Origin of the sequence: Methylocapsa sp. S129 (genome assembly GCF_009765995.1) — a bacterium.
In the GTDB taxonomy this organism is placed as follows: domain Bacteria; phylum Pseudomonadota; class Alphaproteobacteria; order Rhizobiales; family Beijerinckiaceae; genus Roseiarcus.
Genome location: NZ_LMUI01000023.1, coordinates 1 through 55,290 on the forward strand (window position 1 = coordinate 1; position 55,290 = coordinate 55,290).

Sequence of the window (55,290 nt, forward strand, 5' to 3'; positions counted from 1 at the left end):
CGCCTCGGCGCGCTCCCGCCATAGCGCAAAGCCAAGCCGCCACCAGTCGAGGAACGTGTCGATCCAGATCCGATGCTGGGGGAAATGCAACGGCAATTGCACCTGGCAACGGTTCGCCACCCGGCCCTGAAAGGAATCGGACCGCTCCAGGATGCGGCGGATATAGGCCTGATAATCAGCACTGATAGGCTGCATCATCTCGCGATCGACGACGTAATGCGAGAGATCGGCGCTCAGCCGCATTTCGGGGATCGCATCGAGCAACAACAGAGTCGAGAACAGGTCGTTAGTGATGCAGTTGCGATGCGTTTCGAACTGAATCGGAACGCCTTCTTCGTTCGAGAGGGTCAGCCAGGCTTTGATGACCGTGGCCATGTCCGCAACCGCAAGCGGCATGACCTGGCCGACGACGATCACAAAGGGCGAGCCGATGTCCTTGGCGAGGCGCAGAGCGGGACGCAGCTCTTCGACAGATCGCGGGAACGCCGTCAGCAGGCCGTTGAGGCCGGTGCGCGCGAATTCTGGAACCAGGCCGCGGGCGGCGTCGATGTCCATGGCGCCCAGATCGATCGCCATGCCGTCAAAGCCGGCCTCACGAACGCGGTCGAACCGTTCCGCGACCGGTCGCTCGGGCGCGCCGGGGCGCCGCAACTCCGTCGCCCATAGAGATTGATAGACGCGCAACGCCATCGTCAGGCCTGTTTGGCGGGCCGCAGGCGCGGCGCCACCGGTTCGAGATCCGTATCGTCGCTGATCCAGATCGCATCGTCGGCATAATCGGCTTCCGTACGCCCGTTCCAGAAGGCGCGCAGCACCGCCCATTGAAAAGAGAGATAGGACATCGTCGGCGGCTTGCGGCCGCTCTCTACGAAAATCTCGTTGTGCAATTTGGGCAAGGCGTAGCACGGCACGCCAGGAAAGGCGTGATGGGCGGTGTGGTACTGCATGTTCCAAGCGAGCCAGCGCATCAGCGCATTGGTGCGGGTGGTGCGCGTGTTCTCGGTGATAGCGTCGACGTGAGGCAGGCCGAGGTGCTCGATCGTGTTCTGCAATTGGTGCACGGGCTTCATCGCCAGCATCGGCAATAGCCAAAGCTGGACCGCCGCCCAACTCCCCGTGGCGATCGACAGAACGGCGATGAGCACATAACCGGCCAGGTGCCAGCGCGCTTCGCGGATCACTTCGGCTTTGCGCCCGTCGGGGATATAGGGCTCGCTCACGACGCCTAGGGAGAAGCGGATCACCCGGCGCACCCGCGTGTACCAATAGGTCGGCCCGAGTACCCAGAGAAGATAGGAGGTCAGCGTATAGCGTTCGCGCGCGAGTTCGCCGTCGCCTTCCCAATCCTGCGTATAGCGATGATGGGCGAAATGCTGGATCTGATCGAAATCTCTGGGGTAGATCAGGATGAAGCCAAACAACCGTCCGAAAATCTCGTTGAGCGCCTTCGTCTTGAACACCGTCCAGTGGCTGAGCTCATGCTGCCCCGCGTAGAGGAAATTGATCAGAATTCCATGCACGATGAAAACCGGAACGGCGAGCCACCCGCCCCAGGTCAGATAAAGCGCGGCGCCCGACAGAACGAGGGCGCCGAGGCGGGCGCCCACTTGCGCGAAGCCGCGCAGGTCGGATTTGACGCTGAGCGCTTTCAATCTGGCCGGGGCGATCAGGTCCCGCCGCCCAAAAACTTCATCCATGATCCGTCTCGCTCCTCAAGCAGGTTCGTGGCGCTGGAGCATCATGCGGCCCACAAGCGCGATGGTGGTGAGGGCGATCAGAACGACCGAAATGGCCGCGATCGCCGGGTCGATATTGTCGTGCACGCCCATCCACATCATGCGGGGAAGCGTGATGGCGTTGACGCTGGTCACGAACAGCGTGACGCCGATCTCCTCCCAGGAGAGCACGAAAGCCATTAAAGCCGCCGTCAGCACGCCGAAGCGGATATTGGGCAAGACGATCTTGAAGGCGCGCTGCAGCACCGTCGCGCCGAGCCCACGCGCCGCCAGATCGATGCGGCGATCGACCTGAGCCAGAGCCACCAGAATCAACACGACGGCGCAGGGCGTGATCATGACCACATGCGCGAGCGTCACGCCGAGCCAGGTGTCGTAGCCGACCGCCCCGCTCACCTGCGAGAGGCTGGTCAGGAAGAAATAAAGGATCATCGCCGAAACTACGGGCGGCACGATCATCGGCAGCAAGACGAAGCCGACCAGCAGCGCCGAAAGGGGCGGTTGGAACATCCAGATTCCGAGCGCGAAGGCGAGCGCCAAGGTCGTTGCGATCACGCTGCTGACGACGCCGATGCGCAGGCTGAGCAGGATGCTCTGGCCCCAGTCGGGATTGTCGATCAGATCGCGATAGTGGATCAGCGACAATTCGCCCGTCGGCATCGTGAGAAAGCGCGCCGGCGTGAGGGAAATCGGCACGACCGCGAGGAGCGGCAGCAACAGGAAAATCGCCACCAGACCGGCCATGACCAGCGCAATCGCGCTCGGACGCTGCCTCATCGGCCGCCTCCGATCATCGCGGGCCGGGCGAAGCGGAACAAAGCCGCCATGAGAGCGCCGACAATCAGCACAAGCACGACGCTGACCGCCGCGCCAAGGCCCCAGTCGGGGCTCTGGAACATCCGCAAATAAACGAGTTCGGCCACCATGATGCTGCGCCCGCCCCCGAGGATCGCCGGGGTGACGAAGAAGCCGAGCGTGAAGACGAAGACGATCAGCGCCGCGCCGATCAATCCCGAGGCGGTCATCGGCAGGAACACCCGCCAGAAGATGCGCAGCCGCGAAGCGCCGAGCCCGCGCGCCGCGAGCAGCACGCGTTCGTCGACCGACCGCATGGCGGAGGCCAGAGGGAAAGCCGCGAAGGGAATCAAAACATGCGTCATGCCGAGCACGACGCCGAACTCGTTGCGCGCGAGTTGAAGCGGGCTGTCGATCAGACCGGACGCCTGCAGCCAGGTATTGACGAGGCCGCGGCTGGAGAGCAGCGCCAACCAGCCGAAGGCGCGGGTCAAAACGGAGATCAGGAACGGAATGAGGATGCAAAGTTCGGTCAACCGCCGCTGCAACAGCGTTCCGCGCACCCACACATAGGCGATCGCATAAGCCGCCGTGACGGACACGAATGTCACGATCGCGCAGATGCGGAAGGTGCGCAGGAAAACCGACAGGACGAGCGGGTCGGTCGCAAGCCGCTCATATTGTCCGATTCCGGGCTTGGGAAGCGTAACGCTCCATTCCGCGACGCCGAGAAAGGGAATGACATAGACCAGCGCGAGGAACGCCAGCAGAGGCGCGATGAAGCAGAAGCCGATCCATCTGGAGGCGCGGCGCGGCGTCGCCTGCCTGCCCCATTCCGTTCGATGATCAGGGGCGAGGCTGACGGACGGCCCCTCTTCTTCCGCACGGGAGAAGGGGGCCGCCGCGGCCATAGGCCTCAGTCTCATGCGGAGATGATCTTCGTATAGCCGTCCAGCGCCGGGCCGTAATTATCGGCGTACCAAGGCATGTCGAGCGCGACCTGGCGCTTCATATTGGCGGGGTCGACCGGATTGTATTTCTTCTTTTCGGCCGGGATCAGCGCATCGGTCGCGGGATTGGCGGGCCCCTGACCCAGCGCGTCGAATATGATCAACTGCTTTTGCGGGTCGGAGGTGCTGGCGATGAACTTCATCGCCGCTTCCTTGCCGCCGGGATTGTTCTTGATCACCGCCAGGGCGCCCGGCGAGATCAACCCCTGATCCCAGATGAATTTGACCTGGCCGCCTGAATCCTTGTCGAGCAACGAGGCGCGGGTCGACCAGATGATGGCCATGGAAGCGTCGCCGCTCAGCATCACCTGCTGGCTTTCCGCGCCGCCGCCCCAATAGGAAACGACGTTCTCTTTGAACGCGGCGATCTTGTCGTGGGCGCGTTTCAGGTCGAGCGGATAGAGTTTTTCCGGCGCGACCCCGTCGGCCAGCAGCGCCGCCTCCCACATGCCCGCGCCCCATTTATACATCGAGCGCTTGCCGGGATATTTCTTGACGTCGAAGAAATCAGCCATGCCCGTCGGCGGATTGGCGCCGAATTTCTTGGCGTCATAAGCGATGACGTAGGAGAAGAAATAGGTCGAAGCCGCATAGTCCCAGTTGAAGCCCGGCCGCATCTTGGATTTGTCGACGATCGCATAGTCGATCGGCTCGATCATTCCCTGTTTGCCGAGGGATATCGCGGAGAACGGATCAGCGTCGACGAGGTCCCAGGTCGGCTTGCCGCTCTTGAACTGCGCGGTGATGGCGCCCTCGGTCGGCCCTGTGCCGTCTTCCTTGACGGTGATGCCCGTCGCCTTGAGGAAAGACTGGCCGTAAGCCTGATCATAAGCCTTCAGGGCGTCGCCGCCCCAATTGACCAGGACGAGCTGCTGATCGGCGGCCCTGGCGCCGCCAGCGCGGAGCGCCAATGGCGCGCCGGCAAGCATCATGGCGGCGAGTTGTGTGAAACGCCGGCGGCTGATCTCGCCGCGTTCGACCTTGGCGGCGAGGATGTCGAGACAATCTTTTTGAAAAGCGTCGTTCATATCGGGCTCCTGCGGTTAAGAGGGGATCAGCGTCCTTCCGGAAGAAGGAAGCCTTTGTCCATGGGCCAGGTGACCCAAAGGTCGGGGCCGTTGGTGAGCGCTTTGGCGGCGGTCTCGGTCGGCAGAGTGACGATGATCCGCGTGCCGCCGCGCGTGGCGAGGCCGAGGCGCATCGCCGAACCCAGATAAGTCGTCGCAATGATCGACGCCGCGACGCCGTTGGCGTCGCGCGGACAACCGTCCGCCAGGGACATATGCTCTGGACGGATCGCCAGGGTTCCCGCGCCGCCGGCGTGTTCCTGGCGCGGCCCCGTCAGGCGAGCGCCCTCGAACGAGCCGCCCGTGCCGATGCTGCAATCGCCGATGTTCTCGACGGGCAGAAGATTGATCTCGCCAAGGAATTCGGCGACGAAGCGGTTCGCGGGGCGCTCGTAAACATCCTGCGGCGTCGCGACCTGCAGCAATTCGCCGTGATTGAAGATCGCGATCCGCGACGAGAGCGACAAGGCCTCGCTCTGGTCGTGCGTGACGAAGATGAACGTCGTTCCGAAGTCCTGATGCAGCCGCTTCACCTCATCCTGCATCCGGCCGCGCAGATGCTTGTCGAGCGCCGAAAAAGGCTCGTCGAGCAACAGAACGGACGGCTCAAAGACAAGCGCGCGGGCGAGCGCCACGCGCTGCTGCTGGCCGCCCGACAATTGCGCGGGCAGTTTCTTTTCGTGCCCGGTCAGGCCGACGCGCTGAATCATCTCGGCGACGCGGCGGCCGACGGCGTCGCGCGACATCTTCCTGACCTGAAGCGGGAAGGCGATGTTCTGCTCCACATTCATATGTGGGAACAAAGCATAGCCCTGGAACACCATGCCGAAAGACCGCGCCTCGGCGCTCCTGGCGGTGATGTCGACGCCCTCGCTCATCAGGCGCCCGCTCGTCGCCTGTTCAAAGCCGGCGAGGATCATCAGAAAGGTGGTTTTGCCGGAGCCTGAAGGACCGAGCAGCGTCAGAAACTCGCCGCGGCCGATATCGAGCGACACGTCTTTCAGCGCGCGGAACGCCCCATAGGACTTACCAATGCCGATCGCGTTGAGGCCGACAGCTCGCGTATCCACGCCATTCGCTCTCCATGCCGAACTCAAGCAGACTAGCGAGCAACAACGCTCACGACAAACGAAGAATCATGCAGGTTGGATCAAATTAGATTCACGGCATCGCCTAGCCTTTGAGCAAGATTGCCGGGCGATTAAGCAGGGCGCAGCACGATTGCCGTTTGTACGAGCTTGGACCTCAGCCAGTCCGAAAAGGCGAGCGTTGCCGGATTGGCGACGCGATGCTGCTCCATCACGAGATAATAGGCCTGGCGCGAACGAATGGCGAGATCGAACGGGCGGACGAGCCTGCCCGTGTCCAGCGCCTGCCGGCACGTCAGTTCGTCGCCCATCGCAATGCCCTGCCCTGCGGTCGCGGCGGCGAGCACAAGGTTCATGTCCGAGAAAGTCACGCCCTGGCCGAGGTTGGGCCGAACGACTCCGGCGGCCTTGAACCAGCGCGCCCAGTCGTCGTCGTCTTCAAGGTGCAGCAGCACCGTTCGGAACACGTCCGACGGTTCGCTGAGCCCGCCGATCCGATTGAGCAGGACGGGACTGCACAGCGGCGTGAATTCCACCTCGCTCAACAATTCCACCGCGCATTTCGGCCAGGCGCCAACGCCATAGGCGATGAAGGCGTCGACCTCGGGATTCGTGACATCGTCCAGCCTCAACGGCGTTACGATGCGCAGCGCCACATCCGGATAAAGCTGCTTGAATTCCCCGACATGGGTGCAGAGCCAGAGCGAGGCGAAGCCCGGCGTGCAACTGATGGTCAGCGATCCTCTGATGCCCTTGTCGCCATATTGCACCGCCGCGTCGCCCAGCAGTGTCAGCGCCTTGCGCACATCGACGGCATAGCGCTGGCCCTGCGGCGTCAGCGAGACGCCTTTGCCCGCGCGCTTCAAGAGGTCAAAGCCAAGATCCTGTTCGAGGAAGCGCAATTGATGGCTGACCGCGCTGCGCGTGAGATGAAGCTCCTCGGCGGCCCGCCAGACGCTGCCGTAGCGCGCGAAGGCGTCAAGCGCCCGCAGCGCTTGAGTCGAGGGAACGCGCATGGACTCTCCTGGCGTGAAGAAAATTTGCGTAATCAGCGAAAAACCATCGCTTTCCGCTACCTCGATTCACCTCTTATGCTGACGCCACCCTCTCTTCAAGCCCCGCGAAGCCGAGCCATGACCCGCCACGAACGTATTGTTTCCGAACCTTTTACGCTGCGACGCCGCGATCCCCTGGGCGGTACGAAGCCGCTGACCCATTGGGGCTTTCGCAACGAAACGGACGCGTTGACCGATGTGTTGCTGGGCTCGCCCGACCACCTCAGACATCTCGCGACGAGTTCACTGTCGCGCAAGCATTTGCGCGACGCGCCCTGCAATCTCCAGCTTGCGCAGGCTCAGCACAAGGATCTCGTCGACGCCTATCGGCATTTTGGCGTCGCCATTCATTGGCACGAGCCCGAACCGGAATTGCCGATGCAGGTCTACGCCCGCGATTCCAGCGTCATGACGCCCTATGGCGCAATCATCACGGCGATGGCGAACTGGTGGCGGCGTGGCGAGAATTACGCCGCCATCCGAACCTATGAAAGGTTGGGCGTTCCGATCTACGACATGGTGACGTCAGGCGCTTTCGAGGGCGGCGACTTCAACGTCATCGAGGAAGGCTGCGTATTGATCGGCTGCGGCGGCGCGCGCACGCAGGAAGAAGGCGCGCGGCAGGTGGAGGAATGGTTTCGGCGCGAAGGCTGGGAAACGCGCCTCGCCTTCATCGACGAATATTATGTTCACATCGATCTCATGGTCGTGCCAATCGCCCCGAAACTGACGGCGGTCTGTCTCGCTTGCACGGATACCGGCATCGTCGACTGGTTGAAGAGCAAGCGCCACGAGATCATCGACGTGCCGTTTCAGGACACGATGGCGCTTGGCTGCAATTTCATGTCTCTGGGCCGCGACCGCGTGATCGCGCCCTCGTCAAGCCGGGCGCTCATCGGCCAATTGCGCGCGCGCGGCTTCGAAGTCGCCGAGGTCGACACGGACGAAATTTCGAAGACGGGCGGCGGCGTGCATTGCATGGCGCAGGCCCTGCGGCGCACCGCAATCTAACGTCGCGCTAGATCGGAGCGCGCCTCAAAGGCATCGTCATGCAATGCACGCTGCCGCCGCCGGCGGCGAAGAGGTCGAGTTCAGGGTCGTGAACGGTAATTCCCTCGGCCCGAAGCGCCGCGTTGATGCGGCTGCTGTGGCGGGGCGAGATGACGCGATCGCCGCCGAGCGCCAGAAGATTGCAACTCATCGCCATGACCTCGCGATAGGTCGCCTCAATTACACGGATGCCCTGCGCTTTGAGCCAATCAGCGAAGGGGTCGCCGAGCACTTCAATGCACGCCACAGCGAGCCCATCCGTCGCCATGCAGAACAGGACATCGAGGTGAAGAAAATGTTCGGCGAAAGGTTGAAGGCGCGCCTCCCAGCCCGCATCCTTAAACCAGCCCGCAAATTGCGTCGCGCCTTCTCTGGTGGTGCGCACGCCTGACCAACCCACGAGAAGCAGCCCGGGCCGGATGATGTGGATGTCGCCCCCCTCGATCGCGCCCACGCTGCAGTAGCGCCAGAAGCCGTCTTTCGCGCCATGAAACCGGAGAATGGAAGCGGCTTCGCCGCGCCTGGCGGGCAGAGCGAGTTGCGTCAGCGCCGGCCCCCAGGGCGTCGTCTGGCTCGAGTCGCGGGTATAGACCTGATAAGGCAAATGCGGTTCGGGCTCGATGTAATGGCGCTGCACGCCAGCCTGATCGAGTGCGTCTTCCAATTGGCGGAACTGGCTGTGCAGCTTCTGCGCGTCGATCTGGCGGCCGGACCCCAACGTCTCGACGGCGACCGCGTTTGTCTCGATCCACTTATAGAAGTCCGGCGGACAGAGCAGCACATCGGTCAGGACGCCCGTTTCGGAATCGATGGACCACATCAAAAATCGTCTCCAGTCTTCCCCAAAAACGCCGACAGCGTGCAGGCTTCATGCGCACAGATCAACGGAATTTTCTTCAGGCGTTTGCGCATCCGTTTCAACACGACGCGCTTAGTCCCAGCCTGTGAAGATGTCGGTTCCGCGTTTACGCAATTGACCGCCGATGATCACGCGCTGGATTTCAGAGGTTCCTTCCCAGATGCGATCGACTCGCACCTCGCGATTGAGCCGCTCCACGGCGTTCTCGCGCATATAGCCGCGCCCGCCGAAAATCTGCACGGCCTTGTCGAGCACGCGGCCGGCCATCTCGGAAGCCTGAAGCTTCAGCGCGCTCGCCCGCGCATGGACGAGTTTGCGATCGACGCCGCTGTCGATTTCCCAGGATACGCGGTAGACAAGGCTTTTCGTCGCCATGATCTCGACCGCCATGTCGGCGAGCATGAATTCGATCGCCTGGAAATCGCGGATGGCGCGGCCAAACTGATGCCGTTCGCTCGCCCATGCGTTGGCAAGCTCGAAGGCGCGAATCGCGGCGCCCAATGTATTCGCCGCGATCTGCAGCCGGGCCTCGACGAACCAGTCCTTCGTCAATTCGAGCCCGCCGCCGACCGCGCCGAGAACCTGGCCATCGCCGACCTCGACATTCTCGAATACGAATTCGGGATGACCGAACACATAGGTGTGCGTGAACTTGGGTTCGCGCGCGATGCGCACGCCCGGCAACGCCTTGTCGACGAGAAACAAGGTCGGTTTGTCGGGATCGCCGTCGACATTGGCGTGGACGATCAAATAGTCGGCGACGTCGCCCGAGGTCACGAACCATTTCTCGCCATTGAGGACGAAGCGCCCGTCGCGCATGTCGGCGCGGGTGAGAATTGTGCGCGGGTCTGAGCCCGCGCCGGGCTCGGTGACAGCGACGCAGGCGCGCCGCTCCATGAGGCAGCTCGGCCTGAGATAAGCGTCGATTTGCTGTTGTGTGCCGTGTTTCAGCGCCACCGCCGGATGGGGCACGATCGCCCAAAGGGCGCCCGTCGCCTTGCCAAGCTCCTCGCCGATCAGCGTCTGTTCAAGCTGCGAGCAACCCTGACCGCCGACCTCCCTGGCGTGGTTGACGCCGTTGAGGCCATGTTCCCTGACGGCGCGCCGCAAACGGTCGAGCGTGGCGGCCGGCAGCGAACCGTTCATCTCCAGTTCGATCTCATGCGGAAACAAATGCTCCTCCGCGAAAGCCTTGGCGCGACGGCGCCAGTTCAACGCCTCGGACGGCAGAGAAAGATCCATCAATTGATCTCCGGTTCGGCGACGATGAGCGCGTCGAGGGCGACAATGTCAGCGCCCGCGATAAGCGGGTTGACGTCGATCTCAGCGATCAGATCGGCGAGTTCAGCCGCCAGCACGGAGAACAGGGCGACGATCTCGGCCAGGCGCTCCATATCGACGGCGCCGCCGCCGCGATAGCCGTTGAGCAAGCGCCGGAGCTTGAGGCCATCGAGCAGCCGGCGCGCCGTCGCTCTCCCGAACGGCGCGAGCGCGGCGCGCCGGTCGTCGAGCAGTTCGACCAATGTGCCACCCGCGCCGACGGTGACGACGGGACCGAATTGGGGATCGCGGATCATGCCCAGCGACAGTTCGACGCCGCGTTGCGCCATCGGCGCGATCAGCGCGCGCGGGCCGAGCCTGGCCGCCAAATCGTCATAGGCGTCGCGCAGGGCCTGTTCGTCGGTAAGACCAAGCCGCACGCCGCCGACATCGGATTTATGCAGCAGCCCCCGCTCGGCCGTCTTGCAGGCGACGGGATAGCCAAGTTTGGCAGCCGCTCGACGCGCCTCATCGAAATTTGCAACCACAATATGCGGGATCGCTGGCGCCCCCCAGGCTTCGAGCAGCGACAGGCTTGTCGCTTCGTCGAGCGGTCCGGCGCCTTGCCGCAACCGCGCGCGGGCGCGTTCGCGATCCGCCGCGCGCGCGGCGGGAGGCGAGGGCGGCGGATCGAAGGGCCGCGCCTGGAAGTCGCGATAGGCGAAGGCGCCGCGCACCGCGGCGAGCGCGTTCGCGGTGCCGTCGAGCACGGGCACTCCCGCGCGCGTGAGTTCGAGCGCAAGCGCTTCGTGGCGGACCTGCGTGTAATTGGTGGCGACGGCGACAATCTTGTCCGAAGCGCGCGCGGCCGCGAGCGCGGCGTCGGCGAAACCGCGATGCAGGTAATAGCCGTCGCGAAGATCGGCGTTGAGCAATCCGAGCGCGGCGTCGGAATCGGCGAGAAGATCGCCGAGGCAATCGGTGAAACAGGCGACAAAATCCGCACCCGAGCCCCAGGCGTCGAGCGGATTCGCGGCTTCGAGACCATGCTCCAGCCGCCCGGCGATCGCGGCCTTCGTCGCCTGCGAGATCGCGGCGAAGGGGACGCCGGCGCGCTCGGCCAGATCAATCATCAATTCACGCTCGCCGCCGGAATCGCCGATCGTGACAAGGCCGCCCCGTCTGACAGGGCGCTCGGTGGACAGAAGCAAAAGGGTGGCGGCAAGTTCGTCGAGCGTCTCGACCCGGATCACGCCATAGCGATCGAACAAGGCGGAATAAGCAAGGTCGCTGCCCGCCAGCGCCCCCGTATGCGTGAGCGCGCCTGCCGCCGCCGCCTCGGTACGGCCGACTTTGAGCGCGACGACGGGGACGCCGCGTTCGGCCGCGCGCTCGAGCGCCCGCGCGAAGCCCCGCGGATCGCGCGCCGATTCGAGGAACAGGCCGACCACCTTCACCTCCGGCCGTTCGACGGCATAGGCGATGTAGTCGGCGACCGTCGCCGTCGCCTCGCCGCCGGGCGACACGGCGAGGGCGAAGCGCAGACGCGGATCGTTATGCGCAAGCGCGCCAAAGACGCTGCCGGAATGAGCGATGAAGGCGATCGAGCCCGGCGCCGGCTGACGCGGGCTGGGAAAGCCGCACACCCAGACCCCGTCGAGGTCGTTGTAGAAGCCCATGCAGTTCGGTCCGCAGATCGGAATGCGGGCCGCCCGCGCGAGCCGGGCGAGCCGTTGCGCAAGCGGGGAATCGCCGTCGTCCGGCAAGAGGCCGGAGGCGAAGATGACGGCCGCCTTCGCGCCGGCCGCGATGGCGGCGGCGAGCGCGCCCTCCAGCCGCTCGTTCCTGACCGACAATACGGCGAGATCGGGAGGAGCCGGGAGATCGGCGAGACTGCGGACGCAGGGATAGCCCTCGATCTCGCCGCCCTTCGGATTCACGGCATGAACAATGCCGGTAAAGCCGCCGCGACGGATCATCCGCATCATATCGTGGCCCGGCGTATTCGGCCGCGCGCTCGCCCCGACGAACGCGATGCTGCGCGGGGCGAGGAGCGGCGTCAGGAACGCCGCGCTTTTGGAGAGCGTCATATCGGCGCCGATCATTCGAGCTGCATGCGGTTCCAATCGTTTTCATATTTCGCGGAATAGAGGGCCGCCTGCTCCTCGTTGAGGATCAGCATGTTCTTGATATTTTCGGGCGCCGTGACGATGAACTTGCGCTGCTCGGGCGTCCCTTTCGCCGCGGCGTCTGCGAGCACCGGCCCGTAGGTGCCCAGATCGAGGAGGCGCGCCTGCGCTTCGGGCGAGATCGCGTAATTGATCGCCTCCATGACGAGCTTGGCGTTGGGCGTCCCTTTCGGGATGACCCAGGCATTGCCCCAGGCGATGCCGTCTTCATAGGTCATCGCGACGGGAGCGTTCTCCTTGATGATGGCGAGCACGCGTCCCGACCAGGCCGACGACATCGCAAGTTCGCCCGTCGAGAGGAGTTGCGGCGGCTGCGCGCCGGCCGTCCACCACACTTTCACATTCGGCTTGAGCTCGCGAATCTTGTCCATGGCGAGTTTCACCTTGTCCTCGGTGACAGGATAGATGTCCGCATGCGGCGTGCCGGCGGCCAGAAGAGCAGCCTCGTAATTATAGTAGAAGGGCTTGTAGAGCCCGCGCGGACCGGGGAAGTTTTTGACGTCCCAAAAGTCCTTCCAGGATTTCGGTCCTTTGCCTTCCGGAAACGCTTTGGTGTTCCAGGCGACGACAGTGGCGCCCGTGGAGGTGAAGATGCCCTTGGGCGCCACCCAGCTTGGGTCGAGCGCCTTGGCGTTCGGGATCAGCGACATGTCGAGCGTCTCGAGCAGATCGGCGCCCTGCCAGATGAAGCGGCCGCCAACGTCGACGAGATCCCATTCGGGCTGGCCTGATTCCACCATCGCCTTCAGCTTGGCGTAGTTGGTGGGCGAGGCCGCCACGACCTCAAAGCCCCTCGTTTTGCCGAAGGGATCGAGCAGCGCCGACTTTTCAAGGTCGCTGAGCGCGCCGCCCCACGAGCAGAACGTGAGTTTCGTCGTATCGGCTTGGGCGCGGCCTATCAAACTTGTCATGGCGCCGGCCGCACCGGCGGCGATCAAATGTCGTCTTGTCAGCATGATGTTTTCCTCCCCTACGATGTTTCCGGCAAGATCGAGACGCGCTCCCGATCCCAACCGATCTCAATCTCGTCGCCAGCGGGCGCATCCGAGCTGAAGAGCCGCGACCAAAGCTCGGCGCCGCTCGGCAAGACGAGCCTGAGCGCCGCGATCTCTCCAAGGAACAGGCGCTCGACGATTCGCGCCGGCTGCCCGCCGGCGACCAGCCGGACATGTTCCGGCCGGATCAGCGCGCATGCGGCCTCGGCCATTCGCAGCCCTTGCGCCGCATATCCCTCGATCGGAGCGGCAAGACCTTGCGCGCTGAGCATCGCGCGCCCGTCCCCCAGCTCCGCGACGCGGCCGACAATCAGGTTCGATTCGCCGAGGAAGCGCGCGACGAAGCTGTCGACGGGCCGGCTGTAAAGCTCTCGCGCCGTGCCGAGTTGCACCAGGCGGCCGCCGCGCAATACGGCGATGCGGTCCGACATGACGAGCGCCTCTTCCTGGTCATGGGTCACATAGAGCGTGGTGCGCGGACGGGCGACGTGCATCCGCCGGATCTCGATCTGCACCTCTTTGCGCAATTGCTTGTCGAGCGCGCCGAGCGGCTCGTCCATCAAGAGGATGTCGGGCTCGATCGCCATGGCGCGCGCCAACGCCACCCGCTGCTGCTGGCCGCCGGACAGACTGCGTATCGACCGGCCGCCAAAGCCATCGAGACGCACCGCCTGCAGGGCGTCTTTTACCCGTTGCGCCAGTTCGGCTCGCGCAGTCCTGCGGACCCGCAGCCCATACGCGACATTCTCGAAGACGTCGAGATGCTGGAACAGCGCATAGTTCTGAAACACCATGCCGATATTGCGCCGGCGCGGGGGCGCGGCGGTGACGTCGCGTCCCGCGACGAAGAGCGCGCCGGCTGTCGGCTCGATATAGCCCGCGCAGATGTTGAGAAGCGTCGACTTGCCCGAGCCCGATGGTCCGAGGAAACTGATGAATTCGCCCGACGCGATCTCGAGGTCGAGCGGGAACAGCGCCTCCGCGACGCCGTAACGCTTGGCGATGCCGCGAAAGGCGACCGCGCTCATGCCGTCCTCCGCGTCACGAGCCGTCCCATCGCCGAGCCGATGACGGCAAGGATGATCATGATGGTCGCAGCGACCGCGACCACGGGCGTATATTCGACGCGCACCTCTTCCCAGATGCGCACAGGCAGCGTCTTGACGCTGGGGCCCGCGAGGAAGACGGCGAGCACCACTTCATCGAAGGAGGTGACGAAGGCGAAGATGCCGCCGCCCAGCATGCCTGGCAAGATCGACGGCAAGGTCACTGTGCGGAAAACGCGCCAGGGGCTTGCGCCAAGCCCGCTCGCCGCCAGAGCCAGACGCGGATCGAGCCCTGCAACCGAGACGCCGACATTCAAGACGACATAAGGCAGCGCGAGCATCGTGTGGGCGAGCACGAGGCCGATCGTACTCCCCACCAGACCGAGCGAGCGGGCGAGCGCGTAGAGCCCGACTGCGAGCACGATCACGGGCGCGACCATCGGCCCCAAGAAGAGGCCGGTGGCGAGCGCTCTCATGCGCGGCCCAAGCCTCAAGAGGCCAAGCGCCGCCGAGGTTCCTGTCGTCACCGACAGGAGACACGAGAGCGCCGCGACTTCAAGGCTCGTCAGGAGCGCGCGAATCCATGACGCATCTCCGAAAAAGACGCCCCACCAGCGCACCGACCAGTCCTGCGGCGGCAGTTGCAGAAAACTCTGTTCGCTGAACGCCAGCGGCGCGACCGCGAGAACCGGTATGACGATCGCGGCGGCCAGCAGCGCCGCAAAAGCCTTGGTCCAGGCCCCGGCGGGCGTCACCCGACCTCCGACAATGCGCTGACCGGCACGAAGCGGCCCGCAAGGCCGATCACTGCGAGCGCCATGGCGAGCAACGTCATCGAAGCGGCGGCCGCGAGCGGCCAATCGAGTCGTTCGTTGACAAAGGAATCGATCAGCATCGAGATCGTGGTGTCGGATGGGCCGCCAAGCAAAGCGGGCGTCACGAAGAAGCCGAGCGACAGGAGGAAGGTGAAGGTCGCGGCGGTGGCGAGCCCACGCGCCGACAGCGGCAGCAGCACGCGCCTGAAGGTCGTCACGCGCGAAGCGCCAAGCCCGCCGCTTGCGCGCAGCAAAGCAGGGTCGATGCGCGACAGCGCCGCATAGATTGGCAATATTGCATAGGGAAGCAGCACATGCACCATGCCGATCGCGACGCCCGGAAAGGCGAAAAGGAGCGGCAGCGGCTGATCGACGATCCCAAGCGCAGCGAGGAAGCGATTGAGGGGGCCGTTCCTTTCCAGGATCAACATCCAGGAGAACGTCCGCACCAGCACGCTGATCCACAAAGGCAGGACGACGCAGGCGAAGACGATGGCGCGCCAGCCCGCCTCAAGCCGCATCAGCGCGAGCGAGAGCGCAAAGCCGATGGCGAGGCTCGCGACCGAAACGACAAGCGCCAACACAAGAGTATTCCTCAGCACCACGCGATAGACGTCGACCGTCGCCAGTTCGCGATAGGCCGCCAGCGGACCCGCCGGCGAAGAGAAACTCAAGATCGCGAGGCGGATCAAAGGCGCAACGAAGCCCAAAGCGATGATCGCCATGGCCGGCGTCAGCAGCAACGCGGCGACAGCGACCCGCATGGCTCGCTGTCGGCCGGCCGCGTTCACAGACGACGGTCCCGTAAAATCTCGCGCGCCGCATTGTGGCCGACAACCGCGCCGACGCCCCCGCCCGGATGGGCGGATGAGCCGCATTGGTAGAGCCCCTTGATCGGCGTCCGGTAATCGGCCCAATGGGGCGCTGGCCGCGCCCAGAAGAGCTGATCGATCTGCAACTCGCCATGAAAAATATGGCCATGCGGCGAGCCGATCTTCGCCTCGATGTCGGGCGGCGTCAGCACCTGCATGTCGATGATGCCGCTCGAGAAGCCGGGCGCATATTCGTCGACCACCCGCAAGACGTTGCGCACGAGTTCATCCTTTCGCGTCGTCCAGTCGCCCTCCTTCAGCGTATGGGGCGCGTGACCGCCGAAGAGATGGACGACATGCTTGCCGGGCGGCGAGATGGTGTTGTCGACGAAGCTGGGCGTCACCGGCGTCACGAAGGGCTCGCGCGACATGTCGCCATATTTGGCGTCGTCATAAGCCTTTTCGAGGTAGTCGATCGTCGGGCCGAGGTGCGTGTAGGTCGGATAGGCGAATCCGCAGGCCTGCGCATCGAAGGCGGTATATTGCGGCAGCGCCTCGCAGGCGATGTTGATCTTGAAGGCGCTGGAGAATGTTCTGTAGGCCTCGATGTCGCGCACGAAATCGGCCGGCAGTTTGGATTTATCGAGAAACTTCAGAAAGGTCAGCTTGGCCGAAACATTGCTGGCGATGATGCTGGCCTCGTAGCGCGTTCCGTCCGCCAGCGTCACGCCGGTCGCGCGGCCATTCGCTGTTTCGATCGAAGCGACATCGCAATTCGTTTTGATCGTGAGCCCCTTCTCCTGTCCGGAGCGGGCAATGGCCTGGGTGATCGACCCCATTCCGCCGCGCACGAAGCCCCAGCCGCCGGCCCCCGCATGCTCGCCCATCACATGATGCATCACGACATAGGCGGACCCGGGGCTTTTTGGCCCGACAAAAGTGCCGATGCCGCAATAATAGGCGAGCACCGCCTTGACCTCGGAACTTTCGAACCATTCGGAGAGGTAGTCGTCGGCGCTCATCGTCATCAGGTCGATCAGGCGGAAGAGCTTGCCGCCCACACGGCGGTATTTCCAAAGGAACTTCGCCGTCTCCTTGAAGGAGCGCCAATCGCGGCATGAGGGATCGGGCGGCGTATCGAGCAGAATCTTCCGCATGATCTTGACCGAATCCATGAGATAGCGGTCAAACTCGGGATAGATAGCCGCGTCTTTCGCCGAGAAGCGGGCGAAAGACGCCTGCGTCTTGGCGATGTCGTCGGCGAAGATGATGTAATCCTTGCCCGGCAGCGGGCCGAACATGTCGGTCGCCGGAAGCACCTCGTAGCCGTATTTCGCGAGTTCGAGATCGGCGATGACCTTCGGATGCAGCAGACTCATCAAATAGCTGAATACCGAAAACTTGAAGCCCGGCACGACCTCTTCCGTCACCGCGGCTCCGCCGACCACATGACGCCGCTCCAATACGAGCGTTTTCAAGCCGGCGCGCGCGAGATAGGCGCCGCAGGTCAGCCCATTATGGCCGCCCCCAATGATGATGGCGTCATAGCGTTCGGCCATTCTTCTTTTCTCCGACGACTTAGCTTGCATTAAAATTTTGATACGCTATTTTTGTCAATAGAAAAATATCGCCCATGAATCGCATCTCCCGTTTGTCCCCTCCCAGCCGCGCCGAGACGCCGTCCGAGCCGCTTGACCCGAGCCAGCCGCGCCTGATCGGGAGCGAGATTCGCGGGCTGCGCAAAGCGCGCGCCATCACGCTGACCGAGCTTGCCGCGGCGAGCGGCTTGTCGATCGGCTATCTGAGCCTGCTGGAGCGCGATCGCGCGACGCCGTCGATCAAGGCGCTGCATGCCGTATCGCGCGCGCTCGGCGTCACCATCAGTTGGTTTTTCGAAGCGAACGACGTGCCGGAGGACGAACGCGATCTCGTGGTGCGGCGAGCGCGGCGGCGGCGGCTCGATTATTCGGCCGGCGTGGTCGACGAACTCTTGAGCCCCAACCTGACGGGCGCGCTTGAGCTTCTGTCGTGCCGGTTCCCTCCCGGCGCCTCATCGGGGGAGGAGCCGTACACGCATTCGGGCGAAGAAGCCGGCGTCGTGCTGCGCGGCCGGCTGGAGCTCTGGGTCGACGGCCGCATGGTGACGCTAGAGGCGGGCGACAGCTTCGGCTTCCAGAGCGCGCTGCCGCATCGCTACCGCAATCCAGGCCCGGATGAGGCGGAAGTGATCTGGGCGATCACGCCGCCAAGTTATTGAGGATGAGCCGTCTCGCCAATCTCTGGGAGGAGACGGCGGTCGCGGCGCCGACTGCCGAACCGCTCAAGGGCGAAGCCCGCGCTGACGTGCTGGTGGTCGGCGCGGGCTATCTCGGCCTTTCCGCCGCGCTTCACATCGCGGAAGCTGGCGGCGACGCCATTGTCCTCGAGGCGGAGGCGCCGGGTTATGGCGCATCCGGGCGCAATGGCGGGCAGCTTATCCCCGGACTCAAATATGACCCCGACGAAATCGAAGCTTTGTTCGGCCGCGAACGGGGCGAGCGGCTATGGCGCTTTGCCGGCGGCACGGCCGATTTCGTGTTCGGCCTCGTCGAACGGCTCGATCTGCGAGCCGAGGCCAGCCGCACGGCCTGGATTCAGGGCGTCCATTCCGAGAAGGCCGCCAGGCTCGCGCGGTCCCGCGCCGAACAATGGCAGAGACGCGGCGCCGATGTCGCCTATGTCGAGGCGCAAGAGGCGGAACGCCTGACCGGCGCCCGCGCCTATATCGGCGCTTTCGTCGATCGCCGCGCCGGGCGCCTGCAACCGCTTTCCTATGCGCGCGAACTCGCGCGCGCGGCGATCGCGGCGGGCGCCCGCGTCCATGGCGCCTCGCGGGTCGTCTCGCTCGACAGGCAAGGCGCCGGCTGGAAGGCGACGACGGCGACAGGAGCGCAGGTGATAGCCAAAAAGGTTCTCCTTTGCGGCAACGCCTATTCCGACGGATTATTCCCGGAGCTGCCGCGATCGATCGTCGCCGCAACGTCGCTGCAGATCGCGACCGAACCGCTGCCCGAACCGCTGCGGGGCGCGATACTTCCCGGCGGCGAAGTGTTGTCCGATACACGCAAGGTGATCCGCTATTGGCGGCTCGACGCGGCGGGGCGCCTGCTGATGGGCGGCCGCGGACCCTATCGCGAACCAGGGGCCGAGAGCGATTGGGCGCATCTGGTGCGCGCGGTGCATGGGCTCTATCCCGCTTTGCGCGGGATCGCCTTCACGCATCGCTGGGGCGGGCGTGTGGCGATCCATCCCGATTACTGGCCGCGGCTGCATGAGGTGCGCTCGGGCGTTCTCGCCGCGATCGGCTGTCAGGGACGCGGGATCGGCTGGCAGACGGCCATGGGCGCCGAGCTTGCGCGCCTGGCGATGGACGAGACCTACCAATCCGTCCTTCCCGTTTCACCCATCAAGCCGATCCCGTTCTCGCCGCTGAAGCGCGTCGGCTTTACGGCGGCGCTCCATACGATGCGGGCGCTCGACCGGTTGGGGCTTTCCTGAGGCGGCATTTCACGGGAGAACAGCATGTCGGAACCTGAGACTGAGACGCTCACGATCGAACGGCGCGGCCCTGTCGCCATCCTGTCCTTCAATCGCCCGCGTGTGCTTAACGCCTTCGACGGCCCGCTTGTCGAGGCGACCACGCGGGCGATGGCCGAATTGTCCGCGGACGAGAAAGTGCTCGCGATCGTGGTCCGCGGCGAGGGGCGCGCCTTCTCGGCGGGATTCGACCTCAAGGCCGGCGCCGCGACGGCCGGTCAGCGCATGCTCGCTGACTGGCGACGAGTGCTGGAAGCCGATTTTGCGTTCATCATGGCCTGCTGGGACTGTCCAAAGCCGACGATCGCCGCCATCCATGGCTTTTGCATCGGCGGCGCGTTTGAATTGTCGCTCGCCTGCGACATCACAGTGGCGGCGGCGGGCACGCGCCTCGGCGCGCCGGAAGTGAAGTTCGGGTCTGGCGCGGTTGCAATGCTGCTGCCCTTCGTCACGGGCGCGAAAGCCGCCAAAGAGATCCTGCTCACAGGCGACGACCATCTCAGCGCCGAGCGCGCGCTGGCGCTCGGCATCGTCAATCATGTGACGCCGGCGGGCGAGGAGATGGCCAAGGCGCTCGCCATCGCCGAAAGCATCGCCGCCGCCGATCCGGTGGCGGTGCAATTGTCGAAACGCGCGCTCAATCGGAGCTACGAAGCCATGGGCCTGAAGACAGCGCTCGCCCAGGCGCTGGAAATCGACATTTTCATTGAAGGCGCCGGCGGCCCAAAGCGCGCCGAGTTCGATCGCATCCGCCGGGAGCAGGGCTTAAAGGCCGCCCTCGCCTGGCGCGACGGGACTGCTTGATCCGCATCGACGCCGGCCATCACGCCGCTCACGCGAACGCTTCGCGAATTTCCGCGCCGATCGCCGCCAGAGCGGTCGCGGCGTAAGGAATGGCGGCGCCAAGGCCGTAGAAATGATGGATCATGCCGGGATGTTGGCAATGGTGGACTTCGACGCCGGCGCGCGCCAGCGCAACGGCGTAGAGAGCGCCTTCGTCGCTCAACGGATCATATTCGGCGGTATGGATGAGCGCGGGCGGCAGATCGTGAAAATCGATCGCCTGCGACGGGGAAACCATAGAATTATCGGGGTCGAGCCCCTCGATGCGATAATGCTCCCAATAGCGGATCATCGTTCGCTCTTCGAGAAAATAGCCGGTTCCGAGCGCCTGCCGCGATTGGGTGCGGCCCAGCGCATCCATAACAGGGCAAAGCAACACTTGCAGCGCGATTCGAAGGCCGCGCTTTCTGGCCAATTGGCAAATGACGACGGCCAGATTGCCGCCCGCCGAATCCCCCGCCACGCCGATGCGCGCGGGATCGAGGCCAAAGCGCGCGGGCTGCGCATTTATGATTTCGACGGCGGCGAGGCAATCTTCGATGGCGGCCGGAAAGCGATGTTCGGGCGCCAGACGATAATCGACGGCGATGACCCGGCATTGCCCTGCTGCGGCCAAGGCGCGACAGATGCCGCCATGCGACGCCAAGTCGCCCGACAGCCAGCCGCCGCCATGAAAGTAGATAAGTCCCGGCAGAAACTCTTGAGACAGCGCGGCGGGCGAATAGATTCGGATCGGAATCGCGCCGCCCGGCAAACGTTCGTCGCGCTCGTCGACTCGAACGCCCGGCGTTGCGCCCGCAAAAGCGGCCAGCCCCGTGAGCCCTTCGCGCATCTCCGCGATCGTCGGCTCGCTTGTTCGACCTTTTGCACTGGCGCCCGCCAGATCTAGAAAACGGCGCGCGAATCTGTCCATGGCCATTCGAGCGTCAAAGGCTCCGCAGGCGGCCGACCAGCGCTTCGACCGCTTCGATCGAGCGGAAATTGTCCGGATGCAAATCGGCGTCCGGGATGGAAATGTCGAACTCGACCTCGACGGCAAGCATCAGCTTGACCATCGCCATCGAGGTGAGGCCGGCGGCGTAAAGATCAGCGTCGCTGGCGAGACCGGCGAGCGAAGAGCGCTCAGGCATGACCTGACCGACAATTTCAACGAGCCGGCTGGTCATATCGGCACGGTCCAACATGTTCGTCACCTTCTGTCCCAGGATGGCACAACATCGCAGCCATACCTTTTGAATCGAATATGATCCTTCTCATAAACTAATCGTATTAATTTTCGACCAACGTTGCCTCAAAAAACCCCTCGATTGCGGAACAAATTGTTAACTAGTGGACGAAAGCTTTCTCGATTATTTGTAGAAAATGCGCGATAGGTGGTGCAAGCAACATTAAATACGATCATACATCAGATAATCGGGGTTCATTATTATTAATATACTCGCGCTCCGCTAGCCGTCGTTGATGTGGCGCGAGATACCGGAGACTCGGGATCATGACTTCGAACATCAGCCGCTTCCCCCTTCGCAACGCCCATGCCAACGCCGCAGCTAAAGATAATTCGGGAAGCCTGAGGACGCGCGCGGCGGCGGCCGCGGAAGTCGCGGCCAGATTTGCCGATGCGGTCGATCGCGAGGGCCGCTTCCCCAAGGAAGCCTTCGACGCCATTCGCGAACAGAGATTGCTGGGCATATTGATCCCGGCGGCGCTAGGCGGCGAAGACGCGAGCGCCGCGGAAGTCGTGGATGTCTGCTACATCCTGGGCCGCGCCTGCGCCTCAAGTGCGATGATCTATGCGATGCATCAAACCAAGATCGCCTGCCTGGTCCGCCATTCCGCAGGCAATGTGTGGCAGGAAGGCTTGCAGCGGCGGATCGCCGAAAAGCAATTGCTGATGGCGTCATCAACGACCGAAGGCGCCAATGGCGGCAACATCCGCTCCAGCGAAGCGGCGATCCAGACCAAAGGTTCGCGCATCGCCCTGGAGCGCAACGCCTCCGTCATCTCTTACGGCGAACATGCCGACGGCATCGTGACGACTGCGCGCCGCGCCGAGGCCGCCGCCAGTTCGGATCAGGTGCTGGTCGCTTTCCTCAGAGAAGATTACACGCTGGAGCGCACGCAATCCTGGGATACGCTGGGCATGCGCGGTACCTGCAGCGTCGGCTTCATGCTGCGCGCGCAAGGCGATCCCAATCAGATTCTGCCCGAACCCTATGATCGCATTCACAGCCAGACCATGATGCCGCTCGCCCATTTGTTCTGGAGCGCCGCATGGAGCGGCGTCGCCGCCGGCGCAGTGCAGCGCGCGCGCGCTTTCGTGCGCAAGGCGGCGCGCGCCGCTGAGGGCAAACTCCCTCCGGCCGCGGCGCATCTGACGCGGGCGCGGGTTTCGCTCGAAACTTTGCGCGGCGCGGTTCAATCCGCCTTGCGGAAATTCGAGCTTCATTCCAGCGATCCGCAAAGCCTGACCGCGATGGACGTCCAGATCGCGCTGAACTTCCTGAAAGTGGAAGCTTCCGAGCTTGCCGTCACGATCGTCATGAGCGCGATGCGCGCCTGCGGCCTGTCAGGATATCGCAATGACAGCGAATTTGCGATGGGCCGGTACCTGCGCGACATCCTCTCTTCGCCGATCATGATCAACAATGACCGTATCCTCGCCGATTCGCAGGCCGCCGTAATGATGAGCGACGTCCCAGCCGGATTGAGCGAATAATCAAACAACGGGAGCGCCCGCATGACGATAGCCCAAAAAACATTCGGCCAACCCAAGGCCTCGCCGGAAGTTCTGCTCGATACTTTGTTCCGGCCGATGGGCGTCGATGGCGTTTATGGCCGCACCGGGCGCTATGAGGGCGTCGTCGAAGCGCTCGCCGCGCTGATCTCCAGGCATCGCGAACCGCAAGCGGAAATTCTCCGCTTTCCCCCGGTCGTTAGCCGCGCTTTGATCGAGAAATCGGGTTATCTCAAAAGCTTTCCCCATCTGTTGGGTTGCGTGTGCTCGCTAAGCGGGAGCGAGCGCGAAATCGGCGCCGCGGTCGACCGCTTTGCCGCAGGGCAGGAATGGACCGACGCCCTATCGACCGGCGACCTGGTTCTGGCCCCGGCCGCCTGCTACCCGATCTATCCGATGGCCGCCGCCGCGGGGCCGGTCCCCGCCGATGGCCTGATGTTCGACGTCGCCAGCGATTGTTTCCGCCGCGAGCCGTCGCGCGACATCGACCGGTTCCAGTCGTTTCGCATGCGCGAATATGTGTTCATCGGCGCGCCCGCGCAGGTGCAGGCGTTTCGCGAGCGCTGGATGACGCGCGCGACGGGCATCGCGGACGCGCTGGGGCTCAGCTATCGCGTCGAGACAGCCAGCGACCCGTTCTTTGGGCGCGGCGGCGTGCTGGTCGGCAAGGCCCAGGTGCAGCAGGAATTGAAGTTCGAACTGGTCGTGCCGGTTCGCTCCGCCGAACAGCCGACCGCGTGTATGAGCTTCAATTATCACCGCGATCATTTCGGATTGACCTGGAATATGCGCAATAGCGCGGGCGAGCCCGCTCACACCGGCTGCGTCGCCTTCGGCATGGATCGTCTGGCCGTCGCCTTGTTCGCCACGCATGGCGTCGAAGTCGCGCAATGGCCGGCATCGGTCAGGGCCGTGCTCCAACTCTGACCGGGCAAGGGCCCGGCGAAGGCAAAGCTTAGGCGGTGCTGCCGGCGTCCACCGTCATCACCGCGCCGGTAATGTTGCGGCCTGTCTCGCCGATCAAGAACGCGGCCATATCCGCGATATCGCCGGCTTCCGCCAGGCGGCGCAAGGCGCTGCGGTCGGCGATGCGTTTGCGTTGGGCGTCGTCGAGCCCGCGCGTCATTTCCGTATCGATGAAGCCCGGCGCAATGGCGTTGACCGTGATCCCCAAGCGCCCAACCTCGCGCGCAAGCGATTTGGTGAAGCCAATCATCGCGGCCTTGCTGGCGCCGTAGACCGAGAGCGCGTTATAGCCAGTCGAAGCGATGATCGAGGACAGGTTGACGACGCGTCCCCGGCCCTCCGCCATCATGCCGCGCACCACATATTTCGTCAGGACGATCGGCGAAAGGTTATTGAGACGCAGCAACGCCTCGATCTGGCTATTGGGCATTGTCGCAAGCAACCCTTCCGTGCCGATGCCCGCATTATTGACCAGGCCGTATATCGGCCCTCGGTCGCGACGCGCTTGCCGAACGAACTCGGGCATGGCTTCGATTTGCGCGAGATCAAGCGCCGCGAAGCGCAGCGCGCCGGCCGCCTGCCCTTTACCGGCGGCGATCGCCGCCTCGAGCTCGTCGCTCGTACGCCGTGCGACCGCGGTGACGTCATAGCCGGACGACGCGAGCTTTCTGGCGATCGCCAGCCCGATGCCTCGACTCGCGCCGGTGACAATCACATTATCCATTGCGCGCGAGCTTTCCGCTTGGCGTGACGGCGAGCGTGGGAACGAAGCGAACGAGCGCCGGCACTTTATAAGGCGCGAGCTGCCTCGCGCAGGCGGCGATGATCTCGTCCTTCAAGCCCGGCGCTTCGATCACGCCCTCATTGAGGACGACATCGGCCGCGACCAGCGCGCCGGTGATCGGATTCCGGCGCGCTTTCACGAGGCTGGCGTGCACGCCGGCGTGCATATTGATCACCGCCTCGACTTCCTCCGGGTTCACTTTGGCGCCGCCGACATTGATGATGCCGCCGCGGCGTCCGACAAAATAACCCCGATCGCCGCGCAGCTCGATCATGTCGCCGGTGTCGACGAAGCTTTCGGCGTCGCGCAAAATTGGGGCGCTTTGGCCGAGATAGCGCAAGGCCGTGCGGCCGGAGCGGATGGCCAGCGAACCGTCGACAACTTTCAGGGCGGCGCCATTGTCTCGTTCACCCAGATAGGCGGCCGGGAATCCAGCCTGTCCGTCTTCGACCTCGAAGCCGACGCCCGCTTCCGTCGAGGCGAAGGCATGGGCGACGCGCGCGCGGGGATAGAGAGCCGCCAATGCATTGAGCACGGAAGAATCGGCGATTTCGCCCGACAGGCGCACATATTCGGGGTCCATGCGACGCGCCGCCGCGTTCATCAGAACCAGTCGCCAATGCGAGGGCGTTCCCGAAATATGCGTCACACCTGCGACGCCTGCGCGGATCAGAAAATCGTCGACCGTCTCGCCGGCGTTCCGCAACGTCAACGAGCCCCTGCCGGCAATCGCGCGCAAGAAAATCTGCAGGCCGCCATAGCGCCGGATGTCATAGAACGTCGCCCAATTCTGGACCAAGGCTTGCGGGGCGCTGCGCGTAATCGCGCCGGTCAGCGTCGCCAGGGTATGAACGACCATTTTCGGATCGCCGGTGGTTCCGGAGGTCAGCAGCACCCATTCCGTGGCAAAGCGCCTGACGGTCGACGCCGCGCGCGGTTGCAAGGGCAAAACGCAGGGCGCGAGGATCGCGACATCGACCCCTTGCGGCGGCGGGTCGTCCCCGCCGTAGACGATGGCGTCGGCCTCGGCGTCGCGGATGACGGCGCCCCAATGCTTCGACTCAAGATCGGGCGGACAGAGGACGATGCGGCGCGCCCAGCCATCAAGCTCGATCAGCGCCGCCGCGGTCTTCAATTGGTCGCCGGCCATCAGGACGATTGAACGGCCCTCAAGCGCGTCGAAATAGCCGCCAAGACTCGTTGCATTTGAAAAATCGTCAAGCGCGAGGGAGGCGCCCATCATCCCAATCGCCCGGCCAACGCCGGCGCCGGCCTTAAGCAGATCCGTCAGCGACAGAGATTCAGGCTGCGACATGTTCGTAGAAGGCGATCAGCTCGCCGATCGTATTGGGAAATTTGACCTCGGCGGACGCCGTAAAAGGGTCGACGCCGATCGCATCTTCAAGACGCGCGACCAAGATGGCGAAGCAAAGGGAATCCAGGCCAGAATCAAGCAATGACAAATCGTCGGTCAATGGCGCGAGCGTTTTCTTCTGTTCGGCCGCAACCTGCTGAATCTGCGAGATTATTATTGATCTGGTCGTCATTTGTCGCTGCGCCTCAGCATTTGGTAACGTCTGCAGTGTACTCTATTTTGCATGTATTCCGTTAATGAACTGAATAGACGGTAAACCGATGCTGGCGTCCAAGAAACCTGACGTTCGCTGTCGTCTCATCGAAGACGACGACATCGACGCCGTCGTTGATTGCCTGCGCCGCGGATTTCCGTACCGACTCAGGGCTTACTGGGCCAGAGCGCTGAAACGAATGTCCAAGCGCCCGGCCATCGAGGATTTTCCGCGATACGGCTACTTGCTTGAGGCGCCAAGCGGCGTCGTCGGTGTCTTGCTGGTGATTTACTCGCGCCGAACCGGGGCTGCGGGGGAGAGCATCTTCTGCAATCTTTCGAGTTGGTGCGTCGACCTGGAATTTCGCAGTTATGCCGTTGTTTTGCATGCCGTGGCGGTGAAACGCAAGGACGTGACCTACATCAATGTTTCGCCGGCCGCGCATACGAGGCGCGCGATTGAAGCGGTTCGTTTCAAACGATTCTGCGATGGTCAGATCGTCTTTGCGCCGATCCTGTCCACCTGGCGATCCAATGTCCGCGTCGCAGCTTTTGCGGCGGACGCGCCCGAATCGACTCTGCTGTCGGAAAGCGAGCGCGCGATTTTGGCCGAACACGCCGCGCTTGGGTGCCGCGCGCTCGTCTGCGTCAAGGACGGCGTCGGCTATCCCTTCGTTCTTCAGCGGCGGGCGGCTTTCCATCGTCTCATTCCTTGCCAGCAGTTGATCTATTGCCGCAGCATGGACGAATTTGTTTTTTTCGCAGGGGCGATCGGACGGTATTTGGCGCTGCGCGCCTGGCCGATTTTCCTTGCCGACGCCAATGGGCCAGTGCTGGGACTCATCGGAAAATATTTTGCCGGATATGGCCCGAAATATTTCAAAGGCCCGGTTCCGCCGAGCCTCGGCGACCTGTCCTACACCGAACTGGCGATCCTGGGGCCCTAGCCCAAATGGCTAAGCGCGCCACATCCCTTCGGCTCGCCTTCTCTCGGAATGAGGAATCTGAGTCCTATGCAAAAGTCGAACGGCCCCCGCAGCGCCGCGCAGGCGCTTGTCGATCAATTGATCGTCAATGGCGTACGCCATGTTTTCTGCGTTCCCGGTGAAAGCTATCTGGCGGTGCTGGACGCTTTGCGCGACCGCGAGGTGGCGATCACCGTTTGCCGTAACGAAGCGGGCGCCGCGATGATGGCCGAGGCGATGGGCAAAGCGACAGGGCGGCCTGGCGTCTGTTTCGTCACGCGCGGTCCGGGCGCGACCAACGCCTCGCCCGGCATCCACATTGCGCGCCATGACTCGACCCCGATGGTGCTTTTTGTCGGACAGATCGAACGCGCGTTCCTCGGCCGCGACGCCTTTCAGGAAGTGGACTACCGCTCTTTTTTTGGCTCCATCGCCAAATGGGCGACCGAAATCGACGACGCGAACCGGGTGCCGGAGATTGTATCGCGCGCCTTTCAAACCGCGATGGAAGGGCGCCCCGGCCCCGTCGTTGTCAGCCTGCCCAAAGACATGTTGACCGAGCCCGCTATGGGCGCCGACGCGCGCGCCAGCGAGCCGGTCGAAACTTTTCCCGGCGCGGCCGCGATGGCGGAATTCGAGACCCTGCTGGCGGCGGCGCGCCAACCCTTTCTTATCCTGGGCGGCACGCGATGGAGCGAGGCGGCCGTTCGATCCGTCCAGCATTTCGCCGAGAGATTCGAATTGCCCGTGGCGACAAGCTACCGGCGCGGCCCTCTCTTCGACGCTTTGCACCCTTGCTACGCCGGCGATCTTGGCCTTGGCCCGAACCCCAAGCTGATCGCGCGGATCAAACAATCCGACCTGCCGATCCTGCTGGGCGGGCGTCTGGGCGAAATCCCGTCGCAGGGCTTCACTTTGTTCGAAATCCCCGGCCCGCGCGCCGATCTCGTTCATATCCATGCATCGGCCGAAGAATTCGGCCGCCTCTACCAGGCGCGGCTTTCCATTCACGCCACGCCGATCGGTTTCGCGACCGCGCTCGAGGCGCTCAACCCGCGCGCGCCGATCCGCTGGGGCGGACAAACAGAGGAAGCGCATAAAGACCTGATCGCCTGGACGGAAGTCGCCACGCCGCAGCCGGGCGCCGTCAATCTTGGCGCGGTCATGGTCTGGCTACGCGAACACGTTCCGCCCGATACGATCCTCTGCAATGGCGCCGGCAATTACGCCTCGTGGATTCATCGCTTCTATCGATTCCGGCGCCTCGGCAGCCATATCGCGCCGACCTCCGCGTCGATGGGCTATGGCGTGCCGGCGGCGGTGGCGATGCAGCGGCTCTACCCTGAGCGGCTGGTGCTGTCGGTCAATGGCGACGGCGATTTCCTGATGAACGGCCAGGAATTCGCGACGGCGGTCCAATATAATCTGCCCATCGTCGTGATCGTCTGCGACAACGCGAGCTACGGCACGATCCGCATGCATCAGGAGCGCGAATATCCTGGCCGGGTCGTCGCGACCGATTTGCGCAACCCGGACTTTGCCTCTTATGCGCGCGCCTTTGGCGGGTTCGGCGTCACTGTAGAGAAGACGGAGGATTTCCCCGCCGCGTTCGAAGCAGCCCGCGCCGCGCATGCGCCCGCGATCATCCATGTGAAAATAGCGACCGACGCCATCACGCCATCGGCGACGCTGACGCGGATCAAGGAACTCGCGCTGGCGAAGGCTTGAGAAAGCGCGGCGGCCAAGTCGCGCTTATTGCGCTTCGGCAATGATGTGAAAAAACCCGCCTGTCACATGGCCACGGCGGGAGCCTGATGGCGTCGGGGCGGCGCCATAGGCGTCGCTGACATGGGCGAAACAATCATCGCCGCCGATCGTCAGCAAAGTCGAATAATGGAATTCATGGCCTTTGAACTTTCGCCCGGCAGGGCCGAGGCCGCAGGCCACATCAAGGCGCGCATCCCTATAGCCGAGATTCATCTTGCGCTTGGCGAAGCTGGTCTCGACGCCGAGCAGGCCGGCCATGCGATGAGCAGCCCCAGTGGCGTCGGTCAAGGCGGCGCCGAGGATCATGTAGCCGCCGCACTCGCCATGCACGGGACGGCCTTCGGCAAAACGCTGCAAACCGCCGAGGAAATTTTCGGCGGCGGCGATGCGTCCCGCATGGAGTTCGGGATAGCCGCCGGGCAGCCAGCAAAAATCGCTGTCCATAGGCGGCGCCTCATCGGCGAGCGGGGAAAAGAAGCGGATTTCGGCGCCCGCATCGCGCCAGCTTGAAAGCAGGTGCGGATAGAGAAACGAGAAGGCGGCGTCGCGCGCGATCGCGATGCGCTGCCCGGGCGGAGACAGCGCTCGCGTCTTGCCATCATTCGTGAGGCGCAGGGGTTGCGCAAGGCCGCGCAACGCCGCCAGATCGACATGGGCGGCGACGGCATCGGCGATGCGCTCGAGCCGCGCCTCGAGATCGTCCGTCTCCATCGCCTGAACGAGGCCGAGATGACGTTCGGGCAGCGTCATATCGTCGAGGCGCGGCATCGACCCAACGACGGGCACGCCAAGCGCCTCGATCGCATCGCCCGCCAGTCGCCGATGACGCGCGCTGCCGACGCGGTTGAGGATCACGCCGGCGATGGCGATGCGTGGATCATAGGCGGCGCAGCCCTTGACGATGGCCGCAGCCGATTGCGCTTGGCCGGAAACATCAAGGACAAGCAAGATGGGCGCGCCGAGCGTCGCGGCGACATCGGCCGAGGCCCCCGACCGCCCTGGCGCCGCCGGCACGCCGTCGAACAATCCCATCGAGGCTTCGCAAAGAAAGAGAGCGCGGCCCTGCGCCGCGCGGGCGGCGAGGCTCAGGATGAGCGAAGGCGGCATCGCCCAGCTATCGAGATTGAGTCCGTCGCGCCCCGAGGCCGCCGCGTGAAAAGCCGGGTCGATATAATCAGGCCCCGATTTGACGCCCACGACATCGAGCCCCAGCCGCCGATAAGCGCGCAACAGGCCGAGCGTCAGCGTCGTCTTGCCGCTGCCCGACCGCGGCGCCGCGATGACCAGTCCCGGAATCATCGCGTTTTCTCCGGTCCGTCGCCGCCGCGAAAGCGCCTGACATAATCGGAATTATAGAGCGCGCTCTCAACAAAATCCGTCGCCGACAAAGCCGGTCCGACGAAGATCAGCGCGGTGCGCTCGATCGTCGCCGCCTTCGCCTGCGCCGCTATATCCGCCAACGTGCCGCGCAGAATGAGTTCGTCGGGCCATGACGCGCGGTAAACGATCGCGACGGGACATTCGGCGCCATAATGGGGAATGAGTTCGGCGATTAGCCTGTCTAGCACATGGATCGACAGATGGATGGCCAGAGTCGCGCCGGTCGAGGCGAAGACAGAGAGCTTCTCGCGCTCCGGCATCGCCGAAGCGCGGCCCGACGTGCGCGTGAGCACGACCGATTGCGCGATTTCCGGCAACGTAAGCTCCTTGCCCAAAGCCGCCGCCGCGGCGGCGAAGGCGGGCACGCCGGGCGTGATCGTAGTGGGAATCGCCAGCGCTTCGAGGCGCCGCAATTGCTCGCCCATCGCGCTCCAGATCGACAGATCGCCCGAATGGAGCCGCGCGACGTCTTGCCCCTTCGCATGCGCGTCAACGCATTGCGCGACGATGGAATCGAGGTCCATCGCCGCGGTGTCGACGATACGGGCGCCGGGCGGGCAATGCGCGAGCAGAGCTTCAGAGACAAGCGAGCCCGCATAGAGGCAGACCGGACAGCGCGCCAGCAGATCGCGCCCGCGCAGGGTGATGAGATCGGCCGCGCCAGGGCCGGCGCCGATGAAATGAATGGTCATGCGGGGCGGTCCGTGTTGGTTGGCGCCAGCGCAATCGCGCAAGTCGCGCCATGGGCCGCGAGACGCGGCCCGAGCAGCTTCGCATCCGGCCCCGCGCCCGCAAGCGCCGCCGCCTCGGCCACCGAAGCCAGTCCGAACCGGCTTTGCGCCGCCGCGGAGCGCGTGAGAAGGCGCGGCATTGTGGCGGCGAGCGCTTGGCGGGAGAGAAAGACGAGATCGAACCCAAGCTCTCGAGCGGCGGCGCTCAAGCCGGGCTCGTCGCACTTGTCCACCACGCTAAAAAGACGCCGGACGCCCTCGAGATCCTGACGATCGGCAAGCGCGCGCCGCACGATGTCAACAATGGCCTCGCTCGCGCAAGCCTTGCGGCAGCCAAGCCCAATGGCGATCATTCCGGCCATGGCTTTTCCCATCTCCATTGAACAACCGGCATGGCGGGCCGCCAGCCGTGGAAACGGCCAAGAGAATCGGCCCGTGCGATATTCGCCTGCACGAGATCGCCGCCGCGACGCTCGAATTGCCTGATCAGTTCAGCGTGGCCTTCGAGCGTCACCGCATTGGCGACAAGCCTTCCCCCAGGCGCCAGCGCATTGAAGAGATGATCGAGCAGCCCTTCGGCGCTGGCGCCGCCGCCGACGAAAATCGCGTCGGGGCGCGGCAGGTTCGCGAGCGCTTGAGGCGCATGGCCCTCGACAATCTGAAGGCCCGGAACGCCAAGCGCCGCCGCGTTGCGGGCGATGCGGGCGGCGCGCTCGGGATGGCGTTCGATCGCGATGGCGCGATTGGCCGGATCGCACAACATCCATTCGATCGCCACCGAGCCGGAGCCGGCGCCGACATCCCAGAGAAGCTCGCCGCGACGCGGCGCGAGAGCCGCCAAGGTCATCGCCCTGATCTCACGCTTGGTAATCTGGCCGTCGTGCTCGAATAAAGAATCTGGCAGCCCGCTGGCGCGCGGCAACACACGCGCGCCTGCTTCCGCCACGACTTCAAACGCGATCGTGTTAAGGCCCGCGATATCGTCAAGAGCGAAATCCTTGGCGAGGGCGCTGCGCAATCTCTCCTTGGCGCCGCCCATCGCCTCGCAGACGATCAACTTCGAGCGGCCCATGCCGCGCGCGACGAGCAATTGCGCGAGCTTGCCCGGCGTCGACCCATCCCAGGACAGAGCCAGAAGACGCGCGCGCGGCTGCAAATGCGGGATGACCGCCTCCAGCGCGCGCCCATGCAACGAGAGCGTCACGCAATCCTGCAGGCTCCAACCGAGCCGCGCGGCGGCGAGCGAGAAAGCCGAGGGCGCGGGCAGGCAGATCATTTCCTCCGGCGAAATATGGCGCATCAGCAGGCTACCGACGCCAAAGAAGAAAGGATCGCCGCTCGCCAGCACACAGACCGGCTCGCCGCGCCGCGCCAGAACGACCGGCATGGCGTCGTCGATCGGTGAGGGCCACGTCAGGGTCTTATCGCCCGCGAGCCCCGCTAGCTTCAGGTGCCGCGCGCCGCCGACGACCAGCGAGGCTTGCGCGATCAGCCGCCGTGCGGCAGGAGAAAGGCCATCGAGACCGTCTTCCCCGACGCCGATGATGGAGAGCCAGCGGCTTTGCGGGGTCACGGGATCGCACCTTGCGGAGCGAGCCCTTGCGCCTTCTCATTCTCGGCGGCACGACGGAAGCCAGCGTATTGGCCGACGCGATCGCCGGGCGCGCCGACATCGCAGCGGTTCTGTCCCTCGCCGGGCGCACGCGGAGCCCAGCGCCTTCGCCTATTCCCACGCGCATTGGCGGGTTCGGCGGCGCCGAGGGCCTCAGCGCCTATCTTGACGCCGAACACATCGACGCTGTGGTCGACGCCACCCACCCTTTCGCCGCGCAAATGTCGCGCCACGCCGCTGAGGCATGCCGCGCCGCAAAGCTGCCGCTGCTGATCTTCACGCGGCCGCCATGGGAACGACAGAGCGGGGATCGATGGATCGATGTCGCCACCATGGAAGAAGCGGCGCGCACGCTGGGAGACATTCCCCGCAATGTTTTTCTGACGCAGGGACGCTTGCAGCTTGGCGCTTTCGCCGGGGCCCGGCATCACCGCTATATCGTGCGCGCGATCGAGCGGCCGGACAAGATCGACGCCCTGCCCCGCCATCGCCTGATCCTGGCGCGCGGGCCTTTCCGGTTTGCCGACGAGGAAGCCTTGATGCGCGCGGAAAGCATCGAATTCCTGGTCAGCAAGAACAGCGGCGGCGAGGCGACCTATGCGAAGATCGAAGCGGCGCGCAATCTTGGCCTGCCGGTCGTCATGGTGCGACGGCCAGCCAAGCCGGATGTCGAGCGGACGACGCGGCTTGAAGAGGTTCTGGCCTGGCTCGACACTCATCGCGCCGCCCCATAAGATCGCGGCGTCAGCAGCCAGGGGCGCGCCGCGCCGCGCATAACGAAACGCGTCTCGCTCGAACCGATCAGCACAAGCGTGCTCATATCGGCGAGCCCGGGGTCCGCCTTTTCAAGATCGGTCAGCACGACGCGCTCGTCGGATCGCCCGACGGCGCGGGCGAAGGCCACCGGCGTGCCGGGCGCCTTACGCTGACGCAACAGATCGAACGCCTCGAAGATCTGGCGCGGCCGCGCCTTCGACGCTGGATTGTAGAGAGCGATGACAAAATCGCCGTCCGCCGCCGCGTTGAGACGGCGCGCGACGACATCCCAGGGCTTGAGATTGTCGGAGAGCGATATCGCGCAGAAATCATGGCCGAGCGGCGCCCCCAGGCGGGCCGCCGCGGCCTGCATCGCGCTGATCCCGGGCGCGACTTCGATCGACAGGCCGCGCCACGCCGGCTCGCCGCCCTCAAGCGCCTCGAACACCGCCGCCGCCATCGCGAATATGCCGGGATCGCCGCCCGAAACGATGGCGACCGCGCGCCCCTGGGCTGCGAGACGAAGCGCATGGCGCGCGCGATCGATCTCCACGCGATTGTCGCTGGAATGGCGATGCTGATCCGGGCGCAGCGACAGGCGATCGAGATAGGGGCCATAGCCGACGATGTCGCTCGCCCGCGCGATCGCCTCGGCGGCCTCGGGCGTCATCCAATGCGCGGGACCGGGGCCGAGGCCGACGATCCATAGGCTGCCCGTCGCGTTCACGGGCGCCTCCCCATACCGGGAACGATCACCATCGCGAAATAGGGCGCTTCGTCGTCTATCTTCTGCGCGAGAGGCGCGATGATCTCATTGTCCATCGTCGCGCGTTCGACATAAATCGCCCGGTCGAGCAGACCCGCGCTCGTCAGCGCCGCGCGTATCTTGGCGAGATTTCGTCCGATCTTCATGATCGCGACGGCGTCGCCGCCCTTGAGTTTTTGCGCGAGCGCGGCCGCAGGCAGGGTTCCCGGCAGGATGGTGAGGACATCGTCGCCCCAGGTGATCGGCGTCTGCGCTGACGCAAGGCAGCCGGACATGCCGGTGACGCCCGGCACGATGGTCACGGGAAAGCGCTCCTTCAACCGCACGAAGAGATGCATGAACGAGCTATAGAAAAGCGGATCACCTTCGCTGAGCAGCGCGACATCGCGCCCCGCCAGAAGATGGGCGGCGATGGACTTCGCGCTCGCTTCGTAGAACGCCGCGAGCTCTGCGACATAGCGCGGATCGTCGAAGGGGATTTCGGTCGTGACGGGATAATAAAGCGGCAGCTCCTCGTATGTCGCAACTAACCAGCGATCGACGATTTTGCGCGCATTGCCGCGCCGGCCGGCCTTTGCGAAATAAGCGACGACCGGCGCCGCCTGAATCAGCCGCACCGCTTTCACGGTCAGCAGTTCAGGATCGCCTGGTCCGAGGCCAATGCCATAAAGACGTCCTGTCGCCGGCGCGCTCATTCCGCGCCGCTCGCCAGCGCATTGACGGCGGCGGCGGCCATCGCGCTGCCGCCTTTGCGGCCGCGCACGACGATCGAGGCGTGAGTGGAGGCGAGAAGCGCCTCCTTGGATTCGGCGGCGCCGACAAAGCCGACCGGCATGCCGATGATCGCGGCCGGCGCGGGCGCGCCCGCGTCGAGCATTTCCAGCAGGCGGAACAGCGCAGTCGGCGCGTTGCCGATGACCACGATGGCGCCCGCCAATCGCGGCAGCCAAAGATCCAGCGCCGCGGCCGAGCGCGTCGTACCCAGGCGCGCGGCGAGATCGGGCACGGCGGAATCGCCAAGCGTGCAGATCACCTCATTATTGGCGGGCAGACGCGCACGCGTGACGCCTTCGGCGACCATGCGCGCGTCGCACAAGATCGGCGCGCCGCGCTGAAGCGCGGCGATCGCGGCAAGCGCGGCGCCGGATGAGAAATGGATGTCGGCGGCCGCCTCCACCATGCCGCAGGCATGGATGATGCGCACGGCGACGCGCTCTTCCGGCCCTTCGAATCGCGCAAGATCGGCCTCGCGCCGGATGATCGCAAAGGAATTGCGATAGATTTCGGCGCCGTCGCGGATATAGTCGCGGTTGTTGGTCACCTAGTAGCCTGCGTCGAGAGCGGGAGGGTGGAAAGCGCCGCTAGAGTCGCGCTGCCCCTCATCCGACCCGACTTCGTCGGGCCACCTTCTCCCGCTTCGCGGGAGAAGAAAGACGCGCGCCCCTTCTCTCGCGGAGCGGGAGAAGGTGGCCGGCGAAGCCGGCCGGATGAGGGGCGGCGCAATCCTTACCACGAGACATCGCCCCCATGTTCATGCGCCAATAGAGACGCGATCTGCTCGACCGACAGCGCCTTATGCGCGGGCTCGTCCGAAGCCTTGCCGTTCACGACGAGATCATAGCCGCCCTTGCGCGCGACCAGCGTGAATGGCGCTGGCCAACTGTGGGCGCAACCCTTTTCGCAGCCGCTGACATGCAGCGCAATCCCGCGGGCCGCCGGAACCGATCGCGCCAATTCGAGCGCTTCCGCCTGCACCGCGCGCGCCGCATTGGCGCAAGCGGGCGCACCGGAGCAGGCGACGACCGCCAAGCGGGGGTCCGCGGGATCGAGGATGAAGCCTCGGCGGCCAAGCGCGGCGCCAAGACTTTCCGCGCCGCCGCGATCGAGCCCGGCGACGATGAAAGCGCGCCAGGGAGTGAGCCTGACATCAGCCGCAGCGCAGCGCCGCGCCTCCTGCGCGAGAAGGCGCAGATCACCGGTGGTCATGCGGCCAAACGACGGCGCCGCGCCGACGCAATAGGACGCGCCAAACGTCTGAACGCCCAGAAAATCACGTCGCTCGGCGCCGCGTCGTAGCGACGCTGGCGGGGTTGAGGAGCCGAGATCGGCGGCGCGAAAAATCGACGCCGCGCCCCGTAGCGCGACAAGCCCGCGCATACGGCGCGGCGCATCCTCGCCGGCGCCCGCGCCGCGCAGGAACGCCAAAGCGAGCGCCGCAGCGACGTCGGGAACCTCGCGCGGCGCACAGAGAGCTGCGACGTCCCCTGCCCCGGCGAGCGTCGCGGCGAAATAAGGACCGCCCTTGCTGCGCAAAGCCTCGAATCTTATGTCGGCCTCGATGTCGCCGAGCGGCAAAACGCCGCCGCCATCAATCAGGAAGCCGAATTTCGCAGGCAGACGATGCAGCGACGGATCATCGCCAAGCCGCGCCTCAAGCGCCGCGACGATCGGCGCCGTGTCGAGGACCGCGCTCGGATCGATATCGGCCAAAGGGCTCGCGACGATGTTGCGAACGTTTTCCGCCGCCGCGTCCGCGTCAAGCAGACCAAGTTCATCGAGGCGGCGCTGCAAGCCCGACAGCCCCGTCTCGCTGATTCCGCGCAATTGCAAATTGGCGCGCGACGAAATCTCGATGATCCCATTGCCGAATCGCGCCGCGCAATCGGCGATCGTCGCGACGCTATCGAGGTCAAGACGACCGCCGGAGACGCGGATGCGCACGAGCAATCCGTCGCCCGCCGACATCGGGACAAGCGCGCCGGGACACCAGCCCTTGCGAAGCGAAGCGGGCGCGCTCATGCCGCATCTCCGCGCATTTGCTCGAGAATTTCGGCCGACGAATTGCGGCGCGAAATCCAGAAGCCCCTGCGCCGCGCCTCCTCGAAACGCTCGGCCATGCCGCGCGCGGCTTGCGGATTAGCCGCGACGAGAAAGGCGCGCACGCGATCGTCGCCGCAGGTCGCATCGAACAAGAGATCGAAATGCCGGCTTGGCGCGGCGTCGGTCAACGCGGCATAGGCGAAGAGATTGTCGAGCGTCTCGGCGATCTCCGCCGCGCCGCGATGGCCATGGCGCATCTGCCCAGCGATCCAGCGCGGATTGATCGCGCGGCCGCGCAATACGCGCGCGATCTCCTCAGCGAACGGCCGCACGACGCTTTTATGCGGCTGCGTCGTATCCGCGTGATAGAGATCCAGCGTTCCGCCCAGAAGCTCGGCGGCGGCGGCGAAGCCGCCTTCATGTTCGGCGAAGGCGTCGGAATCGAGCACGTCCTGCCCCAGCATGTCCTGGACATGGATGAAGGCGTCGGCGCCAGCGACATTGGCGCGAAACGCCGCGCGCGCATCCTGGCCTTCGCCATTCCCGTCATAGGCATGGCTTGTCGCATTGAGATAGGCGGCGCCAAGATCGTCGCGGGCCGCCCATTCCCCCTCCGCGAGCAGGCGCGCGAGGCCGACGCCATAGCGCCCCGGCGCCGCGCCAAAAATGCGCAGGAGCGGCGCGCCCGCATGCGCGGCGAGCGGATTGTCCTGCAGGCTTTCGTCCTGCGCCGCGACATCTTGAATCGCCTGATGCAGAAGCCCGATCTGGGCAGGAAAGACATCGCGGAACAGGCCCGAGATGCGCAAGGTGACGTCGACTCTCGCGCGTCCGACCATCGCGATGGGCAGGATCTCATAGCCGCTCACGCGGTTCGAGGCATGGTCCCAGATAGGGCGAACGCCCAGAAGAGCGAAGGCCTGCGCGATATCGTCGCCGCCCGTGCGCATAGTGGCGCTGCCCCAAAGATCGAGCACGATGCGGCGCGGCCATTCGCCGTGATCCTGCGCATAGCGCGCGACAACTTCCTCCGCCGTGCGCCGGCCAATTTCCCAAGCGGTGCGTGTCGGCACGGCGCGCGGATCGACGCTGAAGAGATTGCGCCCGGTGGGCAAAACGTCGAGCCTGCCGCGCGCGGGCGCGCCGGCCGGACCCGGCGCGACAAAGCGGCCATCGAGCGCGGCAAGCAGCCCGCGCATCTCCGCTGCGGCGCAAGAATCGAGCCGATCGCCGATCGCCGCCGCATCGGCGCCGCTTTGCTCCAGAAGGATCGCCAGATTCTCGCCGCGCGATTGGACATCGGGCTGGCGCCCGAACACATGCAGACCGTCGCCGATACGCATGTCCTTGAGATCACAAAGCCAGGCGTCGAGGCGGACCAACGCCGCCTCGGGATCGAGCCCGGTCGCCGCGCATTCCTCAGCGAGGCCAGTCTGCCCCGCGCGCTCCAGGATCAATTCGGCGATCGCGCGCGCGCGGCGCGGATCGAGCGATTGCGCCTGCGCATATTCATCGAAGAGCCCCTCAAGCTCCGCCGCAACGCCATGCGCTCCGGCCGCGATCAGCGGCGGCGTCAGATGGCCAATCGTCACCGCGCCGATGCGGCGCTTGGCCTGGGCCGCTTCGCCCGGATTGTTGACGATGAAGGGATAAACGACCGGAATCGGGCCGAGCACCGCCTCCGGCGCGCAGGAGGCCGACAGAGCGACGGATTTTCCCGGCAGCCATTCAAGCGTGCCATGCGTACCGCAATGGACCATGGCGTCGATGCGCGCGACATGGCGCAGCCAGAGGTAGAACGCGACATAGACGTGACGCGGCGCGAGACTGGCGTCGTGATATTCGCCCTTACGCGTCGCACTATGGCCGCGATCGGGCTGCACGGCGACGATGAGCTTGCCGGCGCGCAGGAACGAAAAATGGAAGGCGCCCGCGCGCACGGCGGGATCCGCCGCGCTTTCGCCCCATGCAGAGCGAACCGACTGTACGAATTCGTTGGGCAGTTGCGCGAGCGCGCGTTCGTATTCGGCGACGGAGAGCATAGACTGGCCGACGCCGAGGTCCTCATTTTGACCCACGGCCGTTATGGCCGGGCTCGTCCCGGCCATCCACGCCCGGAGACCGTGACCAGCGTTTGAAGTTTTCCGCGGCGGCGCCGCGTGGATGGCCGGGACAAGCCCGGCCATGACGGCGAAGGGGAGGCCTATATTAGCGTCCACGATGAGCCGAACGTCAGACGTCCCTCCGGAAGGAGAACGGCCGCCGCTGAGCTCCGGCGACAGATGTCGGATGAGGTCCGCCTCAGACGGAAGCGTTTCGACATCATAGCCCGCTTCGCCAAGCGCCGCGCCAATCGCCAGCACGCTGCGCGGCGTGTCGAGGCCGACGGCATAGCCGACGCGGCCGCCTTTGGCGGGATAATCGGACAGGACGCAGGCGATCGTCCTTTCGCGCGCCGGCTTTCGGCGCAGGCGCGCCCAGGCGCAGGCGAGGTCGGCGACATAGGCGATGCGGTCGTCCAGCGGCGCATGCGAGATGCGGGTGAACTCCAGTTGTTCGCTACGCCGCGTCTCCTGCTTGAACGAAATGGCGCGGGTGAGAATGCGCCCGTCGATCTCAGGGAGAACGACATGCATGGCGAGATCGGCGGCGCCGAGGCCGCGCGTCGAGGCGGCCCATTGCTCCTGCGCCGAGCCGGCCAGAACAACCTGCAACACCGGCGCGTCAGCCACATCGAGAACGCCGCCTCCCTCGTCGACGCGCGCAGAAAAAGCCGTGGCGTTGAGAATGACGTCGAAGGAAGTCTGCGCCAGTAGGCGCGCGAGCGGCGTCTGGACTTCGGCATCCTTGAGGCTCGTGACATAGGCGCAGACGACGTTGACGCCGCGCGCCGTCAGAGCCTGCGCCAATGCGTCGATCGGCGCCGTATCCGACGCCATCAGGATCGAGCGATAGAAGACGATCAGCGCGTGCGGGCCATCGCGCGCCTCTTTTTGGCGCACGCTTTCATACAGGCCGAATGGCGCGATCGGACGCGGCGCTGGCGCTGGCGTCGATGCGCCCAGACGTTGGGCGATGAATTGCAGACAAGCTGAGAGGTTGTCCGGGCCGCCCTCTTCGAAATAGCCCCAAAGCTGGCGAAGATCGGCGACATCAAGCGTCGAGGCGGCGTCGAGCCGCGCGTCTTCGCAACGATCGCCAGGCACGATCGCGAGCTGAACGCCGCGCGCGCGCGCCATGGCGGCAAGCTCATCGACGCCATAGCGCCAGTAATCCATGCCCCCGAGCAGCCGAACCAGCACGAAGCGCGCCTTGGCGCAGACTTTCTCGATATGCAGATCGATGGAAAACGGATGTTTCAGGAAAGCGAGATTGGCGAGGCGCAGGCTCGGCAGGCGATCGGCGGCCTTTTCCCAAGCCGTCGCGAGCGAAGCCAGATCGCTGTCGGTGAACGAGAGAAAGACCACATCGGCCGCCGACTGATCGAGATCGACGGCCGGGGCTGTTTCATCGAGGGACCGGGTCTCAATCCGCGCGATGTGCATGGCGGCGCTACGAGGCTAAAAGAGCGGCGGCGATGGCGCTCTGGTCGACGCCTTTTTCGCCGATCACCACGAGGCGGCCGCGGCGCGCTTCGTCCTGCCGCCAGGGGCGGTCGAACTCGCGGCGAAACCTTTGCCCGACGCCCTGCACCAGCAGCCGCATCGGTTTGCTCGCGATATCGAGGAAGCCCTTCATGCGCAGGACTTCATGCTTGCCCGCGACTTCGGCGAGCCGCGCGACGAAGGCGTCGGCATCCCCTATGGCCGGGAGATCGACGACGAAAGTGTCGAAATCGTCGTGATCGTGGCCCTCTTCCGCATCGTGATGGGAGGGGCGGCGCGCCAGATCGTCCTCCACAGCGGCTTTGAGCCCGAGCAGGACATCAGGATCGATCCGCCCCTCATGCGTCTCGACGATCTTCACGGCGCGGGGAATGGCTTGCGTAATTTCCGCTTTGACTCGCGCAAGATCCGTCGCGCTCAACAGATCGGTCTTGTTCAGCACGATCATGTCGGCGCAGAGCAATTGGTCTTCATAGACTTCCTCGAGCGGATTCTCGTGATCGAGCGAGGGATCGGCCTGGCGTTGACGCGCGACCTCCTCGGGATCGTCGGCGAAGCGCCCGTCGGCGACGGCGCTCGCATCGACGACGGCGATCACGCCGTCGACAGTGAGCCTCGCGCGAAGCTCCGGCCATTCGAACGCTTTGACAAGCGGTTTGGGCAAGGCGAGGCCCGAGGTCTCGATGATGATATGCTCGGGCTTTGGCTCGCGCGCGAGCAGCGCTGAAATCGCAGGGGCGAAATCATCAGCCACAGTGCAGCAGATGCAGCCATTGGTGAGTTCGACGATATTCTCCTCGGCGCAGGAGGTCGCGCCGCAGGATTTGAGGATATCGCCGTCGACCCCGACATCGCCAAATTCATTGATAATGAGCGCGAGCCGACGTCCATGCGCATGGATCAAAGCATGGCGAATCAGCGTCGTTTTGCCTGAACCCAGGAAGCCGGTGACGATGGTGACGGGAATCTTGCCGGGCATGCGTCAGGCTCCTTCGAGCGGTTTGGACAAAGGCGGCACGCGGGAAATGACGCCTTTGCGGAAGGATTGCGGTCGCTCTCGCCAGGGCACGATTCCGTCCGGCGTCGCCGCGAATTTCAGGGCGGCTTCGAGGACATCGTCGACGCTGGCCTCTTTATCGAGGTCGCCCACGACATAGGTCCATTTGCCCGGTCCCGCCAAGGCGACGGTGCAGGGGCGCTTGCAAACCGAAAGACACTCGACGCCGCGGAGCGCGACCTGGCTGTCCTGCCGACCGGCAAGGCGCATCTGCACCGCGTCGAACAAAATCTTGCCCGGCCGCACGCCCTCTTCGCTGGCATGCCTGCAAGTGAGGCAGACGAAGATCGTGACGTCCGGTTCGGCCGGGCGGTTCATCAGCGGCGATTGAGACAAGTCCACGCCTCCCGCTTCAAGCAGACAAGGTCGTGGCGCAGCGGGAATACAGGCATCGCTCACTCCATGGCCGCCCCTCCGGCGGCCGTTCGAGACATTCGCGCACGGCAGGTCTCCTGGCTCACAGCTCCGAAGGCCTGCGCCGCCTTCCCGGACCGCTTGGGATCCAGTGGCGATTGGCGCCGACTCGCTGCTTACAGTCGCGGGGGCGGCCACGGATCGGGTTTCCCTTACCGTGTTCCCTTTTCACCTTCCCGAGGGAAGGACCGTACGGCGATTGGTTTCCCAGCTTGATCGCCCCTTGTCAAATGGCGAGGCTTGCGACATCCCTCGGGCTTGAGGCCCGAGGAATGGAATCGAGCATGGACGATGCGCGCGGCGACGAGGCCGAACGGCACAAGGCCAAAATGGCCAAGCGCAAGGCCGTGCAGGACGCCGAGGTCGCCGCCAAGCCGATTGAATCGAAAGGCCTGCTGATCGTCCATACCGGCCCCGGCAAGGGCAAATCGACCGCCGCCTTCGGCCTCGCGCTGCGGGCGCTCGGGCGCGGCTGGCGGGTGGGAATCGTGCAATTCATCAAGGGCGCGTGGTCGACGGGCGAGCGCTTGGGCTTCGAACGTTTCGGCGATCTGATAGCCTGGCATACGATGGGCGAAGGCTTCACCTGGGAGACGCAGGATCGCACGCGCGACGTCGCCGCCGCCGCGGCGGCCTGGGCCAAGGCGCAGGCGCTGATGGCCGACCCGGCAATCCGGCTGATCGTGCTCGACGAGCTGAACATCGCGCTGCGCTATGACTATCTGCCGCTCGATGAAATCGTGGCGGCGCTCGCCGCGCGGCGCGCCGATCTGCATATCGTCGTCACCGGCCGCAACGCCAAGCCGGAACTGATCGCGGCGGCCGATCTCGTCACGGAGATGACGCTGGTCAAGCATCATTTCGCAGCCGGCGTCCGCGCTCAGGAAGGGATCGAGTTTTAGTGGCTTGGATCGCTTACCTTGAAAGGCGGCAATATTCCCTCCCCCCTTGTGGGGGAGGGTTAGGGTGGGGGGTCGCGCTAGCCTCTCCAAGTCCTCGCAAAGTCCAATATCCGAGAGCGCGGCGCGACCCCCCTCCCCGGCCCTCCCCCACAAGGGGGGAGGGAGCGCCCCCCTGCGATCTGGCCGTGGCGGGCCATTAGAATGGCGCGCGCGCTGATGTTTCAGGGCACGGGCTCCGACGTCGGCAAATCGCTTGTCGTCGCCGGGCTCTGCCGCGCTTTCACTTCGCGCGGGCTGGCGGTGCGGCCGTTCAAGCCGCAGAACATGTCGAACAACGCCGCCGTCACGCCGAATGGCGGCGAGATCGGCCGCGCCCAGGCGCTGCAGGCGCGCGCTTGCCGCGTTGCGCCAAGCGTTCACATGAATCCGGTCTTGCTCAAGCCGCAAAGCGACATCGGATCGCAGGTCGTCGTGCAGGGCCGCGTCGTCGGCAATGCCAAGGCGCGGGAATATCAAAGCTGGAAGCCGAAGCTGATGGCCGCCGTGCTCGAGAGTTTCGCTGTGCTGAAGGGCGAGGCCGATCTCATTCTGGTCGAAGGCGCGGGGAGCCCCGCCGAAGTCAATCTGAGAGCAGGCGACATCGCCAATATGGGCTTCGCGCGGGCGGTAGACATTCCGGTCGTCCTGATCGGCGACATCGACCGGGGCGGCGTGATCGCCCAGATCGTCGGCACGAAGGCGGTGATCGATCCGGCCGACGCGGCGTTGATTGGCGGCTTTCTCGTCAACAAATTCCGCGGCGACGCAGCTTTGTTCGAAGAAGGCATGCGCATCATTGCGCGCCACACCCATTGGCCTGGCCTTGGCCTCATCCCATTCTTTCCCGCCGCCGCGCGCCTGCCGCCGGAGGACGCCGTGGCGCTCGAACGGGCGCCCGCTGCAACGGGCGAGGGCGTTGCGATCGCCGTGCCGATCTTGTCGCGCATCGCCAATTTCGACGATTTCGATCCCTTGAAGCTCGAGCCGCAAGTTCGTCTCGTCATGGTCCCGCCGGGCAAGCCGATTCCCGCCGAGGCCGAACTCATTATTCTGCCTGGCAGCAAGGCGACGATCGCCGATCTCGCCTTCTTGCGCCAACAGGGTTGGGACATCGATATCGCCGCCCATCGGCGGCGCGGCGGGCGCGTGCTTGGAATCTGCGGCGGCTATCAGATGCTGGGACGAAGTCTCACCGATCTCGAGGGGACGGAAGGGCCGGCGGGCGAGGTCGCCGGGCTCGGCCTGATCGACGTTTCGACCATCCTATCGGGAGAGAAAATCCTGACGGCGGCGGACGGCGTTTGCCTCGACAATGGCGCGCCTTTCCACGGCTATGAAATGCATATCGGCCGGACGAGCGGTCCCGATTGCGCCAGACCGTTGCTGCGTTTCGTCGACGGAAGAGCCGATGGCGCGATCTCGCCCGACGGACGCGTGATGGGCGCCTATGTCCATGGATTGTTCGCCGACGATGCGCAGCGCGCCGCCTGGCTTGCAAGCTTGGGCGCGCGCTCGGAACTCGCCTATGAATCGCAGGTGGAGCAAACGCTCGACGAATTCGCCGCGCATCTGGCCGCGCATATCGACCTCGATGCGCTTCTCAGGCTCGCGCGATGAACGGCGGGGCGTTTGCCATTGTCGCAATTTTCTCCGTGCGTGGGCGCCTCAATCTTGCTACTATGGGGGCAAGAAAGGCGTATCATGTCCAATGTCCAGAAGGTGAGCGTCGCGCTCACGCCTGAAATTGTCGCCATGCTGAAAGATGCTGTCGACACCGGCGAATACACATCCACGAGCGAAGTGGTGCGCGAAGCGCTGCGCGCATGGAAGGCGCGCCGCACAGCGCATGAAGTGGAAGTCCAGGAACTGCGGAAGCTCTGGAGCGAAGGGCTCGCCAGCGGGCCGCCGATTGATGGCAAACCCATATTCGCGCGCCTACGCGGCAAATATGGCAAGCAAGCGGTTGAGAATTGAACCGCCTTCTCATCACGCCGCGCGCCGCCGCCGATCTCGAAGAAATAGGCGATTACATCGCTCTCGATAATCCGGCGGCGGCGGCGCGAATGATTGATCGTCTCGAAGAAGTATCGATTCTCCTAAGCGAGCGTCCACGCATCGGAACGTCCCGCGACGATATAGCCAAAGGCGTGAGGGCTTTTCCGGTCGGAAACTACCTCATCCTATTTCGGACGCTGGCCAACGGCGTGGAAATTGTGCGCTACGTGCATGGAGCGCGGCAGATGTGAGGGCTCGTTTAAGCCATGGTGGTCGCTCTGCCTGCTATCCGACGAAGGCCAGCGCGCCGATTGCGATCGCCTGCAGCAGACAGGCGACGCGATAGAGGCGCAGACCGGCTCTGATATCGGCCGCGTTCGCTTCATAGCGGCCATCGCCCATGAAGGCGTCTTCGACATTTTCCTCGCCATAGACGCGCGGCCCTGCGAGCTTCAAGGCGAGAGCGCCGGCCATCGCGGCCTCGGGCCAGCCGGCGTTGGGCGAGCGGTGATGTCGGGCGTCGCGCTGCACCGCCGCGATCGCGGCCGGCGCGGATGCGCCCGGCAGAATCGCGGCAGCGACAATGATCCAGCAGGCCGCGAGGCGGGAGGCCGGCAAATTGACAAGATCGTCGAGCCGCGCCGCCGCCCAGCCGAAAGCGAGGTAACGATCGCTTCTGTGGCCGATCATGCTGTCGGCGGTATTGACGGCTTTGTAGAGCGCGCCGCCGGCGAGGCCGCCGATGACGATCCAGAACAGCGGCGCGACGATTCCGTCCGAGAAATTCTCGGCGAGGCTTTCGATGGCGGCGCGCGCGACGCCCGCTTCATCCAGCGTCGAGGGATTGCGTCCGACAATCATCGCAACCGCGCGCCGGCCGCCAGACAAACCTTCCCGCTCAAGAGATTGCGCCACGGCGCCGACGTGATCATGGAGGCTGCGTTGCGCGGGCAGGCTCGCGGCAAGCGCCGCCAAAAGGAGAAAGCCGATCCAACCCGGCGGCGCGACGAGCGTGATGAGCGCCGCGGCGCCTCCCACCGGCGCGAGCAACAGGAGAAGGGCCAGCGCTCCGGCCGTGCGCCTCGCGCCAAAGAACAGCGTCGGCCGGTTCAGGCGCCGATCGAGCCAGGCGAGCCACGCGCCCATCCAGGTGACGGGATGGCCGATCGCGCGGTAGAGAATGTCGGGGTAACCAGCACAGGCCTCGATGACGAGCGCCGCGAAGGCCAGTTGAGGCGACAAGGCGAAATGCATTGTGAGTGAAGCGCCCTTCGAAGCGGCATGGAGCGCATTGTCCTATCACGGCGGCAATCTTGGCGCCGCGCGCCGATTATGTCCGGAGGCGCCCGAGCCCTGGATCGACCTCTCGACAGGCGTCAATCCGCACCCCTATCCCCTGCCTGCCGTCCCGCTCGAAAGCTGGGCGCGATTGCCGGAGGTCGACCATCTCGCCGCCCTCGAAAGCGTCGCGGCGCATCGCTATGGCGCGGCGCCCGCGCAAACGATCGCGGCGCCCGGCACGCAAGCGATCATCCAATTGCTGGCGCGGCTTCGTCCCGCGGCGCGCGTCGGCATTCTCGGGTTCAGCTACAGCGGGCACGCGCATGCTTGGCGCGCGGCGGGGGCGGGCGTCGCGACAGTCGAAGACATCGCCGAACTCGCCGCGTTCGACGTTGCGATCATCGTCAATCCGAACAATCCCGACGGCCGCCTGGCGAGCCCGGCCTCTCTTGTCGCGCTCCACCAGGGAATCGCGGCGCGGGGCGGAATGGTGGTCGTCGACGAGGCGTTCATGGACCTCGACGGGCGCGGGCAGAGCCTTGTCCCGGCGCTTCCGGCGAGTAGCGCTATCGTGTTGCGCTCCTTTGGCAAGACTTATGGGCTCGCCGGCCTGCGGCTCGGCTTTGCGATCGCGTCGCCTGATCTCGCAGGGCCCCTGCGCACGGCCTTAGGTCCCTGGCCGGTCAGCGGTCCCGCCATCGCCATCGGGTGCGGCGCGCTCGCCGATGATGCATGGCTGGAAGAGACCAGGCTGCGACTCGAACGCGACGCCAGGCGGCTCGATCGCCTGCTTGTCAAATGCGGCTTCGAAATGCTTGGCGGCGCGGCCTTGTTCCGCCTCGCCCGTCACGCGGACGCTCAGGCCCTCTTCGCCCATCTGCTGCGTCACGGGATTCTGACGCGCCCTTTCGCTGCGCTGCCAGACCGGTTGCGTTTTGGCGTTCCGGCAGGTGCGGAATCCTGGCGCCGGCTGGAGTCGGCGCTTGGGCGGCCTTAACGCGGCAGGTCGATCGCATGGCGCGACTGCGACAAAAAGGAATTCGGATATCGCGCCGTTTCAGGTAATAGACGGGCTCAGGCAGTTTGCAGGGGGATGGGATGGCCAGGAGTTTTTGGGTTGCGGTCGCGGCTTTGGGGATGGCGCTCGCGGTTCAGCCCGCAGCCTCCCAAACCACCCCGAAACCAGACGCCGCCAAGCCGGCGCCCGGCCCGGTCAGCGCGGATCCGCAGTCGACGACGGCGGCCTATGGCGACTGGGTCGTCCGATGCCAGCGCATCGGCGATGGCGCCGCCGCCCAGCGTGTTTGCGAAGCGGCCGAAACGATCCAGACGCAAGGCGCGCAGGGCCCCATCGCCCAGATTGCGATCGGCCGCGTGGCGCCGACGGATCCGTTGCGGCTGACGCTCGTTCTGCCGCCCAATGTCAGCTTTCCCAGCGCCCCGCGGATGGAGGTCGACGACAAGGATGCGCATCCGGTCGACCTGAACTGGCGTCGCTGCCTGTCGGGCGGCTGTTTCGCCGATGCCGAGATGAAAGACGATCTCTTGCAGTTCTGGCGCAGGCAGGCCGGCCAGGGCTCGATAAAATTCAGGGATGGCGTTGGCCGGGACATTGCGGCGCCGTTTTCGTTCCGCGGCCTCGCACAAGCGCTCGACGCCCTCGCGAAGAGTTGAGCGGCCCTTGCGAGTTGGATGCGCCAAATTGGTGGGACTAAGCGTGCCGTCCCCCTTTTGGGAGAGGGAGAAGCAACGCCAATCTTTCAATTTCGCTGATGTAAGCCGCCAGCCAATCCAAACGGAGCCAAAAATGCAGAAACGTCGTCTGGGCCGCACCGGCCTCCATATCGCGCCGCTTGTCTTCGGCGGCAATGTTTTTGGCTGGACCGCGGATGCAAAGAGGTCGTTCGATCTGCTCGACCGTTTTGTCGAGGCCGGCTTCAACACGATCGACACGGCCGATGTCTATTCGGCCTGGGCGGCTGGCAATAAGGGCGGCGAATCCGAGACGATTATCGGCGACTGGATGAAGAGCCGCGGCAATCGCGATAAAGTGATCGTCGTCACCAAGGTCGGGTCGCCGATGGGACCGGGCAAGAAGGGGCTCGGCGCGCGCTATATCGCCGAGGCGGTCGAGGCCTCCCTGAAACGGCTGCAGACGGATCACATCGATCTCTATCTCTCGCATTGGCCCGATGCCGAAACGCCTTATGAGGAAACCCTCGGCGCCTATCAGGGGCTCGTTCAACAGGGCAAGGTTCGTTTCATCGGCGCCTCGAACCTCGACGCCGCGCAGCTCGGCGCCTCGCTCGACGTCGCGAAAGCCAAATCGCTGCCGCGCTATGACGTGCTGCAGCCCGAATATAATCTCTACGACCGCGGCAGTTTCGACGGGCCGCTGCGCGAACTTTGCGTTCGCGAAGACATTGGCGTCATCACCTATTTCAGTCTCGCCAAAGGTTTCCTGTCGGGCAAATATCGTAGCGAGGCCGATCTTGGCCAAAGCCCGCGCGGCGGCGGCGTCAAAGCCTATCTCAACGCGCGCGGCGCCCGCATTCTGGCCGCGCTCGACGCGGTCGCCGAAAAGCTTGGCGCCAAGCCCGCCGAAGTCGCTCTGGCCTGGCTGATCGCAAGCCCCGGCGTCACCGCGCCAATCGCCAGCGCCACGTCGCTGACCCAGCTCGACAGCCTGATCAAGGCGGCGGCGCTGACGCTGGACGCCGGCGACATCAGCGCGCTCGACAAGGCGAGCGCGCTCTGAGGGGGGTAGAATTCTGTCAGGGGCGGCGCTGTCAGCGCTATTTCGGCCGCGCCTGCGCATCCAGCGCCTTGAAATCGGCGTCCGACAGCGTGATGCCGGCTGCGGCCACGTTCTCCTCAAGGTGCGAAACTTTGCCCGTGCCGGGGATCGGCAGCATGACCGGGCTGCGTTTCAGCACCCAGGCGAGCGCGATCTGGCTCGGCGAGGCGCCATTCTTTTTCGCGATGCCGTCGAGCACTGAGCCCGGGCGCGCGAGATCGCCGGCGGCCAAGGGATACCAGGGGATGAAGCCGACGCCATGGGACTCGCAATAGTCGAGCACGCTCTCGCTTGAACGGTCGGCGAGGTTGTAGAGGTTCTGCACGGTCGCCACTTTGAAGAATTTTTGCGCCGCTTCGATCTCCTCGACGCTGACCTGGCTAAGGCCGGCATGGCGGATCAGACCTTCCTTCTGCATCGCGGCGATCACGCCGAATTGTTCGTCGCGCGGCACCGCCGGATCAATGCGGTGAAGCTGCCATAGATCGATGCGCTCCACACCCAACCGCTTGAGGCTGGTCGTGACGCCGTTGCGCAGGAATTCGGGGCGCCCGTTCGGCGTCCATTGATTGGGGCCCGGCCGCTCAAGGCCGCTTTTGGTGGCGATAACGAGGCCCTTGTAGGGAAACAGCCCTTCATGAATCAGCCGCTCGCTGACCTCCGGCCCATAGCTCTGCGCGGTGTCGATGAAATTCACGCCGAGTTCGGGCAGGCGGCGCAGCACGCGCAGAGCCTCGGCGCGATCTTCGGGCTCACCCCAGATTCCCTTGCCGGTGATGCGCATGGCCCCAAAGCCAAGGCGATTGACGGTGAGGTCTCCGCCAATGGCGAAGGGGCCGGATTCGGCGGCGGTGGGCTTGGTCATGGGGACCTCTTCGGAGGATTGGATGTTGCGGCGGGCGTGCGACTTAGGAGACGCACGTACGCGTTTACATGGGGTGCATTGGGCGACACGCAAGCCTCGTCGCCGCGGCCACGGAGCGCGACGGGCGAAGGCTTCGCATTGGCCTCGAGGTCAATGACCGTATGTAAGGGGGAGCCTGGTCGCCGCGCCGCCCATCGCTATCGCGTGGGAACCGGCGCGTCGGCGCGCAGCAGGCCTTCGTGCTTCAACTCGCTCCAGAGGTCGGCCGGAATGGGATGATTGAAAGCGGCGAGGTTCTGGGCGATCTGCGCGCGCGAAATGGCGCCTGGGATCACCGCAGCGACGATCGGATGGCCAAGCGGGAATTGCAGCGCCGCGGCGGCGAGCGGCGTATTGTGGCGTTTGCACAAGGCCTCGATGCGCGCGACGCGCACCATGATTTCGGGTTTGGCAGGCGAATAATTATACATCGCGCTCGGCGTTGCGCCGGTCGCCAGAATGCCTGAATTATAGGGCCCGCCGATGACGATTCCGACGCCGCGCTCGGCGCAAAGCGCAAACTCGCTGTCCAGCACATCCTGTTCAAGCAAAGTGTAGCGCATCGCGATGAGGAAAAAGTCGATGTCGAACAGATCGAGATAGCGCGGGATCGTACCCATCGTGTTGAAACCGGCGCCGATGCCCTTGATCACGCCCTGGTCGCGCAATTCCTCAAGCGCGCGCCAACCGCCGGTGTAGAGCTGATTCATATAGGGCCCGACCTTGGCCTCGGTCTTGAAATGCCAGGAATCGAGATCGTGAATCAGCAGCACGTCGATCCTGTTGATGCCAAGGCGCTGCAGGCTGTCCTCGAACGAGCGCATCACGCCATCGTAACTATAGTCGAACAAAGCGTCGAATTCGAGCCCGCCGAGCCAATCGCCGCGCACGAACGGACCCGCTTTGAGCGGACGCCGCAACAGGCGGCCGACCTTGCTCGATATGACGAAGCTTTCGCGCGGCTTGCGATAGAGTGCGCGGCCGACCCGATGTTCCGCCTGCCCCTTGCCGTACCAGGGCGAAGTGTCGAAATAGCGCACGCCGCCGTCCCATGCCGCATTCAGCAGGCCGCCGGCTTCCTGCTCTTCGATGATGTCCCAGTTCTCCCCCAGCGGAGCGGTGCCCAGTCCGAGTTCGGTTACGGTGGCGCCCGTGCGCCCAAGCCGCCGCGTCGGCAGGCTGGCAATTTCATTCACGCTCATGACCGAAAATCCTCCCACGTTCTTTCCGACTTCTATTGTACATCGCGCCGCCGTTCGCAACTTTTTTCAAGGCAAGGCAGCGATGGCGCCATGGCGAGGACAGGCGATGCGCGCCTCTGCGCGTTTCGCCGACAAGGGCGATCAGCCGCGCCTCAGTTTGAATTTCCGGGGGCGATTCAGAAAATGGCCGCCAGAGCGAAGCATCGGCTTGCGATTTGCCGGCGTGCCGGTCAAGCCCGGTCGTCATGCGCTCAAGGAGTTCTCACTTCTCGTCGATATGGGTAAGCTGCGGGCGCATGTCGAACGAATGTTTCCATTGGAGCGAGCCGCTGGCGCCCATCGCTTTCTCGTAAGCCGTCCGCTGGGCAACGTCGTCCTCGCGCGCTGAGCCATCCGGCTTTCCCATTATCAACCCTGACATCAGCAGGAGATCATCCATGTCAGTCGTCGCGCCTCACAAGACCTTATCGCAGCGGGTGAACGCGGTCATCGAGCGTGCGCTGGCGGAGCGGCGGCTGGTCGGCGGCGTCGTGCTCATCGCGCAAGACGGCGATGTCGTCTATCGCCGCGCGGCCGGGTTGGCCGACCGCGAAGCGAAGCGCCCGATGCGCGAGGACGCGATCTTCCGCTTTTCCTCGCTGACCAAGCCGATCGTCTCCGCGGCGGCGATGGCGCTCGTCGAGCGGGGACAGCTCGCTCTCGACACGCCTACGACGCAATGGCTCCCCACGTTCCGCCCGAAACTGCCGGACGGGAGCGAGCCGGCCATCACGATACGGCAATTGCTCACGCATACGGCGGGGCTGAGCTACAGCTTCTTCCAGCCGGCCGATGGTCCCTACCAGCGTGCCGGCGTTTCGGATGGGATTGCCGAACCCGGTCTCTCGATCGAGGAGGAGTTGGAGCGTCTCGCGCGCGTGCCGCTATCCTATGCTCCAGGCGCCGCCTGGGGCTATTCGGTGGCTCTCGATGTCCTCGGCGAAATTATCGCCCGCGCCGGCGGCGCCGCGCTCCCCGCCATCGTCGAGCAGCTTGTCACGGCGCCGCTGCGGATGGCGGACACGGGATTCGCCGTGCGCGACCTCGGGCGGCTCGCGGTGAGTTACGTGGATGGCGCCCCGCCGCGCCGTATGGGCGATCCGGACGTCGTGGCTTTTGGCGATGGCGCGGGAATCCGCTTTTCGCCCTCGCGCATTCTCGATGCGGCCTCCTTCGCTTCGGGCGGCGCGGGAATGGCGGGCACGGCGGCCGACTTCCTGGCTTTCCTCGAAACGCTGCGCCGGGGCGGCGGCGGCATCCTGACGCCAGACAGCGTGCGCGCGATGATGAGCAACCAAATCGGCGCTTTGCGCATTAATACCGAAGTCACGCCGTCCTGGGGCTTTGGCTTTGGCGGCGCCGTGTTGATCGACCCGATTCTCGCGGGAACGCTGCAATCGATCGGGACCTGGAAATGGGGCGGCGTCTACGGGCACCATTGGTTCGTGGATGCGCAGCGGCGCCTCACATTGGCGGCGCTTAGCAACACCGCCATCGAAGGCATGGCCGGCAATTTTGTCGGCGAATTGAGGAACGCCGTCTATGACGCGCCATCGCCCGCAGCCAATCCGAGCGTTTGAAAAGCGAGAGGAGCCGGGGCGACAGGCGCGATGGCGCGCCGGGGCCTTTTACGATATCCTCGCGTATTAGGCCGCCTGATTGGAAAAGGTCGCTTTTTGAACAGACCCGGCCCTTGTTATTCCACGATGCCCCCTCTGCCTCTCCCGTAGCGGCGCCGCGGCGCCCCAATCATGCAAAGGAAAAGCAATGCGCCCGTTCAAATTTCGTCATGCTCTTGTCGCCCTGATGGCGATGGCGGTCGCGAGCGTCTCGTCCGTCGCCTACGCGGACAGCGGCTATATCCGGATTTCGGTGTTGAAGGGGGGCTGGTTCATCGGCGCCTCTGGAGGAAGCGGCACGCTGACGTTTCACGGCCGGCAATATCCGCTGTCGATCGGCGGATTGGACGCGGGCCTCGTGTTCGGCGCCTCGCATAGCTATTTGTCGGGCCGGGTGAGCCACATCTACCGACCCTCGGATGTCGCAGGAGTCTACGGCGCCGCCGGCGCCGGCGCCGCCATTTTCACCGGGGCGCGCGCGATCGTGCTGTCCAACGAAAAGGGCGCAATCCTGGAGCTGAACGGCCGTCAGACAGGTTTGATGGTCAACGCCGATCTCAGCGGATTGGCGATTTCGATGCGATAGGCGCGCCTCTCGCGCGCCCATTCAGCAACGCCTGCCCCGCTCCCGTAACGAAAAAGGCCGCCCTATGGGCGGCCAGTTATTTTCGGGGTCAGTTGGGGGGAGGTCCCAAATGGCTGATTGTTTGGTAGACCAGCGCTGGCGCGAATGATGTGGCGTCCGCCACATCTCGCGCGAAGGCGCTAGCGGGTAAACCATTCGGGGCGCAGCGCCGCCGACAGGATCGCCAGCAGCGCGACGACGGCCAATAGGATCCATCGTGCGAACCCCGCATCTTTGCGGCGGGGCCGGTTCGCATCGGGGTCGCCAAAACTGAAACGTCCGGACAACATGGCCGCAATCATCGCGCGAATGTCTCAATATCGGATTGAGCGCAATCGCGCGCCGAGGTTAATGGCTGGTCATTGATGGCCCTCAGGCCATCAATTCATGCGCGACCGGCGCTCGCGTGAGGCGAGCGCCGGTCGGTCCAGGGACTTCAGCGGCGATCGTTCAATGACAGGCGGGCTCGCCGGGATGTCCGCATTCCGCTTTCTCAGGCCTCGGCTTTGGCGGCTCGGGATGGGCGACTTGCGGCTTGCTCTCGCTCGGCGCGGGCCGCACCTCCTTCTGCGCCGGCTCTGGCGGACGCTTCTGTTCGACCGCGTCTTTGGGCGCTTCTTTCATAGCCGGCTTTTTCTCGTCCAGATCCTTCTTCTCGTTCCGATCCTTCGCCGCCGGCGTTTTTTCCACCGGCTCTTTCAACGCGGGTTCTTTCTCGGCCGGAGTCTTCTCCACCGAGGGCTTCACCTCTGTTTTCGGCTCGGCGCCGACGTCCGGCTTTTCCGGCGTCTTTCGCAAGTCCTTCGCGGGAGCGTTCGCGCCCTTTGGCTCTTCCTCAGCGCCAGCCGGCGCGCCGGCCGCCTTGGCCCTGACGACATTGGGGCCGGTGAGCGCGCCCGGTCGCGGCGTCGCCGCAACCGCCGGCTTGCCGTGATTGGTCGTCGCAAAGGCGCCCTCGTTCGTACTCGCCTTGCGCCGATGTTCGAGCTGGGCGCTGGTCGGCTTCTCGTGCGGCTCCTTCGCCACGGCTTCTTCCTCCGCCGTCGGCTTCGCCGTGATTCCGCCCGCGCCGCCATTGAAGCTGGCGTGGTTGATGGTCAGGTTGTTGACGACCATCTTTTCGTTATAGACGTTGGTGATATGCGTGTTGCCGACATTGTTGACGGAGCGATTGTAGAAGAACGCGCCATTGTCCCAGCGGCCGCCTTGATAGCCTGAGCCGCCATAACCATAGCCATAAGATATGCCGCCGTAGAAGCCGACGTGCGGTCCCCAATAGCCTTGATTGAAGAGATAGACGCCATCGGAATAGCCCCAATATCCAGGCGTCCAGAGTACGCCGGGACGCGGCGGCTCAACCCATGTGCCGGGCACCCAATAATAATCCTCATTGTTCCAGGACCAGTATCCGGGCGTCCACATATAGCCAGGCGCGGGCACAGGCGGCTGATCATAGTCCGGCAATGGCGGGGGCGGCTCCTCGGCGCGGATGCCAATGGCGCCGCAGGCGCAAGATTGCGCCGACGCGGAATTGAGCGGCAGCGCAAGAGAACACGTGGCGAGGAGAATGGCGATGATCGCGGGGCGGAGTTTTTGCATCCGGCTTTCCTCTGAGTTGTGGCCGTGGCCCGACAATGCGCGACAAAAAGCGATGACGCTGCTGAATGACGCGTGAATGGGCGCGCGATTCAACAACGACGCGCGCATGCATGACTCACGCGAGCATCACGGCGAGGAATTGGCGGTTTTGCGGCGATGGTATGGCCA

At 64.8% G+C, this 55,290-nt stretch carries 55 protein-coding genes and 1 riboswitch; of the genes, 19 read left to right on the forward strand and 36 right to left on the reverse strand.

Going from position 1 to position 55,290, the window contains the following annotated elements:
* From GSQ90_RS14595 to GSQ90_RS14625, 7 genes are all read right to left on the reverse strand, one after another.
* Positions 1–690, reverse strand: a 690-nt coding sequence (locus GSQ90_RS14595) for a sugar phosphate isomerase/epimerase (protein ID WP_158815582.1), incomplete at its 3' end; no start/stop codon positions are given.
* Positions 691–692: 2 nt separating this feature from the next.
* Positions 693–1,697 (reverse strand): fatty acid desaturase, encoded by a 1,005-nt coding sequence (locus GSQ90_RS14600; protein ID WP_158815583.1) that lies wholly within the window; start codon positions 1,695–1,697, stop codon positions 693–695.
* Positions 1,698–1,712: 15 nt separating this feature from the next.
* On the reverse strand, positions 1,713–2,513 hold the full coding sequence (locus GSQ90_RS14605; protein WP_158815584.1) for an ABC transporter permease: 801 nt from the start codon (positions 2,511–2,513) through the stop codon (positions 1,713–1,715).
* Complete coding sequence (locus GSQ90_RS14610; protein WP_371418379.1) at positions 2,510–3,457, reverse strand: ABC transporter permease; 948 nt, start codon at positions 3,455–3,457, stop codon at positions 2,510–2,512. Before GSQ90_RS14610 ends, GSQ90_RS14605 begins: the two co-directional genes overlap by 4 nt.
* The gene (locus GSQ90_RS14615; RefSeq protein ID WP_158815585.1) at positions 3,454–4,569 is read right to left on the reverse strand and encodes an ABC transporter substrate-binding protein; all 1,116 of its coding nucleotides are present in this window, start codon (positions 4,567–4,569) and stop codon (positions 3,454–3,456) included. The genes GSQ90_RS14610 and GSQ90_RS14615 overlap by 4 nt, the downstream gene beginning before the upstream one ends.
* A 26-nt stretch (positions 4,570–4,595) precedes the next feature.
* Positions 4,596–5,678: an ABC transporter ATP-binding protein gene (locus GSQ90_RS14620; RefSeq protein WP_158815586.1), complete on the reverse strand. Its 1,083-nt coding sequence runs from the start codon at positions 5,676–5,678 to the stop codon at positions 4,596–4,598.
* 131 nt (positions 5,679–5,809) lie between these two features.
* Positions 5,810–6,712: a LysR substrate-binding domain-containing protein gene (locus GSQ90_RS14625; RefSeq protein WP_158815587.1), complete on the reverse strand. Its 903-nt coding sequence runs from the start codon at positions 6,710–6,712 to the stop codon at positions 5,810–5,812.
* 117 nt (positions 6,713–6,829) lie between these two features.
* On the opposite strand from GSQ90_RS14625, the gene GSQ90_RS14630 reads away from it, so the two are divergent.
* Positions 6,830–7,762, forward strand: a complete 933-nt coding sequence (locus tag GSQ90_RS14630; RefSeq protein ID WP_158815588.1) for a dimethylarginine dimethylaminohydrolase family protein — start codon at positions 6,830–6,832, stop codon at positions 7,760–7,762.
* A gap of 7 nt (positions 7,763–7,769) precedes the next feature.
* Here the strand turns inward: GSQ90_RS14630 and GSQ90_RS14635 are convergent, their stop codons facing one another.
* From GSQ90_RS14635 to GSQ90_RS14670, 8 genes are all read right to left on the reverse strand, one after another.
* Entirely contained in the window at positions 7,770–8,621 is an 852-nt protein-coding gene (locus GSQ90_RS14635) for a dimethylarginine dimethylaminohydrolase family protein (RefSeq protein ID WP_158815589.1), read from the reverse strand.
* Between the two features lie 111 nt (positions 8,622–8,732).
* Complete coding sequence (locus tag GSQ90_RS14640) at positions 8,733–9,902, reverse strand: acyl-CoA dehydrogenase family protein (protein ID WP_158815590.1); 1,170 nt, start codon at positions 9,900–9,902, stop codon at positions 8,733–8,735.
* Positions 9,902–12,025 carry an acetate--CoA ligase family protein gene (locus GSQ90_RS14645; RefSeq protein ID WP_158815591.1) on the reverse strand — a complete coding sequence of 708 codons (2,124 nt, stop codon included), beginning with the start codon at positions 12,023–12,025 and terminating at the stop codon, positions 9,902–9,904. The genes GSQ90_RS14640 and GSQ90_RS14645 overlap by 1 nt, the downstream gene beginning before the upstream one ends.
* Positions 12,022–13,065: an ABC transporter substrate-binding protein gene (locus GSQ90_RS14650; protein ID WP_158815592.1), complete on the reverse strand. Its 1,044-nt coding sequence runs from the start codon at positions 13,063–13,065 to the stop codon at positions 12,022–12,024. Before GSQ90_RS14650 ends, GSQ90_RS14645 begins: the two co-directional genes overlap by 4 nt.
* Positions 13,066–13,079: 14 nt before the next feature.
* Positions 13,080–14,132, reverse strand: coding sequence for an ABC transporter ATP-binding protein (locus GSQ90_RS14655; protein WP_158815593.1), 1,053 nt, complete (start codon positions 14,130–14,132; stop codon positions 13,080–13,082).
* Complete coding sequence (locus tag GSQ90_RS14660; RefSeq protein ID WP_158815594.1) at positions 14,129–14,905, reverse strand: ABC transporter permease; 777 nt, start codon at positions 14,903–14,905, stop codon at positions 14,129–14,131. The genes GSQ90_RS14655 and GSQ90_RS14660 overlap by 4 nt, the downstream gene beginning before the upstream one ends.
* On the reverse strand, positions 14,902–15,729 hold the full coding sequence (locus GSQ90_RS14665; RefSeq protein WP_158815595.1) for an ABC transporter permease: 828 nt from the start codon (positions 15,727–15,729) through the stop codon (positions 14,902–14,904). Before GSQ90_RS14665 ends, GSQ90_RS14660 begins: the two co-directional genes overlap by 4 nt.
* 23 nt (positions 15,730–15,752) lie before the next feature.
* Positions 15,753–17,336, reverse strand: coding sequence for an NAD(P)/FAD-dependent oxidoreductase (locus GSQ90_RS14670; protein WP_158815596.1), 1,584 nt, complete (start codon positions 17,334–17,336; stop codon positions 15,753–15,755).
* A 74-nt stretch (positions 17,337–17,410) separates the two neighbouring features.
* Between GSQ90_RS14670 and GSQ90_RS14675 the strand changes: the two genes are divergently transcribed.
* Genes GSQ90_RS14675 through GSQ90_RS14685 form a run of 3 tightly spaced genes read left to right on the forward strand, consistent with a single transcriptional unit; the run spans position 17,411 to position 20,157 of the window.
* Positions 17,411–18,034 (forward strand): helix-turn-helix domain-containing protein, encoded by a 624-nt coding sequence (locus GSQ90_RS14675; RefSeq protein ID WP_158815597.1) that lies wholly within the window; start codon positions 17,411–17,413, stop codon positions 18,032–18,034.
* 2 nt (positions 18,035–18,036) lie between these two features.
* Positions 18,037–19,314, forward strand: coding sequence for an FAD-binding oxidoreductase (locus tag GSQ90_RS14680; protein WP_158815598.1), 1,278 nt, complete (start codon positions 18,037–18,039; stop codon positions 19,312–19,314).
* Positions 19,315–19,338: 24 nt separating this feature from the next.
* Complete coding sequence (locus tag GSQ90_RS14685) at positions 19,339–20,157, forward strand: enoyl-CoA hydratase/isomerase family protein (protein WP_158815599.1); 819 nt, start codon at positions 19,339–19,341, stop codon at positions 20,155–20,157.
* 28 nt (positions 20,158–20,185) lie between these two features.
* Here GSQ90_RS14685 and GSQ90_RS14690 read toward each other — a convergent pair whose 3' ends face one another.
* Complete coding sequence (locus GSQ90_RS14690) at positions 20,186–21,109, reverse strand: alpha/beta hydrolase (protein WP_158815600.1); 924 nt, start codon at positions 21,107–21,109, stop codon at positions 20,186–20,188.
* 13 nt (positions 21,110–21,122) lie between these two features.
* Positions 21,123–21,380, reverse strand: a complete 258-nt coding sequence (locus GSQ90_RS14695) for a phosphopantetheine-binding protein (protein WP_158815601.1) — start codon at positions 21,378–21,380, stop codon at positions 21,123–21,125.
* A gap of 308 nt (positions 21,381–21,688) precedes the next feature.
* Here GSQ90_RS14695 and GSQ90_RS14700 point away from each other — a divergent pair, with 308 nt between their 5' ends.
* Both GSQ90_RS14700 and GSQ90_RS14705 read left to right on the forward strand, forming a co-directional pair.
* Complete coding sequence (locus GSQ90_RS14700; protein WP_158815602.1) at positions 21,689–22,912, forward strand: acyl-CoA dehydrogenase family protein; 1,224 nt, start codon at positions 21,689–21,691, stop codon at positions 22,910–22,912.
* A gap of 21 nt (positions 22,913–22,933) precedes the next feature.
* Complete coding sequence (locus tag GSQ90_RS14705) at positions 22,934–23,857, forward strand: amino acid--[acyl-carrier-protein] ligase (protein ID WP_158815603.1); 924 nt, start codon at positions 22,934–22,936, stop codon at positions 23,855–23,857.
* A 28-nt stretch (positions 23,858–23,885) separates the two neighbouring features.
* On the opposite strand, the gene GSQ90_RS14710 is transcribed toward GSQ90_RS14705, so the two are convergent.
* The 3 genes from GSQ90_RS14710 to GSQ90_RS14720 are packed head-to-tail and all read right to left on the reverse strand — an operon-like array spanning position 23,886 to position 26,227.
* On the reverse strand, positions 23,886–24,620 hold the full coding sequence (locus GSQ90_RS14710; RefSeq protein WP_158815604.1) for an SDR family NAD(P)-dependent oxidoreductase: 735 nt from the start codon (positions 24,618–24,620) through the stop codon (positions 23,886–23,888).
* Positions 24,613–25,995 carry an AMP-binding protein gene (locus GSQ90_RS14715; protein WP_158815605.1) on the reverse strand — a complete coding sequence of 461 codons (1,383 nt, stop codon included), beginning with the start codon at positions 25,993–25,995 and terminating at the stop codon, positions 24,613–24,615. The genes GSQ90_RS14710 and GSQ90_RS14715 overlap by 8 nt, the downstream gene beginning before the upstream one ends.
* A complete protein-coding gene (locus GSQ90_RS14720) occupies positions 25,982–26,227 on the reverse strand; it encodes an acyl carrier protein (protein ID WP_158815606.1) in 246 nt (81 codons plus the stop codon). Before GSQ90_RS14720 ends, GSQ90_RS14715 begins: the two co-directional genes overlap by 14 nt.
* A gap of 220 nt (positions 26,228–26,447) precedes the next feature.
* Here GSQ90_RS14720 and GSQ90_RS14725 point away from each other — a divergent pair, with 220 nt between their 5' ends.
* A complete protein-coding gene (locus GSQ90_RS14725) occupies positions 26,448–27,194 on the forward strand; it encodes a hypothetical protein (protein ID WP_246731614.1) in 747 nt (248 codons plus the stop codon).
* Between the two features lie 66 nt (positions 27,195–27,260).
* The gene (locus tag GSQ90_RS14730; protein ID WP_158815607.1) at positions 27,261–28,940 is read left to right on the forward strand and encodes a thiamine pyrophosphate-binding protein; all 1,680 of its coding nucleotides are present in this window, start codon (positions 27,261–27,263) and stop codon (positions 28,938–28,940) included.
* 24 nt (positions 28,941–28,964) lie between these two features.
* On the opposite strand, the gene GSQ90_RS14735 is transcribed toward GSQ90_RS14730, so the two are convergent.
* The 4 genes from GSQ90_RS14735 to cbiE are packed head-to-tail and all read right to left on the reverse strand — an operon-like array spanning position 28,965 to position 32,663.
* Entirely contained in the window at positions 28,965–30,278 is a 1,314-nt protein-coding gene (locus tag GSQ90_RS14735) for a cobyrinate a,c-diamide synthase (RefSeq protein WP_158815608.1), read from the reverse strand.
* Positions 30,275–31,051, reverse strand: a complete 777-nt coding sequence (cobM, locus tag GSQ90_RS14740; RefSeq protein ID WP_158815609.1) for a precorrin-4 C(11)-methyltransferase — start codon at positions 31,049–31,051, stop codon at positions 30,275–30,277. Before cobM ends, GSQ90_RS14735 begins: the two co-directional genes overlap by 4 nt.
* Positions 31,048–31,452, reverse strand: coding sequence for a cobalamin biosynthesis protein (locus tag GSQ90_RS14745; protein ID WP_246731615.1), 405 nt, complete (start codon positions 31,450–31,452; stop codon positions 31,048–31,050). Before GSQ90_RS14745 ends, cobM begins: the two co-directional genes overlap by 4 nt.
* On the reverse strand, positions 31,440–32,663 hold the full coding sequence (gene cbiE, locus GSQ90_RS14750) for a precorrin-6y C5,15-methyltransferase (decarboxylating) subunit CbiE (protein WP_158815610.1): 1,224 nt from the start codon (positions 32,661–32,663) through the stop codon (positions 31,440–31,442). The genes GSQ90_RS14745 and cbiE overlap by 13 nt, the downstream gene beginning before the upstream one ends.
* Positions 32,664–32,689: 26 nt before the next feature.
* Between cbiE and GSQ90_RS14755 the strand changes: the two genes are divergently transcribed.
* Positions 32,690–33,436, forward strand: a complete 747-nt coding sequence (locus GSQ90_RS14755) for a cobalt-precorrin-6A reductase (RefSeq protein WP_158815611.1) — start codon at positions 32,690–32,692, stop codon at positions 33,434–33,436.
* On the opposite strand, the gene cobJ is transcribed toward GSQ90_RS14755, so the two are convergent.
* From cobJ to GSQ90_RS14790, 7 genes are all read right to left on the reverse strand, one after another.
* Positions 33,418–34,185, reverse strand: coding sequence for a precorrin-3B C(17)-methyltransferase (cobJ, locus tag GSQ90_RS14760; protein ID WP_158815612.1), 768 nt, complete (start codon positions 34,183–34,185; stop codon positions 33,418–33,420). The genes GSQ90_RS14755 and cobJ overlap by 19 nt on opposite strands.
* Entirely contained in the window at positions 34,182–34,919 is a 738-nt protein-coding gene (locus GSQ90_RS14765) for a precorrin-2 C(20)-methyltransferase (RefSeq protein ID WP_158815613.1), read from the reverse strand. The genes cobJ and GSQ90_RS14765 overlap by 4 nt, the downstream gene beginning before the upstream one ends.
* Complete coding sequence (locus GSQ90_RS14770; protein ID WP_158815614.1) at positions 34,916–35,545, reverse strand: precorrin-8X methylmutase; 630 nt, start codon at positions 35,543–35,545, stop codon at positions 34,916–34,918. The genes GSQ90_RS14765 and GSQ90_RS14770 overlap by 4 nt, the downstream gene beginning before the upstream one ends.
* A 185-nt stretch (positions 35,546–35,730) precedes the next feature.
* Complete coding sequence (gene cobG, locus GSQ90_RS14775; protein WP_158815615.1) at positions 35,731–37,023, reverse strand: precorrin-3B synthase; 1,293 nt, start codon at positions 37,021–37,023, stop codon at positions 35,731–35,733.
* Complete coding sequence (gene cobN, locus GSQ90_RS14780) at positions 37,020–40,589, reverse strand: cobaltochelatase subunit CobN (protein ID WP_158815616.1); 3,570 nt, start codon at positions 40,587–40,589, stop codon at positions 37,020–37,022. Before cobN ends, cobG begins: the two co-directional genes overlap by 4 nt.
* 7 nt (positions 40,590–40,596) lie before the next feature.
* Positions 40,597–41,628: a cobalamin biosynthesis protein CobW gene (cobW, locus tag GSQ90_RS14785; protein ID WP_158815617.1), complete on the reverse strand. Its 1,032-nt coding sequence runs from the start codon at positions 41,626–41,628 to the stop codon at positions 40,597–40,599.
* A gap of 3 nt (positions 41,629–41,631) precedes the next feature.
* Positions 41,632–42,042 carry a DUF1636 family protein gene (locus GSQ90_RS14790; protein ID WP_371418380.1) on the reverse strand — a complete coding sequence of 137 codons (411 nt, stop codon included), beginning with the start codon at positions 42,040–42,042 and terminating at the stop codon, positions 41,632–41,634.
* An 88-nt stretch (positions 42,043–42,130) separates the two neighbouring features.
* Positions 42,131–42,328, reverse strand: a riboswitch (cobalamin riboswitch).
* A 64-nt stretch (positions 42,329–42,392) separates the two neighbouring features.
* On the opposite strand from GSQ90_RS14790, the gene cobO reads away from it, so the two are divergent.
* The 4 genes from cobO to GSQ90_RS14810 all read left to right on the forward strand — a co-directional run bounded on the left by cobO (position 42,393) and on the right by GSQ90_RS14810 (position 45,307).
* The gene (gene cobO, locus GSQ90_RS14795; RefSeq protein ID WP_371418381.1) at positions 42,393–43,022 is read left to right on the forward strand and encodes a cob(I)yrinic acid a,c-diamide adenosyltransferase; all 630 of its coding nucleotides are present in this window, start codon (positions 42,393–42,395) and stop codon (positions 43,020–43,022) included.
* Positions 43,023–43,223: 201 nt separating this feature from the next.
* A complete protein-coding gene (locus GSQ90_RS14800; protein ID WP_174247485.1) occupies positions 43,224–44,678 on the forward strand; it encodes a cobyric acid synthase in 1,455 nt (484 codons plus the stop codon).
* Positions 44,679–44,762: 84 nt separating this feature from the next.
* Positions 44,763–45,035, forward strand: a complete 273-nt coding sequence (locus GSQ90_RS14805; RefSeq protein WP_158815619.1) for a type II toxin-antitoxin system ParD family antitoxin — start codon at positions 44,763–44,765, stop codon at positions 45,033–45,035.
* A complete protein-coding gene (locus GSQ90_RS14810) occupies positions 45,032–45,307 on the forward strand; it encodes a type II toxin-antitoxin system RelE/ParE family toxin (RefSeq protein ID WP_246731616.1) in 276 nt (91 codons plus the stop codon). The genes GSQ90_RS14805 and GSQ90_RS14810 overlap by 4 nt, the downstream gene beginning before the upstream one ends.
* 34 nt (positions 45,308–45,341) lie before the next feature.
* Here the strand turns inward: GSQ90_RS14810 and cbiB are convergent, their stop codons facing one another.
* Entirely contained in the window at positions 45,342–46,310 is a 969-nt protein-coding gene (cbiB, locus tag GSQ90_RS14815; RefSeq protein ID WP_174247486.1) for an adenosylcobinamide-phosphate synthase CbiB, read from the reverse strand.
* Between the two features lies 1 nt (position 46,311).
* Here cbiB and cobD point away from each other — a divergent pair, with 1 nt between their 5' ends.
* The 3 genes from cobD (at position 46,312) to GSQ90_RS14830 (ending at position 49,095) form a co-directional block, all read left to right on the forward strand.
* Positions 46,312–47,334, forward strand: a complete 1,023-nt coding sequence (gene cobD, locus GSQ90_RS14820) for a threonine-phosphate decarboxylase CobD (RefSeq protein ID WP_158815620.1) — start codon at positions 46,312–46,314, stop codon at positions 47,332–47,334.
* A gap of 101 nt (positions 47,335–47,435) precedes the next feature.
* Complete coding sequence (locus GSQ90_RS14825; RefSeq protein ID WP_158815621.1) at positions 47,436–48,011, forward strand: invasion associated locus B family protein; 576 nt, start codon at positions 47,436–47,438, stop codon at positions 48,009–48,011.
* 133 nt (positions 48,012–48,144) lie between these two features.
* Positions 48,145–49,095, forward strand: coding sequence for an aldo/keto reductase (locus GSQ90_RS14830; protein WP_158815622.1), 951 nt, complete (start codon positions 48,145–48,147; stop codon positions 49,093–49,095).
* A gap of 37 nt (positions 49,096–49,132) precedes the next feature.
* Here the strand turns inward: GSQ90_RS14830 and GSQ90_RS14835 are convergent, their stop codons facing one another.
* Positions 49,133–49,999: an aldo/keto reductase gene (locus tag GSQ90_RS14835; protein WP_158815623.1), complete on the reverse strand. Its 867-nt coding sequence runs from the start codon at positions 49,997–49,999 to the stop codon at positions 49,133–49,135.
* Between the two features lie 197 nt (positions 50,000–50,196).
* Positions 50,197–51,240: an aldo/keto reductase gene (locus tag GSQ90_RS14840; protein ID WP_158815624.1), complete on the reverse strand. Its 1,044-nt coding sequence runs from the start codon at positions 51,238–51,240 to the stop codon at positions 50,197–50,199.
* Between the two features lie 106 nt (positions 51,241–51,346).
* Between GSQ90_RS14840 and GSQ90_RS32860 the strand changes: the two genes are divergently transcribed.
* From GSQ90_RS32860 to GSQ90_RS14855, 3 genes are all read left to right on the forward strand, one after another.
* Positions 51,347–51,628, forward strand: coding sequence for a zinc-binding dehydrogenase (locus GSQ90_RS32860; RefSeq protein WP_158815625.1), 282 nt, complete (start codon positions 51,347–51,349; stop codon positions 51,626–51,628).
* A 49-nt stretch (positions 51,629–51,677) separates the two neighbouring features.
* Complete coding sequence (locus GSQ90_RS14850) at positions 51,678–52,859, forward strand: serine hydrolase (RefSeq protein WP_158815626.1); 1,182 nt, start codon at positions 51,678–51,680, stop codon at positions 52,857–52,859.
* Between the two features lie 226 nt (positions 52,860–53,085).
* Complete coding sequence (locus GSQ90_RS14855; RefSeq protein WP_371418386.1) at positions 53,086–53,484, forward strand: hypothetical protein; 399 nt, start codon at positions 53,086–53,088, stop codon at positions 53,482–53,484.
* 179 nt (positions 53,485–53,663) lie between these two features.
* Here the strand turns inward: GSQ90_RS14855 and GSQ90_RS14860 are convergent, their stop codons facing one another.
* Entirely contained in the window at positions 53,664–53,825 is a 162-nt protein-coding gene (locus tag GSQ90_RS14860) for a hypothetical protein (protein WP_158815628.1), read from the reverse strand.
* A 148-nt stretch (positions 53,826–53,973) separates the two neighbouring features.
* Positions 53,974–55,122, reverse strand: a complete 1,149-nt coding sequence (locus GSQ90_RS14865) for a YXWGXW repeat-containing protein (RefSeq protein WP_158815629.1) — start codon at positions 55,120–55,122, stop codon at positions 53,974–53,976.
* Between the last annotated feature and the right edge of the window lie 168 nt (positions 55,123–55,290).

Excerpts from the sequence above, each read along its gene's own strand:
- GSQ90_RS14600 (WP_158815583.1), bottom strand. The coding sequence starts at position 1,697 with ATGGATGAAGTTTTTGGGCGGCGGGACCTGATCGCCCCGGCCAGATTG.
- GSQ90_RS14605 (WP_158815584.1), bottom strand. The coding sequence starts at position 2,513 with ATGAGGCAGCGTCCGAGCGCGATTGCGCTGGTCATGGCCGGTCTGGTG.
- GSQ90_RS14610 (WP_371418379.1), bottom strand. The coding sequence starts at position 3,457 with ATGAGACTGAGGCCTATGGCCGCGGCGGCCCCCTTCTCCCGTGCGGAA.
- GSQ90_RS14615 (WP_158815585.1), bottom strand. The coding sequence starts at position 4,569 with ATGAACGACGCTTTTCAAAAAGATTGTCTCGACATCCTCGCCGCCAAG.
- GSQ90_RS14625 (WP_158815587.1), bottom strand. The coding sequence starts at position 6,712 with ATGCGCGTTCCCTCGACTCAAGCGCTGCGGGCGCTTGACGCCTTCGCG.
- GSQ90_RS14630 (WP_158815588.1), top strand. The coding sequence starts at position 6,830 with ATGACCCGCCACGAACGTATTGTTTCCGAACCTTTTACGCTGCGACGC.
- GSQ90_RS14635 (WP_158815589.1), bottom strand. The coding sequence starts at position 8,621 with ATGTGGTCCATCGATTCCGAAACGGGCGTCCTGACCGATGTGCTGCTC.
- GSQ90_RS14640 (WP_158815590.1), bottom strand. The coding sequence starts at position 9,902 with ATGGATCTTTCTCTGCCGTCCGAGGCGTTGAACTGGCGCCGTCGCGCC.
- GSQ90_RS14645 (WP_158815591.1), bottom strand. The coding sequence starts at position 12,025 with ATGATCGGCGCCGATATGACGCTCTCCAAAAGCGCGGCGTTCCTGACG.
- GSQ90_RS14650 (WP_158815592.1), bottom strand. The coding sequence starts at position 13,065 with ATGCTGACAAGACGACATTTGATCGCCGCCGGTGCGGCCGGCGCCATG.
- GSQ90_RS14655 (WP_158815593.1), bottom strand. The coding sequence starts at position 14,132 with ATGAGCGCGGTCGCCTTTCGCGGCATCGCCAAGCGTTACGGCGTCGCG.
- GSQ90_RS14665 (WP_158815595.1), bottom strand. The coding sequence starts at position 15,729 with ATGCGGGTCGCTGTCGCCGCGTTGCTGCTGACGCCGGCCATGGCGATC.
- GSQ90_RS14670 (WP_158815596.1), bottom strand. The coding sequence starts at position 17,336 with ATGGCCGAACGCTATGACGCCATCATCATTGGGGGCGGCCATAATGGG.
- GSQ90_RS14675 (WP_158815597.1), top strand. The coding sequence starts at position 17,411 with ATGAATCGCATCTCCCGTTTGTCCCCTCCCAGCCGCGCCGAGACGCCG.
- GSQ90_RS14680 (WP_158815598.1), top strand. The coding sequence starts at position 18,037 with ATGAGCCGTCTCGCCAATCTCTGGGAGGAGACGGCGGTCGCGGCGCCG.
- GSQ90_RS14685 (WP_158815599.1), top strand. The coding sequence starts at position 19,339 with ATGTCGGAACCTGAGACTGAGACGCTCACGATCGAACGGCGCGGCCCT.
- GSQ90_RS14690 (WP_158815600.1), bottom strand. The coding sequence starts at position 21,109 with ATGGACAGATTCGCGCGCCGTTTTCTAGATCTGGCGGGCGCCAGTGCA.
- GSQ90_RS14695 (WP_158815601.1), bottom strand. The coding sequence starts at position 21,380 with ATGTTGGACCGTGCCGATATGACCAGCCGGCTCGTTGAAATTGTCGGT.
- GSQ90_RS14700 (WP_158815602.1), top strand. The coding sequence starts at position 21,689 with ATGACTTCGAACATCAGCCGCTTCCCCCTTCGCAACGCCCATGCCAAC.
- GSQ90_RS14705 (WP_158815603.1), top strand. The coding sequence starts at position 22,934 with ATGACGATAGCCCAAAAAACATTCGGCCAACCCAAGGCCTCGCCGGAA.
- GSQ90_RS14710 (WP_158815604.1), bottom strand. The coding sequence starts at position 24,620 with ATGGATAATGTGATTGTCACCGGCGCGAGTCGAGGCATCGGGCTGGCG.
- GSQ90_RS14715 (WP_158815605.1), bottom strand. The coding sequence starts at position 25,995 with ATGTCGCAGCCTGAATCTCTGTCGCTGACGGATCTGCTTAAGGCCGGC.
- GSQ90_RS14720 (WP_158815606.1), bottom strand. The coding sequence starts at position 26,227 with ATGACGACCAGATCAATAATAATCTCGCAGATTCAGCAGGTTGCGGCC.
- GSQ90_RS14725 (WP_246731614.1), top strand. The coding sequence starts at position 26,448 with ATGTCCAAGCGCCCGGCCATCGAGGATTTTCCGCGATACGGCTACTTG.
- GSQ90_RS14730 (WP_158815607.1), top strand. The coding sequence starts at position 27,261 with ATGCAAAAGTCGAACGGCCCCCGCAGCGCCGCGCAGGCGCTTGTCGAT.
- GSQ90_RS14735 (WP_158815608.1), bottom strand. The coding sequence starts at position 30,278 with ATGATTCCGGGACTGGTCATCGCGGCGCCGCGGTCGGGCAGCGGCAAG.
- cobM (WP_158815609.1), bottom strand. The coding sequence starts at position 31,051 with ATGACCATTCATTTCATCGGCGCCGGCCCTGGCGCGGCCGATCTCATC.
- GSQ90_RS14745 (WP_246731615.1), bottom strand. The coding sequence starts at position 31,452 with ATGGCCGGAATGATCGCCATTGGGCTTGGCTGCCGCAAGGCTTGCGCG.
- GSQ90_RS14765 (WP_158815613.1), bottom strand. The coding sequence starts at position 34,919 with ATGAGCGCGCCGGCGACAGGACGTCTTTATGGCATTGGCCTCGGACCA.
- cobG (WP_158815615.1), bottom strand. The coding sequence starts at position 37,023 with ATGAGCGCGCCCGCTTCGCTTCGCAAGGGCTGGTGTCCCGGCGCGCTT.
- cobN (WP_158815616.1), bottom strand. The coding sequence starts at position 40,589 with ATGCACATCGCGCGGATTGAGACCCGGTCCCTCGATGAAACAGCCCCG.
- cobW (WP_158815617.1), bottom strand. The coding sequence starts at position 41,628 with ATGCCCGGCAAGATTCCCGTCACCATCGTCACCGGCTTCCTGGGTTCA.
- cobO (WP_371418381.1), top strand. The coding sequence starts at position 42,393 with ATGGAATCGAGCATGGACGATGCGCGCGGCGACGAGGCCGAACGGCAC.
- GSQ90_RS14800 (WP_174247485.1), top strand. The coding sequence starts at position 43,224 with ATGGCGCGCGCGCTGATGTTTCAGGGCACGGGCTCCGACGTCGGCAAA.
- GSQ90_RS14805 (WP_158815619.1), top strand. The coding sequence starts at position 44,763 with ATGTCCAATGTCCAGAAGGTGAGCGTCGCGCTCACGCCTGAAATTGTC.
- cbiB (WP_174247486.1), bottom strand. The coding sequence starts at position 46,310 with ATGCATTTCGCCTTGTCGCCTCAACTGGCCTTCGCGGCGCTCGTCATC.
- GSQ90_RS14825 (WP_158815621.1), top strand. The coding sequence starts at position 47,436 with ATGGCCAGGAGTTTTTGGGTTGCGGTCGCGGCTTTGGGGATGGCGCTC.
- GSQ90_RS14830 (WP_158815622.1), top strand. The coding sequence starts at position 48,145 with ATGCAGAAACGTCGTCTGGGCCGCACCGGCCTCCATATCGCGCCGCTT.
- GSQ90_RS14835 (WP_158815623.1), bottom strand. The coding sequence starts at position 49,999 with ATGACCAAGCCCACCGCCGCCGAATCCGGCCCCTTCGCCATTGGCGGA.
- GSQ90_RS14840 (WP_158815624.1), bottom strand. The coding sequence starts at position 51,240 with ATGAGCGTGAATGAAATTGCCAGCCTGCCGACGCGGCGGCTTGGGCGC.
- GSQ90_RS32860 (WP_158815625.1), top strand. The coding sequence starts at position 51,347 with ATGCGCGCCTCTGCGCGTTTCGCCGACAAGGGCGATCAGCCGCGCCTC.
- GSQ90_RS14850 (WP_158815626.1), top strand. The coding sequence starts at position 51,678 with ATGTCAGTCGTCGCGCCTCACAAGACCTTATCGCAGCGGGTGAACGCG.
- GSQ90_RS14855 (WP_371418386.1), top strand. The coding sequence starts at position 53,086 with ATGGCGATGGCGGTCGCGAGCGTCTCGTCCGTCGCCTACGCGGACAGC.
- GSQ90_RS14860 (WP_158815628.1), bottom strand. The coding sequence starts at position 53,825 with ATGATTGCGGCCATGTTGTCCGGACGTTTCAGTTTTGGCGACCCCGAT.
- GSQ90_RS14865 (WP_158815629.1), bottom strand. The coding sequence starts at position 55,122 with ATGCAAAAACTCCGCCCCGCGATCATCGCCATTCTCCTCGCCACGTGT.